At 72.8% G+C, this 57671-nt stretch carries 41 protein-coding genes, 1 tRNA gene and 1 riboswitch (1 of these 43 running past the window's edge); of the genes, 20 read left to right on the forward strand and 22 right to left on the reverse strand.

Features of this window, described 5'->3' with window-relative positions; genetic code table 11:
* Positions 1 to 202: 202 nt before the first annotated feature.
* Complete coding sequence (locus tag ACIQPQ_RS36390; RefSeq protein ID WP_383768736.1) at positions 203 to 547, reverse strand: hypothetical protein; 345 nt, start codon at positions 545 to 547, stop codon at positions 203 to 205.
* Between the two features lie 139 nt (positions 548 to 686).
* Here ACIQPQ_RS36390 and ACIQPQ_RS36395 point away from each other — a divergent pair, with 139 nt between their 5' ends.
* The 3 genes from ACIQPQ_RS36395 to ACIQPQ_RS36405 all read left to right on the forward strand — a co-directional run bounded on the left by ACIQPQ_RS36395 (position 687) and on the right by ACIQPQ_RS36405 (position 4998).
* A complete protein-coding gene (locus ACIQPQ_RS36395; RefSeq protein WP_401312937.1) occupies positions 687 to 1886 on the forward strand; it encodes a pyridoxal phosphate-dependent aminotransferase in 1200 nt (399 codons plus the stop codon).
* Between the two features lie 74 nt (positions 1887 to 1960).
* Entirely contained in the window at positions 1961 to 2377 is a 417-nt protein-coding gene (locus ACIQPQ_RS36400; RefSeq protein ID WP_401312940.1) for a hypothetical protein, read from the forward strand.
* Positions 2378 to 2418: 41 nt separating this feature from the next.
* The gene (locus ACIQPQ_RS36405) at positions 2419 to 4998 is read left to right on the forward strand and encodes a tetratricopeptide repeat protein (protein WP_401312941.1); all 2580 of its coding nucleotides are present in this window, start codon (positions 2419 to 2421) and stop codon (positions 4996 to 4998) included.
* A 127-nt stretch (positions 4999 to 5125) separates the two neighbouring features.
* Here the strand turns inward: ACIQPQ_RS36405 and ACIQPQ_RS36410 are convergent, their stop codons facing one another.
* A complete protein-coding gene (locus tag ACIQPQ_RS36410) occupies positions 5126 to 5653 on the reverse strand; it encodes a YbjN domain-containing protein (protein ID WP_383768725.1) in 528 nt (175 codons plus the stop codon).
* Positions 5654 to 5865: 212 nt separating this feature from the next.
* Positions 5866 to 8466, reverse strand: coding sequence for an ATP-dependent chaperone ClpB (gene clpB / locus ACIQPQ_RS36415; protein ID WP_401312945.1), 2601 nt, complete (start codon positions 8464 to 8466; stop codon positions 5866 to 5868).
* 269 nt (positions 8467 to 8735) lie between these two features.
* Here clpB and ACIQPQ_RS36420 point away from each other — a divergent pair, with 269 nt between their 5' ends.
* On the forward strand, positions 8736 to 9173 hold the full coding sequence (locus tag ACIQPQ_RS36420; protein WP_401312948.1) for a pyridoxamine 5'-phosphate oxidase family protein: 438 nt from the start codon (positions 8736 to 8738) through the stop codon (positions 9171 to 9173).
* Between the two features lie 174 nt (positions 9174 to 9347).
* On the opposite strand, the gene ACIQPQ_RS36425 is transcribed toward ACIQPQ_RS36420, so the two are convergent.
* On the reverse strand, positions 9348 to 9686 hold the full coding sequence (locus ACIQPQ_RS36425) for a hypothetical protein (RefSeq protein WP_401312951.1): 339 nt from the start codon (positions 9684 to 9686) through the stop codon (positions 9348 to 9350).
* Between the two features lie 7 nt (positions 9687 to 9693).
* The gene (locus tag ACIQPQ_RS36430) at positions 9694 to 9945 is read right to left on the reverse strand and encodes a hypothetical protein (protein WP_383768715.1); all 252 of its coding nucleotides are present in this window, start codon (positions 9943 to 9945) and stop codon (positions 9694 to 9696) included.
* 104 nt (positions 9946 to 10049) lie between these two features.
* Between ACIQPQ_RS36430 and ACIQPQ_RS36435 the strand changes: the two genes are divergently transcribed.
* Positions 10050 to 11069, forward strand: a complete 1020-nt coding sequence (locus ACIQPQ_RS36435; protein ID WP_383768712.1) for a helix-turn-helix transcriptional regulator — start codon at positions 10050 to 10052, stop codon at positions 11067 to 11069.
* 167 nt (positions 11070 to 11236) lie between these two features.
* The gene (locus ACIQPQ_RS36440; RefSeq protein WP_401313110.1) at positions 11237 to 12247 is read left to right on the forward strand and encodes a helix-turn-helix transcriptional regulator; all 1011 of its coding nucleotides are present in this window, start codon (positions 11237 to 11239) and stop codon (positions 12245 to 12247) included.
* Here ACIQPQ_RS36440 and ACIQPQ_RS36445 read toward each other — a convergent pair.
* The 7 genes from ACIQPQ_RS36445 to ACIQPQ_RS36475 all read right to left on the reverse strand — a co-directional run bounded on the left by ACIQPQ_RS36445 (position 12165) and on the right by ACIQPQ_RS36475 (position 20422).
* Positions 12165 to 13241 carry a LuxR C-terminal-related transcriptional regulator gene (locus ACIQPQ_RS36445; RefSeq protein ID WP_401312955.1) on the reverse strand — a complete coding sequence of 359 codons (1077 nt, stop codon included), beginning with the start codon at positions 13239 to 13241 and terminating at the stop codon, positions 12165 to 12167. The two genes, ACIQPQ_RS36440 and ACIQPQ_RS36445, sit on opposite strands and share 83 nt — an antisense overlap.
* A 243-nt stretch (positions 13242 to 13484) precedes the next feature.
* The gene (locus ACIQPQ_RS36450) at positions 13485 to 14588 is read right to left on the reverse strand and encodes a sugar ABC transporter substrate-binding protein (protein WP_401312958.1); all 1104 of its coding nucleotides are present in this window, start codon (positions 14586 to 14588) and stop codon (positions 13485 to 13487) included.
* 338 nt (positions 14589 to 14926) lie between these two features.
* Positions 14927 to 15379 (reverse strand): heat shock protein transcriptional repressor HspR, encoded by a 453-nt coding sequence (locus tag ACIQPQ_RS36455; RefSeq protein ID WP_401312961.1) that lies wholly within the window; start codon positions 15377 to 15379, stop codon positions 14927 to 14929.
* Positions 15380 to 15384: 5 nt separating this feature from the next.
* Positions 15385 to 16575 carry a molecular chaperone DnaJ gene (gene dnaJ / locus ACIQPQ_RS36460; protein ID WP_401312963.1) on the reverse strand — a complete coding sequence of 397 codons (1191 nt, stop codon included), beginning with the start codon at positions 16573 to 16575 and terminating at the stop codon, positions 15385 to 15387.
* 72 nt (positions 16576 to 16647) lie between these two features.
* A complete protein-coding gene (gene grpE, locus ACIQPQ_RS36465; protein ID WP_383768701.1) occupies positions 16648 to 17331 on the reverse strand; it encodes a nucleotide exchange factor GrpE in 684 nt (227 codons plus the stop codon).
* The gene (gene dnaK / locus ACIQPQ_RS36470; protein WP_383768699.1) at positions 17328 to 19169 is read right to left on the reverse strand and encodes a molecular chaperone DnaK; all 1842 of its coding nucleotides are present in this window, start codon (positions 19167 to 19169) and stop codon (positions 17328 to 17330) included. The genes grpE and dnaK overlap by 4 nt, the downstream gene beginning before the upstream one ends.
* A 134-nt stretch (positions 19170 to 19303) precedes the next feature.
* On the reverse strand, positions 19304 to 20422 hold the full coding sequence (locus ACIQPQ_RS36475) for an undecaprenyl/decaprenyl-phosphate alpha-N-acetylglucosaminyl 1-phosphate transferase (RefSeq protein WP_401312966.1): 1119 nt from the start codon (positions 20420 to 20422) through the stop codon (positions 19304 to 19306).
* A 286-nt stretch (positions 20423 to 20708) separates the two neighbouring features.
* On the opposite strand from ACIQPQ_RS36475, the gene ACIQPQ_RS36480 reads away from it, so the two are divergent.
* Both ACIQPQ_RS36480 and ACIQPQ_RS36485 read left to right on the forward strand, forming a co-directional pair.
* Positions 20709 to 23000 carry a heterodisulfide reductase-related iron-sulfur binding cluster gene (locus tag ACIQPQ_RS36480; protein WP_401312969.1) on the forward strand — a complete coding sequence of 764 codons (2292 nt, stop codon included), beginning with the start codon at positions 20709 to 20711 and terminating at the stop codon, positions 22998 to 23000.
* 208 nt (positions 23001 to 23208) lie between these two features.
* A complete protein-coding gene (locus ACIQPQ_RS36485; protein WP_401312972.1) occupies positions 23209 to 24234 on the forward strand; it encodes a Yip1 family protein in 1026 nt (341 codons plus the stop codon).
* Positions 24235 to 24336: 102 nt separating this feature from the next.
* On the opposite strand, the gene ACIQPQ_RS36490 is transcribed toward ACIQPQ_RS36485, so the two are convergent.
* Positions 24337 to 26625, reverse strand: coding sequence for an MMPL family transporter (locus tag ACIQPQ_RS36490; RefSeq protein WP_401312974.1), 2289 nt, complete (start codon positions 26623 to 26625; stop codon positions 24337 to 24339).
* A 235-nt stretch (positions 26626 to 26860) separates the two neighbouring features.
* Here ACIQPQ_RS36490 and ACIQPQ_RS36495 point away from each other — a divergent pair, with 235 nt between their 5' ends.
* Positions 26861 to 28024 (forward strand): sensor histidine kinase, encoded by a 1164-nt coding sequence (locus ACIQPQ_RS36495; protein ID WP_401312977.1) that lies wholly within the window; start codon positions 26861 to 26863, stop codon positions 28022 to 28024.
* A 113-nt stretch (positions 28025 to 28137) separates the two neighbouring features.
* On the opposite strand, the gene ACIQPQ_RS36500 is transcribed toward ACIQPQ_RS36495, so the two are convergent.
* The 3 genes from ACIQPQ_RS36500 to dcd are packed head-to-tail and all read right to left on the reverse strand — an operon-like array spanning position 28138 to position 29936.
* Positions 28138 to 28818, reverse strand: a complete 681-nt coding sequence (locus tag ACIQPQ_RS36500; protein WP_401312980.1) for a response regulator — start codon at positions 28816 to 28818, stop codon at positions 28138 to 28140.
* A 6-nt stretch (positions 28819 to 28824) separates the two neighbouring features.
* Positions 28825 to 29364 carry a phosphoribosyltransferase gene (locus tag ACIQPQ_RS36505; protein ID WP_383768683.1) on the reverse strand — a complete coding sequence of 180 codons (540 nt, stop codon included), beginning with the start codon at positions 29362 to 29364 and terminating at the stop codon, positions 28825 to 28827.
* On the reverse strand, positions 29361 to 29936 hold the full coding sequence (dcd, locus tag ACIQPQ_RS36510) for a dCTP deaminase (protein WP_383768680.1): 576 nt from the start codon (positions 29934 to 29936) through the stop codon (positions 29361 to 29363). Before dcd ends, ACIQPQ_RS36505 begins: the two co-directional genes overlap by 4 nt.
* Before the next feature lie 592 nt (positions 29937 to 30528).
* Here dcd and ACIQPQ_RS36515 point away from each other — a divergent pair.
* Positions 30529 to 30602 (forward strand) — tRNA-Gly (locus tag ACIQPQ_RS36515).
* 324 nt (positions 30603 to 30926) lie between these two features.
* Positions 30927 to 31070 (forward strand): hypothetical protein, encoded by a 144-nt coding sequence (locus ACIQPQ_RS36520; RefSeq protein WP_401312984.1) that lies wholly within the window; start codon positions 30927 to 30929, stop codon positions 31068 to 31070.
* A 208-nt stretch (positions 31071 to 31278) separates the two neighbouring features.
* Here the strand turns inward: ACIQPQ_RS36520 and ACIQPQ_RS36525 are convergent, their stop codons facing one another.
* Positions 31279 to 31719 carry a hypothetical protein gene (locus ACIQPQ_RS36525; protein WP_401312987.1) on the reverse strand — a complete coding sequence of 147 codons (441 nt, stop codon included), beginning with the start codon at positions 31717 to 31719 and terminating at the stop codon, positions 31279 to 31281.
* A gap of 429 nt (positions 31720 to 32148) precedes the next feature.
* Complete coding sequence (gene cobN, locus ACIQPQ_RS36530) at positions 32149 to 35814, reverse strand: cobaltochelatase subunit CobN (RefSeq protein ID WP_401312990.1); 3666 nt, start codon at positions 35812 to 35814, stop codon at positions 32149 to 32151.
* A 51-nt stretch (positions 35815 to 35865) separates the two neighbouring features.
* Positions 35866 to 35941: riboswitch (cobalamin riboswitch) on the reverse strand.
* Positions 35942 to 36262: 321 nt separating this feature from the next.
* Here cobN and cobG point away from each other — a divergent pair.
* From cobG to ACIQPQ_RS36545, 3 genes are all read left to right on the forward strand, one after another.
* Positions 36263 to 37642 (forward strand): precorrin-3B synthase, encoded by a 1380-nt coding sequence (gene cobG / locus ACIQPQ_RS36535; RefSeq protein WP_401312993.1) that lies wholly within the window; start codon positions 36263 to 36265, stop codon positions 37640 to 37642.
* A 205-nt stretch (positions 37643 to 37847) separates the two neighbouring features.
* Entirely contained in the window at positions 37848 to 38516 is a 669-nt protein-coding gene (locus ACIQPQ_RS36540; RefSeq protein WP_401312995.1) for a precorrin-8X methylmutase, read from the forward strand.
* Complete coding sequence (locus ACIQPQ_RS36545) at positions 38513 to 40072, forward strand: precorrin-2 C(20)-methyltransferase (RefSeq protein ID WP_401312998.1); 1560 nt, start codon at positions 38513 to 38515, stop codon at positions 40070 to 40072. Before ACIQPQ_RS36540 ends, ACIQPQ_RS36545 begins: the two co-directional genes overlap by 4 nt.
* A 75-nt stretch (positions 40073 to 40147) precedes the next feature.
* Here the strand turns inward: ACIQPQ_RS36545 and ACIQPQ_RS36550 are convergent, their stop codons facing one another.
* Both ACIQPQ_RS36550 and cobM read right to left on the reverse strand, forming a co-directional pair.
* Positions 40148 to 40924, reverse strand: coding sequence for a cobalt-precorrin-6A reductase (locus ACIQPQ_RS36550; protein ID WP_401313001.1), 777 nt, complete (start codon positions 40922 to 40924; stop codon positions 40148 to 40150).
* A 150-nt stretch (positions 40925 to 41074) separates the two neighbouring features.
* A complete protein-coding gene (gene cobM, locus ACIQPQ_RS36555; protein WP_401313004.1) occupies positions 41075 to 41824 on the reverse strand; it encodes a precorrin-4 C(11)-methyltransferase in 750 nt (249 codons plus the stop codon).
* Between the two features lie 157 nt (positions 41825 to 41981).
* Here cobM and tsaD point away from each other — a divergent pair, with 157 nt between their 5' ends.
* Together tsaD and ACIQPQ_RS36565 are read left to right on the forward strand one after the other, a co-directional pair.
* Positions 41982 to 43091: a tRNA (adenosine(37)-N6)-threonylcarbamoyltransferase complex transferase subunit TsaD gene (tsaD, locus tag ACIQPQ_RS36560; RefSeq protein WP_401313007.1), complete on the forward strand. Its 1110-nt coding sequence runs from the start codon at positions 41982 to 41984 to the stop codon at positions 43089 to 43091.
* A gap of 179 nt (positions 43092 to 43270) precedes the next feature.
* On the forward strand, positions 43271 to 43807 hold the full coding sequence (locus ACIQPQ_RS36565; protein WP_401313113.1) for a GNAT family N-acetyltransferase: 537 nt from the start codon (positions 43271 to 43273) through the stop codon (positions 43805 to 43807).
* 25 nt (positions 43808 to 43832) lie between these two features.
* On the opposite strand, the gene ACIQPQ_RS36570 is transcribed toward ACIQPQ_RS36565, so the two are convergent.
* On the reverse strand, positions 43833 to 44852 hold the full coding sequence (locus ACIQPQ_RS36570) for a hypothetical protein (protein WP_401313010.1): 1020 nt from the start codon (positions 44850 to 44852) through the stop codon (positions 43833 to 43835).
* The gene (locus tag ACIQPQ_RS36575) at positions 44839 to 47265 is read right to left on the reverse strand and encodes a P-loop NTPase fold protein (protein ID WP_401313013.1); all 2427 of its coding nucleotides are present in this window, start codon (positions 47263 to 47265) and stop codon (positions 44839 to 44841) included. The genes ACIQPQ_RS36570 and ACIQPQ_RS36575 overlap by 14 nt, the downstream gene beginning before the upstream one ends.
* Before the next feature lie 474 nt (positions 47266 to 47739).
* On the opposite strand from ACIQPQ_RS36575, the gene ACIQPQ_RS36580 reads away from it, so the two are divergent.
* The 4 genes from ACIQPQ_RS36580 to ACIQPQ_RS36595 form a co-directional block, all read left to right on the forward strand.
* The gene (locus ACIQPQ_RS36580; protein WP_401313015.1) at positions 47740 to 49617 is read left to right on the forward strand and encodes a chitinase; all 1878 of its coding nucleotides are present in this window, start codon (positions 47740 to 47742) and stop codon (positions 49615 to 49617) included.
* 357 nt (positions 49618 to 49974) lie between these two features.
* Positions 49975 to 55527 carry a glutamate synthase-related protein gene (locus tag ACIQPQ_RS36585; RefSeq protein ID WP_401313017.1) on the forward strand — a complete coding sequence of 1851 codons (5553 nt, stop codon included), beginning with the start codon at positions 49975 to 49977 and terminating at the stop codon, positions 55525 to 55527.
* A gap of 5 nt (positions 55528 to 55532) precedes the next feature.
* Positions 55533 to 57308 carry a sulfite reductase subunit alpha gene (locus ACIQPQ_RS36590; RefSeq protein WP_401313116.1) on the forward strand — a complete coding sequence of 592 codons (1776 nt, stop codon included), beginning with the start codon at positions 55533 to 55535 and terminating at the stop codon, positions 57306 to 57308.
* 2 nt (positions 57309 to 57310) lie between these two features.
* A protein-coding gene (locus tag ACIQPQ_RS36595) for a hypothetical protein (RefSeq protein ID WP_401313019.1) crosses the window boundary here: on the forward strand, positions 57311 to 57671 show its beginning. It continues 566 nt past the right edge of the window; only the first 361 of its 927 coding nucleotides appear in the window; the start codon lies at positions 57311 to 57313; the stop codon falls past the right edge of the window.

A 57671-nucleotide genomic window follows, 5' to 3' on the forward strand; every position in this document is an offset into this window, starting at 1 on the left:
TTTTCAATCCCTCTGTGGGCTGCACAGCTCAACTGTACAACTCCGGCGTACGCGGTGCGGCCTGGACCCCCCCCCCTTGCCCCCCCCCCCCCGGCCGGGGGGGGGCGGGGGGCCCCGCGGGGGGCGGGGCCCGCGGCCCCACCGCGCACGGCCGGGAGAACGGCCTCCCGCAAGGGAGTTCAGCCGTTCTTGTGGGCCGGTCTCAGCTGCCGCCCCCGCCGCAGCCGCCGCCCCCTCCCCCGCAGGAGGAGCCGCCGCCGCAGGAACTGCCGCCCGACGAACCGCAGGACGAGCCGCCGCCCCCGTCGTGGCCGTGGCCCCCGCCGCTGTGGCCGCCCCCGCCGCCGTCGCTGCCCGCGACCCACCAACTGCCGCTGTCGCTGCCGCTGCTGTCGTGGTGACGCGACCGGCGCCCCCGCCCGCGCGACCCGCCCCCATAAGCCCCCACCGTGCGGGACGCGGCCGAGCGCGAGACGCGCACCAGGACGAGCACGAAGACCAGCAGGATGGCGACGAGGACCGCCGCCAGGATGATGCCCGTGACCATGGCCCACCCTCCTCTCGATTCCCCCGAAGCGGCCCCCCGTGGGCGCCTCGTGCGCCGCCGGAGCGACGCGTGACCGGGGGATGCCCGCCCCTCTCACGGGCCAAAGCACACTTGAGGAACTCCAGAGCTTCGACGCAGGATGACCGTCATGACCTCCACCGCGCGCCCCTTGCTCAACCGCCGTCTCACCGAGTTCGGGACGACGATCTTCGCCGAGATGTCCGCGCTGGCCGCGCGGACCGGCGCGATCAACCTGGGGCAGGGCTTCCCCGACACGGACGGCCCGGAGGAGGTGCGCGAGGCGGCCGTACGGGCGCTGCGCGACGGCCGCGGCAACCAGTACCCGCCCGGCCCCGGCGTCCCCGAGCTGCGCACCGCGATCGCCGAGCACCAGCGGCGCCGCTACGGCCTCGCCGTCGACCCGGACACCGAGGTGCTGGTCACGGCGGGCGCCACGGAGGCCATCGCGGCGGCACTGCTGGCCCTGGTGGAGCCCGGCGACGAGGTGGTGGCCCTGGAGCCGTACTACGACTCCTACGCCGCCTGCGTGGCCCTGGCGGGCGGCACCCGCGTCCCGGTGACGCTGCGGCCGGACCCCGCCGAGGCCCGTTTCCGCCTGGACCTGGACGAGCTGCGCGACGCGGTCACCGACCGCACCCGGCTGCTGCTGATCAACACCCCGCACAACCCGACCGGCACCGTCCTGACCCGCGCCGAGCTGACCGCGATCGCCGAGCTGGCGGTGGAGCGGGACCTCCTCGTAGTCACCGACGAGGTGTACGAGCACCTGGTCTTCGACGGCGCCGAACACGTCCCGCTGGCGACGCTGCCGGGCATGCGGGAGCGGACGGTGACGATCGGCAGCGCGGGCAAGACGTTCTCGTTCACGGGCTGGAAGGTCGGCTGGGTGACGGCCGCGCCCGCCCTGGTCTCGGCGGTCCGCTCGGCGAAGCAGTTCCTGACGTATGTCTCCGCGGGCCCCTTCCAGTACGCGGTGGCCGAGGCGCTGGCGCTGCCCGACGCCTACTTCGACGGGTTCCGCGCCGACCTGCTGGCCAAGCGGGACCTGCTCGCGGCGGGCCTGGCGGACGCCGGCTTCGGCGTGTTCCGCCCGGCGGGCACGTACTTCGTCACCACCGACATCCGCCCCCTCGGCGAGAGCGACGGCTTCGCCTTCTGCCGCGCCCTGCCGGAACGCGCGGGCGTCGTCGCCATCCCGAACGCGGTCTTCTACGACCACCGCGAGGCAGGCGCCCCGTTCGTACGCTTCGCGTTCTGCAAGCGGACGGAGGTGCTGACGGACGCCGCCGGACGGCTCCGCAAGGCGTTCGGCGGCTGACCGACGCCCTGTTCCGGGGAGGGGGCTCCCCACCTACAGTGGGACCAGAAGTCCGACCACAGGGGGGTGGGGGGATGGACCCGATCGTGCTGGCGGCCGGGACGGCGCTGGTGGGGGCGATGGCCACCGACGCCTGGCAGCAGGCCCGAGCAGCGGTGGTGGACCTGTGGCGACGCGTCCACGCCGACCAGGCCGACGGGGTGGGATCAGAACTGGACGCGGTCCACACCCGGATACTCACCGCCCGCGAGGCGGCGGACGACGCCACGGAACAGGCCCTCGTCGGCGCGTGGCGGCTGCGGCTCCAGCAACTCCTCGAAGCGGACCCGTCCTTGGCCCAGGACCTGCGCCGTCTGCTGGACGAGCATCTGGTTCCGGCACTGCCCCGCGAGGAGGCGTCCCAGGTGCCGTCGGTCGTCATGAGGGCCGAGACGCACGACACGTCACGGGTGTACATGGCAGGCCGTGACGTCCACATCGACGAGCGGTGACACCGTCGGCCGACGGATCCGGGCCCGCACCGACCCGGATCGTGACGCACGCCCATGAGAACGCGCAGGTCCACGTGGCCGGGCGGGACGTGCACCACACCGTCACCCACACCACCGCGGCGCCGGTGCCGGAACCCTCCATGTACACCCTGCCGCGCGGTGTGGCCGCCTTCACCGGGCGGGAGTCCGAGCTGCGGCGGCTCGTCGAGGTCGCCGCATCTCCCGGGCTCGTCGCGATCCACAGCGTCAGCGGCATGCCCGGCGTCGGCAAGACCGCCCTGGTGACGCACGCCGCGCGCCTGCTCGCCGACCGCTTCCCCGACGGGCAGCTGTTCGTCTCCCTGCACGCGCACACCCCGGGCCGACGACCGGCCGATCCGGGCCTGGTCCTCACGGATCTGCTCCTGGCGACCGGGATGGCGGCCCAGCGGATTCCGTCCGGGTTCGACGCCAGGGTCCGGAGCTGGCGCAGTCGCCTGGTGGGCAGGAAGATCCTGCTGGTCCTGGACGACGCCGCCGACGGCGCCCAGGTCGAACCTCTCCTGCCCGGAACGGACGGGTGCCTGGTGATGGTCACCAGTCGTCGGCGCCTCATCGACCTCGACGGCGCGTGTCCGGTCCCCCTGGACACCTTGTCGCCGGAGCAGGCCGAGCGGCTGTTCCTGCGCCTGTCCGGCCGTGACACGGAGGCCGCCGGGGCGGGCGCCGTCGCCGAACTGGTCCGGCTGTGCGGGTATCTGCCGCTGGCCGTCACGCTGCTCGCGGGACGCCTCGCCCATCACCCGGCCTGGAGCCTCTCCCGGTTCGTCACGGACTTCGTGGAGGCCAGGGACCGGCTCGAGCGGCTCCGAGGAGGCGACCGTACGGTGGCCGCGGCGTTCGACCTGTCGTACCGGGACCTGCCCGCCGATCGCCGGAGGTTCTTCCGACACCTCGGCCACCACCCCGGAACGGACCTCGACGTCGACGCCGCCGCGGCCCTCGGCGGGGTGTCGCGGGCGGACGCGGAACGGCATCTGGACGCGCTGTACACGGACCACCTGCTGGAGGAGAGAGCACCGGGCCGGTACGGACGGCACGATCTGATCCGCGCCTACGCGCTCGCGCTGGCAGCCGACGATCCCGTCACCGTGAGCGGCGGCGCGATCGAGCGGCTCCTGGATCACTACGGGCGGACCGCCGAGGACGCCGACCGCTTCTTCGCCCGCACCACCCGGCCCGGCGCGTCACCCGCCCCGGCGGAGGCGGGCGGACCCGGCTCCCCGGCCCGCGTCCCCGCGACCGTCTTCCCGACCCGCGACCACGCGACCGCCTGGCTGCGCGGCGAACGCGGGAACTTCCTGGCGTGCATCGACGCGTTCTCCCCGCAGGCCCGGTACCGCTCGCACGCGCTCCGCATCACGGCCGCGGCGGCCGCTTTCCTGCACCTGGAGGGCCCATGGCCGGAGGCCGCGGCGCTGCATCGCGGCGCGGCGGACATCGCGCGCCGCGGCGCCGACCCGCTCGCCGAGGCCAACGCCCACAACGACCTGGGCCGCGTGCTCTACCGCATGGGTGACCTGAAGGCGGCGGCGGAAGCGCACGAGCGGGCGTTGGCCCTCTACGAGGATCTGGGCCACGGCCAGGGCACGGCGAACGCCCTGTCCGACCTGGGACGCACGCACTACCTGGGCGGCCGGTACGCCACGGCCGCCGCGTTGCAGGAACGCGCTCACCTGCTCTACCGCGATGCCGGAGACCGGGGGTCGGAGGGAAACGCTCTGTGGGAACTGGGCCGCGTCCGCGCGATGACCGGCGAACCCGCGGCGGCGACCGCCCTGCACGAGCGGGCGTTGGCCCTCTTCCGGGAGGTCGGCGACCGTATCGGGGAGGGGAACGCGCTGTGGGACCTGGGGCGGTCGCGCGCTGCTGCGGGCGCGTACGTCGGGGCGGCGGAGACACAGGAGGAGGCGCTCGTCGTCTTCCGCTCCGTGGGCAGCCGGTTCGGTGAGGCCAACGCCCTGCACCATCTCGGCCTCGTCCGGCACCTGACCGGCTACGACGGCGAGGCGACCCGGCTCCAGGAGTCCGCCCTCGCGATCTACCGGGATCTCGGCAACAGACAGGGGGAGGCCAACGCGCTGCACGGCCTGGGGCGGGTATGCGCCGCGACGGGGCGGCTGCCGGAGGCCCGGGACCGCTTCGAGCGGGCGCTGGCGATCTACCGGGCCGTGGGGAGCAGTTTCGGAATGGCCAATTCCCTTCACGGTCTGGGCCGGGTCCGGCACCTGTCGGGCGACCTCTCCGGCGCGGCCGGCCTCCTGGACGAGGCGCTGGGCGTCCTGCGCGAGATCGGCAGCCTGCGGGGCGAGGCCGAGCTGCTCAACAGCATGGGGGCACTGACGGCCGACTCGGCGGGCGCGTCCGAGGCACTGGCGCACTACCGTTCCGCGCTGCTTCTGGCGCGCCGGCTGGCCAGTCCGATCGAGGAGGGGCGGGCGCTGGAAGGCATGGCCCATTGTCTGGGACGGACCGGTGACCGGTCGGCCGCCCGTGCCGCCCTCCGTGAGGCGGTGGGCGTCTACCGGCGGATCGGTGCCGCCGAGGCGGCGTCGGCCGCCGCCACCCTGGAGGAGTACTGAGCCACGTTCCGCGGCCGCCGGGACGTCCCGCCCGCACGCCCGGAGCCCGCCCCCCTCCCTCAGCCGCCGGGGCGGGAGGGCGGGGACGGGCTCCGGGATGTGCGGGCCGTGTGGGGGCGGCGGAGCGCTACTGGTCGTCCTCGGGCTTCTCGGCGTCGTCCACCTCGGACTCCAGGCCGAGCTGCTCGACGAGCCACTTGTCGAACTCGATGGCGGCACGCACCCAGCTCACCGTCGAGGAGACGAACAGCTCCAGGTTGACGCCGGCGCCGATCAGCAGCTGGGCCTCGCCGATCAGGCGGACGGTGCCGTCGTCGTGGGTGTGCGTGTAGACCTTGGGCCACAGGGTGCGGCGGTTCCAGTCGTCGATCGCCTCCAGCAGCTGGGGCTTGTCGTCGATGACGTGCGGCCGGTCGTAGAACGTCCGCACCGAGTAGACCGCCTGGTCGCCCTCGCCGCGGAACATGAAGTACGTGCGGAATTCCTCCCACGGCGCCGCGAGGTCACCCTCGTCGTCGACGACGTACTTCAGCTCCATCTGGTCGAGAAGCTGCTTCACGAGGTCCTGATCCGGAACGACGGGGCCCGCCGGGCCCTGGGGCTGCGGCTCGGGCTGGCCCCCGAAGTTCGGAATCGAGGACGGGTCGATGGTCACCGTGATTTTCCCTTCGTACGGATCTCGCCATCCTCCCCCATGCGGGGAGGGGGGTGGCAACCCCGGGCGGGCCCTGTCAGCCCTCGGCGGACAGGAACCGGCCGCACGGTGCCCCGGACGGTGACACAGGGTGGGCGGGGGCCCGCGCACAGGTGCCCCCGCCCGCCGCGTACGGCGGCGCGCTCACCTCGTACGGCGGCGCGCCCGGCCGGTCAGAGGGTCTTGCCGGTGGTGGCCGGGCCGACGATCAGGCCGTCGCCGAAGGCGTCGACGCGGACGGTGTCGCCGTCCTTGACCTCGCCCGCGAGGATCTCCCGGGCGAGCCGGTCCCCGATGGCCGTCTGGACGAGGCGGCGCAGCGGCCGGGCGCCGTACGCCGGGTCGTTGCCCTCGTCGGCGAGCCAGGCCAGGGCCTCGTCGCTGACCTCCAGGGTGAGCCGCCGCTCGGCGAGCCGCCGGGCGAGCCGGTCGATCTGGAGCCGGGCGATGCGGCCCAGCTCGTCCTTGGAGAGCGCCGAGAAGACCACCAGGTCGTCGAGCCGGTTGAGGAACTCCGGCTTGAACGAGGCCCGGACCACCTCCAGGACCTGCTCCTTCTTCTCCGCCTCGCTCGCCACCGGGTCCACCAGGTACTGGCTGCCCAGGTTGGAGGTGAGCACCAGGATGGTGTTGCGGAAGTCGACGGTGCGGCCCTGGCCGTCGGTGAGGCGGCCGTCGTCCAGCACCTGGAGCAGGACGTCGAAGACCTCCGGGTGCGCCTTCTCCACCTCGTCCAGCAGCACCACGCTGTACGGCCTGCGGCGGACGGCCTCGGTGAGCTGGCCGCCCTCCTCGTACCCGACGTAGCCGGGCGGGGCGCCGACGAGGCGGGCGACGCTGTGCTTCTCGCCGTACTCCGACATGTCGATGCGGATCATGGCCCGCTCGTCGTCGAAGAGGAAGTCGGCGAGGGCCTTGGCCAGCTCGGTCTTGCCGACGCCGGTCGGGCCGAGGAAGAGGAACGACCCGGTCGGCCGGTCGGGGTCGGCGATCCCGGCCCGCGAGCGCCGTACGGCGTCGGAGACCGCGCGGACCGCCTCGGTCTGGCCGATGAGGCGGCGGCCCAGCTCGTCCTCCATGCGCAGCAGCTTCTGCGTCTCGCCCTCCATGAGGCGCCCGGCGGGGATGCCGGTCCAGGAGGCGACGACGTCGGCGATGTCGTCGGAGCCGACCTCGTCCTTGACCATGGTGTCCCTCGCGGCCTCCTCCTCGGCCTCGGAGGCGGCCTCCAGGGCCCGCTCCAGGTCGGGGATCTCGCCGTAGAGCAGCTTGCTGGCGGTGTCGAAGTCGCCGTCGCGCTGGGCCCGTTCGGCCTGGCCGCGCCGTTCGTCGAGCTTCTCCTTCAGCTCGCCGACCCGGTTGAGGGACTGCTTCTCCTTCTCCCAGCGGGCGGTGAGGCCGCGCAACTCCTCCTCCTTGTCGGCGAGATCGCGCCGCAGCTTCTCCAGCCGCTCGCGGGAGGCGGCGTCGGTCTCCCGGCCGAGGGCCAGCTCCTCCATCTTCAACCGGTCGACGGAGCGCTGGAGTTCGTCGATCTCGACGGGCGAGGAGTCGATCTCCATGCGCAGCCGGGAGGCCGCCTCGTCGACGAGGTCGATGGCCTTGTCGGGCAGGAAGCGGGAGGTGATGTACCGGTCGGAGAGGGTGGCGGCGGCGACGAGCGCGCTGTCCGCGATCTGCACCTTGTGGTGGGCCTCGTAGCGGCCCTTGAGCCCGCGCAGGATGGCGATGGTGTCCTCGACGGACGGCTCGGCGACCAGCACCTGCTGGAAGCGGCGCTCCAGCGCCGGGTCCTTCTCGATCCGCTCGCGGTACTCGTCCAGGGTGGTCGCGCCGACCATGCGCAGCTCGCCGCGGGCCAGCATCGGCTTCAGCATGTTGCCCGCGTCCATCGCGGAGTCGCCGCCGGCGCCCGCGCCGACGACGGTGTGCAGTTCGTCGATGAAGGTGACGATCTGCCCGTCGGAGTCCTTGATCTCGGCGAGGACGGTCTTGAGCCGCTCCTCGAACTCGCCGCGGTACTTGGCGCCCGCGACCATCGCGCCGAGGTCGAGGGAGACCAGCCGCTTGTTCTTGAGGGACTCGGGCACGTCGCCCTTGACGATCCGCTGGGCGAGGCCCTCCACGACGGCGGTCTTGCCGACGCCGGGCTCGCCGATGAGGACGGGGTTGTTCTTCGTACGGCGGGAGAGGACCTGCACGACGCGGCGGATCTCGGTGTCACGGCCGATGACCGGGTCGAGCTTGCCCTCGCGGGCGGCGGCGGTGAAGTCGGTGCCGAACTTCTCCAGGGCCTTGTACTGGCCCTCGGGGTCGGCGGTGGTGACCCGGCGGCCGCCGCGGGCCTTGCGGAAGGCCTCCAGCAGCTTCTTCGCGGTGGCCCCCTGCCCGGTGAGCACGTCCCCCGCCCGGCCGCCCTTGGCGGCGGTGCCGAGCAGCAGGTGCTCGGTGGAGAGGTACTCGTCGCCCAGTTCGCGGGCGCGCTCCTGCGCGTCGGCGAGCACGGCGAGCAGCTCGCGGTTGGGCTGGGGGGCCGCCACGGTGGAACCGGCGACGCTGGGCAGCGCGCCGAGCACCCGCTCGGCACCGGCCCGTACGGCGGCCTGGTCGGCCTCGACGGCGGCCAGCAGGTCCGTGATGTTCTCGTTGTCCTGGCCCTCCAGCAGCGCGAGCAGCAGGTGGGCGGGGGTGAGGTCGGCGTGCCCCTCGGACAGGGCGCGGCTCTGGGCGGCCTGAAGGGCCTCCCGGCTCCGGTTGGTCAGCTCGGCGTCCACGTTCGCTGTCTCCTCCTCCGTACGTCAGCCCGGCAGCACTGACTAGGACAGCGTAACAAAACTTGAGTCTGTTCCGCTCAAGGTTGGCGGGATGGGATGAAGGGGCCCGCGAGCGGCGCGGGGTCCGGCACCGGGCCCCTTTCCGGGACGTTCCCGCGGAGGTGCAGCTTCCTGCTGTTGACCCGGCGGCGACCGCCCGTTCTTCCCGTGAACGCCGGATTACCAGACCGGAAGGTCCGGTTCCGAAGAGGCCGACTAGGGTCCAGATCATGGCCGCATACCCTCAGGACCCGGGCGCGCCGGACGCGCCGTACCTCGCCTTCTGGCGCGAACGTCACTTGTGCACGCTGACCACGCTCCGCCCGGACGGCACCCCGCACGTCGTCCCCGTCGGGGTGACCTACGACCCGGAGAACCTGCTGGCGCGGGTGATCGCCGACCGGGCGAGCCGCAAGGTGCGCAACGTGCGCGCGGCGGGCGGCGCGGACGGCCCCGGCGCGCGGGTGGCGGTCTGCCAGGTGGACGGCCGCTTCTGGGCGACCCTGGAGGGCCTGGCCGTGGTGAGCGAGGACCCGGAGCGGGTCGCGGAGGCGGAGCGCCGGTACGCGGAGCGGTACGGGCACCCGCCGCGCCCGAACCCGACGCGGGCGGTGATCGAGATCCGGCTCACACGGGCGATGGGACGCGGTCGGCCGGTCGGGGAGTGATCCGCGGATGACCGGATCGGCACGGGCGGAATCCGGCCACCTCGGCGCAGGCCCGCGGCGCGGCGATGAAAGGACATGTCGGCAGAAACTGCAGCGGCGTCACCGTGTTCAGGTCACGGTGACGCCGCTGCGGGGGGAAGCACCTGAGCGATCTGTTACGACGGGGGAATCGCGTCAGGCACTGCGGGGGGTGGCTGAGACGGCCCTGGGGGCGGGCTGGGGCGCGGACTCCGACAGCTGGTGGTCACGCTGGTCGAGGTTCACGAAGATCATTCCGTACCTGATGGCGCAGCGTACGGGCTGCGGCGCCCCCCGAGGCCGCCGCAGACACCGGTACGCGCGGACGTCGTCCTCCTCGTCACGCGTGACGACGACCGGCTCTCCGAACACCGTCACCATCAACGAGTCACCACTGTGGGGGATGGCGGTGACCAGGTCGATGAAGTGCCAGCCGGAGCGGTAGGCCGTGGCCATCTCGCGGCGGAACGAGCGGTCGTCAGGAGGAGTCGTCATCTACCCGTCAGCCCCAACTGCTGTCGTTCGTGCTGACTGGTGTCACCACGCCCCAGCTGCTGTCGCCGGGCACCTCGCCGGTCGGCCGGACCAGGCCCCAGCTGCTGTCACCGGCCACCACGCTCACCGGCTTCGCCCGGCCCCAGCTGCTGTCGGCCAGCGCGTCGCTCTTCGCACCCGCCAGCCCGCTCAACGCCCCGAAGGCCACGGCGGTGGCGAAGGCGGCGGCAAGCACCGAGCGAAGCTTTCTCTTGCCCATAGTCGGCTTCGTCCTCACTTGATGGTCACCTCAACCCCCGTCGAGTAAGACGATGGCTCATTCGGGCACGTGGTGGCCACACGATCGGTGCATCATGTTCCTGCATGTTCAGGACCCTGGGGGGTGGAAATTTGGCTACCAACGCGACTAAAGGGACACATCCCCATGCGGTGACCGAATTGTGTGAGGCCGGCGCCCGGCTGTACGCGCACGCCCTTCGCGCAGGTCGGGTCGCCCGTGCCGACGTGGAGGCCGCTCCGTGCCTCACGGAGTTCGACCTGCTCCACCCCGACCCCGACGACGCCGACTGGATGCGTCCGGTTCCGCCCGCGGTCGCGCTGGCCCAGCGGCTGAACCCCATCGAGCGGGAGATCAGCGAGCACCGGCGGCTGTCCATCGAGATCGCCGGCGCCTTCGAGCCCTTCATGACGCTCAGCGCGCAGGCGACGGCGGCCACCCACTCCATCACGGTCCTGGAGGGCTTCGACCGGATCAACGCCGCTCTCGACCTCGCCACCGCACAGTGCCAGTCGGAGATGCTCACCGTCCAGCCCGGCGGCCGGCGGCTGGAGCACACCCTCGAACAGGCTCTCGACCGGGACAAGGCACTAACCGACCGCGGGGTACGGATTCGCACCCTGTACCAGCACACGGCCCGGCACAGCCCGGAGACGCTGGCCTACGTCGCCCGGTTCACCGACGGCAAGGTGGAGTACCGCACGATCGACGAACTCGTCGAGCGGCTCATCATCTGCGACGAGAGCGTGGCTTTCATCCCCACCCGCGACGACCGGCAGGTGGCCCTCGAACTGCGCCACCCCGGACTCGTGCGGTATCTCATCAAAGTGTTCGAGTTCATGTGGAGCCGCGCCGTCCCGCTCAGCGCGGGCGCCCCCTACGAACCGGCCCTCGACGGCATCACCGACATCCAGCACTCCATCGCGAAGCTGCTCATCGAGGGCCACGTCGACGAGGCGATCGCCCGCCGCCTCGGCATGAACGTCCGCACCTGCCGCGCCCACATCGCCAAGCTCGCCACCACGCTGGGCAGCGGCAGCCGCGCCCAACTCGGCTTTCTCATCGCACAGTCCGGGATTCTCCGGCAGGAGGACATCGCACCGTGACCCTGGCGTTCCCCCCACCGCCTCCCCCGCACCTCCCGCACCCGGCGCCCCCACCGCCCGGCCCCGGCCCGCACCCGGACCCCGGCAGCGGCCCCGGCACCGCGCCGCGCCCCGCCGCGGGCGCCGCCACCGGCGCGGGACCGTACCTCCCGCATCCCGAACACGGTGTGGAGGATCTGTGTCCCGCCGGGCTGGACCTCTACACCCGCGCCCTGCGCGAGGGACACGTCGCCGCCCCCGAGGCCGCCCGCGAGGCGCCCTGCCTGACCCGCCACGGGCTGCTGCACCCCGCGCTGGACGACCCGGCCCGGCTGGAGCCGGTCGCCCCGGCCGCCGCCCTGCACCGGCTGCTGCGCGGCTCGGCGGACCGGATCGCGGGCGAACGGCGCCGCGAGGCCCGCCTGGTGGCCGAGTTCGAGCCGCTGATGCGGATCGACGGACGCGGCGCGGCCGACCCCGACGGGCCCGCCCTGCGGCTGCTGAGCGGCTCCGAGCAGATCAACCAGGCGATCAGCGAGGCGATGGACGAGGCGGACCGCGAGGTGCTCTGCGTCCAGCCCAACAGCCGCCCCGAGGGCGCCCGCGGCGACGCCGCGCACGCCGTCGCCATGGAACGCGACCAGGCCCTCCTGGACCGCGGCGGCCGCATCCGCACCCTGTACCAGCACACCCAGCGCCACCGGCCCCTCGTCCTGTCCCGCTACGAGCGGCTGCGCGGCGACGCCGAGGCCCGCACCCTCGACGAGGTCACCGAACGGCTCCTCGTCATCGACCGCACGGTGGCCTTCCTCCCCGCCAACGCCGACCGCAGCCTCGCCCTGGAGGTCCGCCACCCGGCGCTCCTGGCCTACCTCGTCACCGTCTTCGAACGGTTCTGGCGGCTGGCGACGCCCATGCACCCCGAGTCCGCCGCCGCGCCGCCCTCCCTCGACGGCGTCACCCCGCGCCAGCGGGCCATCGCCGCGCTGCTGGTCGAGGGGCACACCGACGCCGTCGTCGCCGACCGGCTCGGCATGAACGTCCGTACGGCACGGGAGCACATCGCGAAGCTCGCGGCGGGGCTCGGCAGCGAGAGCCGCGCCCAGCTCGGCTACCTCATCGGCCGCTCGGGGATTCTTGACCCGGAACGCCCGGAGAACCCGGACCGGCCGGACCGCCCGCCCCGCTCGGCACACTGACCGCCGCCCCGGAGAACGGCACGTCCAGGCCGACCTGGGCGATCCGCACGCCCAGCTGGGTGCGGCTGGCCGCGCCCAGGGTCTCCGAGAGGCGGGCGATGTGCGTCCGGCAGGTCCGCACGCTGATGCCGAGCCGCTCGGCGATGACCGCGTCCTGGTGGCCCTCCGCGAGCAGCGCCGCGATGGCCTGCTCCCGGTGCGAGACGCCCTCGACACGGGGGTCGGGGAGCGCGGCGGTCAGCGGCACCGCGAGCCGCCACAGCCGTTCGAAGACGGTGACGAGGTAGGCGGTGAGGGCCGGGTGGCGCAGTTCCAGCGCCATCGTGCGGTCGCTGTTGGCGGGGATGAAGGCGACCGTGCGGTCGAAGAGGATGAGGCGGTCCACGACCTCGTCGAGGGTGCGGGCCTCGACCGCGTCACCCATCAGCTCCAGGTAGTTGAGCAGACCCTGCCCGTGCCGGGCCACGTGGTTGTAGAGGTCGCGCATCCGTACGCCCCGGCCGCGCAGCGCCAGCGCCCGGTGCAGGCCCTCGGAGAGTTCGTGCTCGCGGCGGATGCCGCCGGGCTGGACGGTGAGGACCTCGGTGGTGCACGCCTCCGTCGCCTCGTCCAGGGCGGCCTGGATGCGGGCGGGGCCGTCCAGGACACGGATCGCGGCGCCCTCCCCGGCGAGCGGCGCGGGCGCGGGGCCGCCGAGCCCGGCGTACCACTCGAAGGCGGCGACGGCCGAGCCCATCCGGTGCCGGCTGGCGCTGACCTCGTCGTAGAGGCCGCGCAGCAGCCGGGTCATGACCTCCTGCGGGGAGGTGGGGACCAGCCAGTCCATGTCGTCCGGATCGGGGTGGAGCAGGGCCAGTTCGAGCAGACAGGGCACCGGTTCGGCGTCCCGGCGTGCGACGCGCCCCCGCCGTACGGCCCGGGAATACACGCGATCCCCGGCCCCGCACAGTCGGTCAGCACCGTGAGGATGCTCCTCCGCCCCGTGCCCGGCCATCGGCCATCCCACCCCCGCTGTTCGCCTGGTCCGCAGCGCAACTATGCGCGGCCCCGGACCGGCTCCGCAACACGGCTCCGTCCCTCGCACCCGGGGAAATCAGGCCATTTCCACGGGTTCCTCCCGGCCCGGACAGCGATGTCGTACGTCTGTACGCGCTCGGCGCAAGGGGGGGACGGGCGAAACCCCCGGGAGGCGGCGGGCCTTCCCGGGGGTACGGGGACGAGCGGTTCCGCCCCGGCCTCAGCTGAGCTTGAGGGCCGCGCAGGCGGACTGGTACTTGGCGGTGCAGATGTCGGACGCCTTGTAGATCCCGTCGGCGATGACGGTCTCCTTGATGTTCTTCTTCGTCAGCGCGACCACCGTCACCAGCTGGGCCGGGATGTTCTTGTCGGTGGGGCTGTCGACGGAGTCGCGGGTCAGGGCGTCGAACTGGATGTCGCGGCCCTGCACCTTGGCGACGGCCATCTCCGCGGCGGCCTCCGCCATCTGCGGGTAGGGCTTGTAGACGCTCATGTACTGCTCACCGGCGACGATCCGCTGCACGCCCGCGAGTTCGGCGTCCTGGCCGGTGATGGGCGGCAGCTCGGTGACGCCCGCGGCCTTGAGGGCCTTGATGATGCCGCCGGCCATCGCGTCGTTGGCGGAGTAGACGGCCGAGATGTTGTCGGCGCCGATCTTCTGGATCGCCTGGGCCATGTTCTCCTGGGCGATGTCCGGGCTCCAGTCCTTGGTGTCGAAGGACTCGGCGATCGTGACGCGCCCGCTCAGCTCCGACAGCGCGCCGTTCTTGAACTGCTTGGCGTTGGGGTCGGTGGGCGAGCCGTTCATCATGACGATCTTGTCGGAGGTCTGGGCGTTGCCCAGCGACTCGGCGAGCGTGCGCCCCTGCACCTCGCCGACCAGCTCGTTGTCGAAGGAGACGTACGCGTCGATCGGGCCCTCGGCCAGCCGGTCGTAGGCGATGACCGGGATGCCCGCGTCCTTCGCCTTGCGCACGGTGTCCACCATGGCCTTGGAGTCGACCGCGTCGAGCAGGATGATGTCGACCTTCTCGTCGATCATCCGCTCCATCTGGGTGATCTGGGTCTCGGTCTTCGACTCGGCGTTCGCGTACTCCGTCTTGCCCTTGTTCGCGGTGAGCGCGGCGACCTTGGCCTTGATGATCGGGTAGTCGAACTCCTCGTACCGGGTGTTCGTCGACTCCGGCATCAGCACGCCCACGGTGATGTCGTTGCTCTTCGTCGGCGTCGCCGCCCCGCCCTCCTCCGCCGCGCCGAGCATCCCGCATCCGGCGAGCGAGAGGGACATCGTGGAGGCGGCCACGGCTATGGCGATACGACGCATTCAGGGGCTCACTTCAGGTGCGTTAGGGACATGGGCGCGACTCGACCACCCAGGTGTCTGAAAAGACAACTGGCCGCCCACCGCCGCCGTCAAGCGGAACTACTTAACGAAGTAACAACATCACCCTCCGCTTAGCGGGTGAAGACACATGGAGACGACGCGAAGGACTCGGCGGGGGCGCCTCACGAACCCTTCACCGACCCGCACTTCACCGCGTCCGGGAACACGCCGAAGGGGCGGCCCCGGAGGATGTCCGGGGCCGCCCCTTCGGCGTGCGTGCGGTGGAGCGGTGGAGCGTCGGGACGTCAGGCCCAGGGGGCCGTCGGGCTGTCGGGCCGTCAGTCCGAGGTCTGCTGGCGCTTGGGGCGCCAGACGACCAGGGCGCTGGTCTGCTGGACCTCCTGGTAGGGGACCAGGTCGCGGCGGTAGGACGCGTGGACCGCGGCCTCCCTCTGCTGCATGGCCGCCGCCGCGCCGTCCAGCGCCGACTCCAGTTCCGCGACCCTCGACTGGAGGGCCGCGACCTGGTTCTCCAGCTCGATGATCCGCTTGATGCCGGCCAGGTTGATGCCCTCGTCCTGGGACAACTGCTGGACGGTGCGCAGCAGTTCGATGTCCCGGGCCGAGTAGCGGCGGCCCCGGCCCGCGGTGCGGTCCGGGGAGACCAGGCCGAGCCGGTCGTACTGGCGGAGCGTCTGGGGGTGCAGGCCGGAGAGCTGGGCCGCCACCGAGATGACGTAGACCGGGGTCTCCTGGGTCAGTTCGTACGGGTTGCGCCGACGGCCGTCCATGACGCTCAAGCTCCCTTCGCTGCCTCGAACAGCTCGGCCCGCGGGTCCTCCTCCGCGGTCGCCTCGCGATACGCCTCCAGTGCGTCACGAGCCTTCCCCGACAGGTCCTTCGGGACACTCACCTCGACGGTGACGAGGAGGTCGCCCCGGCTGCCGTCCTTGCGGACCGCGCCCTTGCCGCGGGCGCGCATGGTGCGCCCGTTGGGGGTGCCGGGCGGCAGTTTCAGCGTGATCGGCGGGCCGCCCAGGGTGGGGACCCTGATGTCGCCGCCGAGCGCCGCCTCGGTGAAGGTGACCGGCACGCTCACCGTGAGGTTGTCGTCCTTGCGGCCGAAGACCGGGTGCGCGTCGACGTGGACGGCGACGTAGAGGTCACCGGCCGGGCCGCCGCGCTCGCCGGGAGCGCCCTTGCCGCGCAGCCGGATGCGCTGCCCGTCGGTCACCCCCGCCGGGATGCGGACCTGCATGGTCCGGGAGGACTTGGCGCGCCCGCTGCCCTTGCAGTCCATGCAGGGGTGCTCGGCGATGAGGCCGCGCCCCTTGCAGTCGGGGCACGGGTCGGTCAGCGAGAAGCCGCCGCCGGAGCCGCGGGCGACCTGTCCGGTGCCGACGCAGGTCGGGCACACGCGGGGCGTGCCGTTCTTGTCGCCGGTGCCGGAGCAGGCCTTGCAGGGGGACTGCGAGGACATCCGCAGCGGGACGGTGGCGCCCTCGATGGCCTCGGTGAAGCTCAGCGTGACCTCGGACTCGATGTCCTGGCCGCGCCGGGGCTGGGTCCGGGTGCCGGTCCCGGTGGCGCCGCCGCGGTTGAACAGCCCGCCGAAGACGTCACCGAGTCCGCCGCCGAAGCCGCCCGCGCCCTGGCCCCCGCCGCCGCCCTGGGCGCCGCCGAAGAGGTCGCCCAGGTCGAAGTTGAAGGAGCCGCCCGCCCCGCCCGGTCCGGGGCGGAAGCCGCCGTTGCCGAACAGGGCGCGGGCCTCGTCGTACTCCTTGCGCTTCTTGGGGTCGCCGAGGACGTCATTCGCCTCGGAGATCTCCTTGAAGCGCTCCTCGGCCTTGGCGTTGCCCTTGTTGGCGTCCGGGTGGAACTCGCGGGCGAGCTTCCGGTACGCCTTCTTGATCTCGGCCTCGGTGGCGTCCTTGGGGACGCCGAGGACCTTGTAGTAGTCCTTCTCGATGAAGTCCTTCGTGCTCATCCCCGACGTCCCTCCTTCCGGGCGTCCAGGGCCGCGGGGGCCCTGCGCGTGTCACGTGCGGTCGCGTCCCGCTCAGCCCTCGTCCGGGCCACCGCTCTCCTTGTCGTCACCCGTCTCCGGGGCGGACGCCGCGGGGGTGGCCGACGGCTCCGCCGACTCCGCCTTGGCGGCCTGCGCCCCGGGCTGGGGCTCGGCGACGGCCACCCGCGCGGGGCGGATGGTGCGTTCGCCGATCCGGTACCCGGGCTGGAGGATCGCCACGCAGGTCGTCTCGGTGACGTCCGGCGCGTAGCTGTGCATCAGCGCCTCGTGGATCGTCGGGTCGAAGGGCTCGCCCTCCTTGCCGAACTGCTGGAGGCCCATCTTGGCCGCGACGGTCTCCAGCGACTCGGCGACGGACTTGAACCCGCCGACGAGTTCGCCGTGTTCGCGCGCGCGGCCGATGTCGTCGAGCACGGGCAGGAGTTCGGTCAGGAGGTTCGCCACGGCGATCTCCTTGACCGCGATCCGGTCGCGCTCGACCCGGCGGCGGTAGTTCTGGTACTCGGCCTGGAGCCGCTGGAGGTCCGCGGTGCGCTCACCGAGCGCGGTACGGACCTGGTCCAGCTGGGCGACGAGGCCTGCGGTCTGGTTCGCGTCCCCGGCCGGGGCCGACCCCTCCGCGGTGGAGGAGTCGGTCTTCGGCTCGGCGTCTTCAGGGGTGGCGCCGGAGGGGACGTCGGGCTTCTCCTCGAAGCCCGGGGTCTCCTCCGTCACGCGGCACCGTCCTTGCGCTCGTCGTCCACGATCTCGGCGTCGACCACGTCGTCGTCGGCCTTGGCGCCGGCGCCGGGGGCCTCGCCGCCGGCGGCCTGGGCGGCCTGCGCGTCGGCGTACATGGCCTGGCCGAGCTTCTGCGACACGGCCGCGACCTTCTCGGTGGCGGTGCGGATCTCGGCGGTGTCCTCGCCCTTGAGGGCTTCCTTCAGCTCGCCGATCGCGGTCTCGACCTCGGTCTTGATCTCGCCGGGGACCTTGTCCTCGTTGTCCTTGAGGAACTTCTCCGTCTGGTAGACGAGCTGCTCGCCCTGGTTGCGGGCCTCGGCGGCCTCACGGCGGCGGTGGTCCTCGTCCGCGTACTGCTCGGCCTCCTGCCGCATGCGGTCGACCTCGTCCTTCGGCAGCGAGGAGCCGCCGGTGACGGTCATCTTCTGCTCTTTGCCCGTGCCGAGGTCCTTCGCGGTCACGTGCATGATGCCGTTGGCGTCGATGTCGAAGGAGACCTCGATCTGCGGGACGCCGCGCGGCGCCGGGGGCAGACCGGTCAGCTCGAACATCCCGAGCTTCTTGTTGTACGCCGCGATCTCCCGCTCGCCCTGGTAGACCTGGATCTGCACGGACGGCTGGTTGTCCTCGGCCGTCGTGAAGATCTCGGACCGCTTGGTCGGGATCGTGGTGTTGCGCTCGATGAGCTTGGTCATGATGCCGCCCTTGGTCTCGATGCCGAGGGACAGCGGGGTCACGTCGAGGAGCAGGACGTCCTTGACCTCACCCTTGAGGACACCGGCCTGGAGGGACGCGCCGATGGCGACGACCTCGTCCGGGTTGACGCCCTTGTTGGCGTCCTTGCCGCCGGTCAGCTCGCGCACCAGCTCGGCGACGGCGGGCATCCGGGTGGAACCGCCGACGAGAACGACGTGGTCGATCTCGGAGAGGTTGATGCCGGCGTCCTTGATGACGTTGTGGAACGGCGTCTTGCAGCGCTCCAGCAGGTCCGCGGTCAGCTGCTGGAACTGGGCGCGGGTGAGCTTCTCGTCCAGGTGCAGCGGGCCCTCGGCGGACGCCGTGATGTAGGGCAGGTTGATCGAGGTCTCGGTGGACGAGGACAGCTCGATCTTGGCCTTCTCGGCGGCCTCGCGGAGGCGCTGGAGGGCCATCTTGTCCTTGCTGAGGTCCACGCCGTGGCCGGACTGGAACTGCTTGACCAGGTAGTCGACGACGCGCTGGTCCCAGTCGTCACCACCGAGGTGGTTGTCGCCGTTGGTGGCCTTCACCTCGACGACGCCGTCACCGATCTCCAGGAGGGACACGTCGAAGGTGCCGCCGCCGAGGTCGAAGACGAGGATCGTCTGGTCGTCCTTGTCCAGGCCGTACGCGAGCGCGGCCGCGGTGGGCTCGTTGACGATGCGCAGGACGTTGAGGCCCGCGATCTCACCGGCCTCCTTGGTGGCCTGGCGCTCGGAGTCGTTGAAGTACGCGGGGACGGTGATGACCGCGTCGGCCACCTTCTCCCCGAGGTACGCCTCGGCGTCGCGCTTCAGCTTCTGCAGGATGAAGGCGCTCATCTGCTGCGGGTTGAAGCTCTTGCCGTCCAGCTCGATCTTCCAGTCCGTGCCCATGTGGCGCTTCACGGAGCGGATGGTGCGGTCCACGTTGGTGACCGCCTGGCGCTTGGCGACCTCGCCGACGAGAACCTCGCCGTTCTTCGCGAAGGCGACGACGGACGGCGTGGTCCGGGCACCCTCGGCGTTGGTGATGACGGTGGGCTCGCCGCCCTCCAGAACGCTGACGACGGAGTTGGTTGTGCCCAGGTCGATGCCGACCGCACGTGCCATGGTGATCTTCCTCCAGCTGACTTGAGTGGAACAGGCTCAAGTGTGCACGACGCCCGCCCCTCGGTCAACAGACCTGAGTCAGACAGACTCAACTCTTATCTGTTCCTTACACGCAAGTCGCCTCTGACCTGCGGCTACGCCATACGGCGCATCGCGCGCGCGGGGGTTTCCACGGGCCGCCGAGGGGGCCGGACGAGCGGCGCCGCCTCCCGCCGGAGCCGTCCCCGGTGCCGTACGTCGCGCTGCGGACCCGGTGCGGGACGCGCGCCGCGCGCCGCGGAACGGCCTCCGCGCGCGGGTACCCGCCACAGTCCGAGGACCACCAGCAGGGCGCCGCCCGCCACCCAGAGCGGGGCGCGCGCGCCGAGCCAGCCGGTGTGCACCAGCGTTCCCACGAGCACCCCGGCGAAGGCGGCGGCCCCGACGAGCACGGTCGCACCCGCCGCGGTGAGGCCCAGCCGCCGCAGCCGGTGGGCGAGATGGTCCGGCCCCCGCCGCAGCAGCGGGTGCCCGGCGGTGCGGCGGACCAGGACGACGAGGACGGCGTCGGCGACGGCGACGGCGGTGAGCGCGAACAGCACCCCCGCGCCGGTGGCCGCGTCCTGGCCCGCGCGCGCGACGACCGCCGCGGCGGCGAGCAGGAAGCCGGTGAACATGGCGCCGCAGCCGCCGAGGGCCACGCGCGCGGGCGGCCAGTTGTGCATGAGGAAGCCGGTCAGGGCGGCGGCGAGGACGCTGAGCAGCACGGCGAGCCCGTCCAGCACCTCGGCGGCGGCGCAGGCGGCGACCCCGAAGGCGGTGACGACGCCGACCGTGCCGACCACCCCGTCGGCGTGGTCCAGCGCCCGGAAGGCGAGGGCGACGCACGCGATCCAGCCGACGGCGGCGATCCCGGCGGGCACCCCGGTGTCGCCGTACGGCACGACGCAGGCCGCCGCCGTGGCCGTACCGGCCACCAGGAAGCGGGTCTTGAGGCGCCAGCGGTCGGCGGCGAGGCCGAGGGCGGCGACCGCCCCGGCGGCGCCGAGCAGCGCGCCCACGCCCTCGCCGAGCGGGGCGAACCCGGCGCGGTCGCCCGCGACGGCGACGGCGCAGGTGGTGAGGACGACGGCGACTCCCCCGGACAGCGGCACGCGTCGCTGCCGCTGCCGCCGGTCGGCCAGGCCCAGGCGCAGGGCGGGGCCGCGCAGCAGGGCGGCGAGGAGGGCGGCGAGGAGCAGGGCGGTGGCGGCGGCGGTGATCCCGTAGAGCACGGCTATAAATTAGTCATAAATGTATCAATTTGGTACGAATAACACGGTCGGCTTTCGAGTGACGGCCGATCGGACCCCGGCACCGCGCCCACCAGCGCTTTTCCGGCGCGTCTCCGGGATCGCCCTGCGGATCGCTGAGGTGACCCTCAGCGATCCAGATCACCCCGTGCCCGGCTACAGTGCGGCGAGAGATGGGGGTACTCTCAGACAGACTGCATAAGTTACCGCTTAGTAATTTCGGGTATCCGTCCCCGACGAGACCCCCTCGCAGGCCCGAGGAGCCCCCATGCAACTCGCCGCGATCATCGTGTCGCTGGTCCTGACCGTGGTCGGCGTCGCGCTGCTCGCACGCGCCATCGGCCAGTTCGTCCGCTACTTCAAGCTGGGCCAGCCGGTCCCGGCGGGCACCCGGACGGACAACCCCTATCAGCGCTCCGTGACCCTGACGCGCGAGTTCCTCGGCCACACCCGCATGAACCGCTGGGGCATCGTCGGGTTTGCGCACTGGTTCGTCGCGGTCGGCTTCCTGACGCTCCCGCCGACCCTGGCGCAGGCCTTCGGCCAGCTCTTCCAGGCGGACTGGACGCTCCCGGTCATCGGCGGTTTCCTGCCGTTCGAGCTGTACATCGAGTTCATCGGCGTGATGACGATCCTCGGCATCGCCGTGCTGATCGTGATCCGCCTGCTGAACCTGCCGTCCCGGCCGGGCCGCAAGTCCCGCTTCGCGGGCTCGAAGTCGGGTCAGGCGTACTTCGTCGAGTACGTCATCCTCACCATCGGCCTCGCCATCTACGTGCTGCGCGGCCTGGAGGGCGCGATCCACCACGTGGAGCACTACGAGGCCGCGTACTTCGCCTCGTATCCGCTGGTCCTCGCCTTCAAGGGCCTCGGTGTCGGCACGCTCCAGAACCTGATCTACCTCACCGCGATGGTGAAGATCAGCACCTCGTTCATCTGGATGATCGTGGTCTCGCTCAACACCAACATGGGTGTGGCGTGGCACCGGTTCCTGGCGTTCCCGAACATCTGGTTCAAGCGGGAGGCGTCGGGCGGGACGGCGTTGGGCGGGCTGCTGCCGATGACGTCGGGCGGGAAGCCGATCGACTTCGCGGACCCCGGTGACGACGACGTGTTCGGTGTCTCCCAGGTGGAGCAGTTCTCGTGGAAGGGCCTGCTGGACTTCTCCACCTGTACGGAGTGCGGGCGGTGCCAGTCGCAGTGCCCCGCCTGGAACACCGGCAAGCCCCTGTCCCCGAAACTGCTGATCATGTCGCTGCGCGATCACGCGCACGCCAAGGCCCCCTACCTCCTGGCCGGTGGCGGCAAGTCCATGGAGGGGGAGGAGAAGGCGTCCCCGGAGCAGCTGAAGGACGTGCCCGCCGCCGCCCTCGCGGAGGCGGAACGCCCGCTGATCGGCACCGCCGAGGAGGGCGGGGTCATCGATCCGGACGTGCTGTGGTCGTGCACGACGTGCGGGGCGTGTGTGGAGCAGTGCCCGGTGGACATCGAGCACGTCGACCACATCGTGGACATGCGGCGCTACCAGGTGATGATCGAGTCGGCGTTCCCGTCCGAGGCGGGCACGATGCTGAAGAACCTGGAGAAGAAGGGCAACCCCTGGGGGCTGGCGAAGAAGCAGCGCCTGGAGTGGCTGAAGGAGGTCGACTTCGAGGTCCCCGTCGTCGGGAAGGACATCGAGGACCTCTCCGAGGTCGAGTACCTGTACTGGGTGGGCTGCGCGGGCGCCCTGGAGGACCGCGCGAAGAAGACCACGAAGGCGTTCGCGGAACTCCTCCACATCGCCGGGGTGAAGTTCGCGATCATGGGCGGCGACGAGAAGTGCACGGGTGACTCCGCGCGCCGGCTGGGCAACGAGCCGCTGTTCCAGGAACTCGGCATGGAGAACGTCATGGCCCTCAACATGGCGTTCGGCGAGGAGATGGACGACGACGGCAACGTCACCCCCGAGTCCCGCAGGCCGAAGGCGTCGAAGAAGATCGTCGCGACGTGCCCGCACTGCCTGAACACGATCGGCAACGAGTACCCCCAGCTCGGCGGCGACTACGAGGTCGTCCACCACACCCAGCTCCTGCAGCGCCTGGTCGACGAGGGACGCCTCATCCCGGTCACCCCGGTCGAGGGCATCATCACCTACCACGACCCCTGCTACCTGGGCCGTCACAACAAGGTGTACACCCCGCCGCGGGAGATCATCGCGAGCGTCCCGGGACTGCGCAACGAGGAGATGCACCGCCACAAGGAACGCGGCTTCTGCTGCGGCGCGGGCGGCGCCCGGATGTGGATGGAGGAACGGATCGGCAAGCGCATCAACAACGAACGCGTCGACGAGGCCCTCGCCCTCGACCCCGACATCGTCTCCACCGCCTGCCCCTTCTGCCTCGTCATGCTCACCGACTCCGTCAACGGCAAGAAGAACGATGGCAAGGCCAAGGAGTCCATCCAGGTCGTCGACGTCGCCCAGCTCCTCCTGGAGTCGGTGAAGACCCCCGTCGACGACGAGCCCCCGGCGGGCACGTCGGAGGCGGAGAGCGCGCCGGAGCCCGAGCCCGTGAAGTGACGTCGGCGCACCGACCGCCGGTGAGACAGCCGCACGCAGGCTGACCGGCGGTCAAGTGCCCGGCCCGCAGGCCGGGTTGTGAGGCCCCCGTCCCCTCCGGGACCGGGGGCCTCTCCCGTACCCGGCCCGACACCCTTGGCCTCCCCCGCAGGTACTACGGGCCCGCCCTCCGCAGGCCGTACGGGTCCCCCTGATCCCCCCTTAGGGGATGTCACAGGTCGGCCGCAAAGGCCCTTCCCGGGGCCCCGGCCCCGCACGTGATCCCCCCGGACCAGGTACGTTCGACGACGTGGCTGGATTCAGGATCGGACGTGGCGGCCGGGACGGCCGCGCCCCCCAAGCGCGACCCCAGAACCCTCCCCAGGGGCAGCAGAGACCCCAGGGAGGGTCCTACGGCTACCCGCAACCGCCGCAGCCCCCCGCGTACCCGCAGCAGCAGCCCCCGTACGGCCGTCAGCAGCCGTACGGGCAGCAGCAGCCGTACGGGGGCGGCGCGGGCGGTGGCCAGGGCGGGCACGGCGGCGGCGAACCGGAGTACTTCGGCGGGGGCGACCCGTACGGCGCAGCGGGCCCCGACCCGTACGCGGCGAACAATCCGGGGCACACCCAGGCCTTCTCGATCGACGACCACCAGCAGTACAGCCAGGGCGAGACCTACCACGCGGGCGCCGCGGCCCCCGCCGGTCCGGTCGGGCCGCGCCTGCACTGGAAGGCCCTGCTGCGCGGCATCGTGCTGTCGCCCGCGCAGACCTTCCTCCAGATGCGCGACTACAGCCTCTGGGGCCCCGCGCTGGTCGTCACCTTCCTCTACGGTCTGCTCGCGGTCTTCGGCTTCGACGACACCCGCGAGGACGCGATCAACGCGACGCTGTCCAACGCGATCCCGATCGTCCTGACGACGGCCGTCGCGATGGTGCTGAGCACCTTCGTCCTCGGCGTGGTCACGCACACCCTCGCCCGCCAGCTCGGCGGCGACGGCGCCTGGCAGCCCACGGTCGGCCTGTCGATGCTGATCATGTCGCTCACGGACGCCCCGCGGCTGGTCTTCGCGATGTTCCTCGGCGGCGACGCCTCCTTCGTGCAGCTCCTCGGCTGGGCGACCTGGGTCGCCGCGGGCGCCCTGCTCACGCTCATGGTGAGCCGGTCCCACGACCTGCCCTGGCCGAAGGCGCTGGGCGCGTCCGCGATCCAGCTGATCGCGATCCTGTCGATCGTGAAGCTGGGCACGTTCTAGCGGTCAGGGAGTTCCGGGGCGCGCCGCCCCGGCCCGTACGACGAGGAAGGCCCCCGGCGGACGCCGGGGGCCTTCCTCATGGGCCGTGGGTGCCGGGCGGGATCAGCCCCGCTCGCTGTACTCGGGAACCCGCGCGGAACGGTCCCCCGCCCCCGCCCCTTCCAGCGGCGCCGCCCCGGTCAGCTTCTCGCCCTCGATGTCGACGTGCGGCAGGACCCGGTCGATCCACCGGGGCAGGTGCCAGGCCCGCTCGCCGAGCAGCGCCAGCACGGCCGGCACGAGCGTCATCCGGACCACGAAGGCGTCCAGCGCGACCGCGACGGCCAGGCCGAACCCGAGGGACTTGATGATCGCCTCGTGGGCGCCGACGAACCCGGCGAACACCGTGATCATGATGAGCGCGGCCACCGTCACCACCCGCGCGCTGTGCCGGAACCCGGTCGCGACCGCCGTCCGCGGGTCGGCGCCGTGGACGTACGCCTCACGCATCCGGGTCACCAGGAAGACCTGGTAGTCCATGGCCAGGCCGAAGACGATGCCGACCGTCAGGATCGGCATCAGGCTCATGATCGGGCCGGTCTGCTCGATGCCGAACAGGTCCTTCAGCCAGCCCCACTGGAACACCGCGACCAGCGCGCCGAACGAGGCGAGCACCGACAGCAGGAAGCCGACGGCCGCCTTGAGCGGCACCAGCAGCGAGCGGAACACCAGGATCAGCACGAGGAACGCCAGCCCCACCACGAGCAGCATGTACGGCACGACGGCCGCCGTGAACTTGGCCGACGTGTCGATGTTCAGCGCCGTGCTGCCCGTGACCAGGCCCCGGGCGCCGGTCTCGGCCTCCGTGCGGTCGGCCAGGTCGCGGATGTCGCCGACCAGCGCCTTCGTGGCGTCGCTCGCGGGGGCGCTGCGCGGGACGACGGTCAGGATCGCCGTGTCACCGGCCGGGTTGAAGGCGGCGGGCGCCACCGTCGCCACGTCGTCCAGCTCCGCCAGGTCGGACGCGAAGCGGTCGGCCGCGGCCCGCGCGGCGGCCGGGTCGGCGTCGGTGACGACGACGGTCAGCGGGCCGTTGAAGCCGGGGCCGAAGGAGTCGGCGAGCAGGTCGTAGGCCTTGCGCTGGGTGGTGGACACGGGCTGCGAGCCGTCGTCGGGCAGGCCCAGCTCCAGCCTGGTCGCGGGCAGCGCGAGCACCCCGAGGGCGAGAACGGAGACGACCAGCGCGCGCACGGGCCGCCGCAGGACGGCGTCCACCCAGCGGGCGGCGACACCGGGCTTCGGAGCGGAGTCAGGGGCGGGGGTGGCAGGGGTGGTGGGGCCGGGGGTGACTGTGGCGCCGGTGGCGTTCGCGCCGGGAGTGCGGCGGCGGGGCGTACGGGTGCGGCCGAGGACGCGTTCCGGGGCGAGGCCGAGGAGGGCCGGGACGAGGGTGACGGCGACCAGGACGGCGACGGTCACCGCGCCCGCGGCGGCCATACCCATCGCGGTGAGGACCCGCAGGTTGACCACCGCCAGCCCGACCAGGGCGATGACGACGGTCAGCCCGGCGAACACGACGGCCGATCCGGCGGTGCCGTTGGCGCGGGCGGCGGCCTCGCGCGCGGGGTGCCCGGCGGCGCGCTCGGAGCGGTAGCGGGACACGATGAAGAGGGAGTAGTCGATGCCGACCGCGATGCCCAGCATGGTGGCCAGCGCGGATGTGTTGCCGTTGAGGTTCAGCGGCCCGGACAGGGCGGTGATCGCGCCCAGGGTGACGCCCACCCCGACGAGGGCGGTCAGGAGCGGCATCCCGGCGGCGACCAGCGAGCCGAAGGTGACGAGCAGGATGACGGCGGCCAGCGCGAACCCCACCGCCTCGGTGACCATGCTCGCCCCGGCGGGCTCCAGGGCGCTGCCGGTCGCCTCCACGGTCAGCCCGGTCGCGCGGCCCGCGTCGAGGGCGGCGTCGAACCGGTCGTGGTCGGCGCCGGTCAGGGCGTCCGCCGTCACCCCGTAGGTGACCTGCGCGTACGCGGTCGTGCCGTCGGCGCTGACGGTGCGGGCGGCGAACGGGTCGGTGACGGCGGCGACGCGCGCCGAGGAGCCCTCGACGTCCGCCAGGACCGCCGCGACGGCCTCCCGGTTCTCGGGGCCGGTGATCCGCTGCCCGTCGGGGGCGCGCAGGACGATGCGGGCCCCGGCGCCCTCGGCGTTCGCCGCCGGGAACTTCTCCGCCAGCAGGTCGAACGCCTTCTGGGCCTCGGTCCCGGGCAGGCTGACGGCGGTCTCCGTGGCGCCGGTGGCACCGGCCGCCGCCGCGCCGGACCCGCCGAGGACGGCGACCCAGAGCAGCAGGACGAGCCAGCGCCGCCGGAAGGCGAAGCCGCCGATCCGGTAGAGGAAAGTGGCCATGGGGTGAGCACTCCGTACGGAAGAGGGGGCGAGGCGGGGTGGGGCGGGGAGCGGGGCGCCCGGCGGGAACGGGCGGGGCGGGCGCCGTGGACCCATGCTCAGGGCGGGCGGCGGACCGGCGCGTCGGCCGGACGTACCCGTACCGGCCCGGTGCTGTCGGCCGTTCGGCCGACAGCACCGGGCGGACCGTCCTCCCTAGGCTGGGCGCGTGGACTGGGATCTTCCGTTTTCTCCCGTGATCAGACGCCTCGTCGGCGGCACCGTCGTCCTGGCCCTCGTGCTCACCTGGGTCGCCGACCTGGCGCTGCTGAGCCGCAGCGGCAGCCCCTGGCACCCGGCGACGAACTGGGTCCCGGCGCTGGTCACCGGCCCGGTCGCCGTCCTCGCGCTGATCGACACCCCTTGGTCGCCGCCGCTCCAGGTGCGGGCGGCGGCGATGGCGGTCCTCTCCGTCGCCGTGACCGGGTGGTGTCTGGCCGCCCCCCAGTACCAGGCGTCGGTGGGCGCGCTGGAGGGGTCGGGGCTGCTGTTCCTGCTGGTGTGCACCCTCAGCGAGATCAACCGCCCGACCCGGACCGCCCTCGTGTCGGCGGGCCTGGCCGCGGCGGTGCTGCTGATGGCGCTGCGGCACCGGTCCGTCGGCACCTTCGTCCCGGCGACCTACATCCTCACCGTGGCCCTCGCCCTGTGCGTCGCGCTGGGCTTCGTCATCCGGGCCATGGAGACCCGCCGACGGCGCGCCGTCGAGGACGTACGGCAGGCCGAACGGCTCTCCCTGGCCCGCGATCTGCACGACCTGATCGCCCATCACATGACCGGCATCATCGTGCAGGCCAACGCCGCCGCGACCATCCACGCCACCGCGCCCGAGAAGATCGAGCCGATCCTGCGCACCATCGCCGCGTCCGGCACCGAGACCCTGGAGTCCATGCGCCGCCTGGTGCGGGTGCTGCGGGAGGACGGCCACCCCGCGCCGCTCCCCGGCGACCTGCTCGGCGAACTCGCCGACCTCGTCGCCCGCTACTGCGCCACCGCCGTCTCCGGCGCCCCCGCCGACCAGGCCCGCCTGGAGGCGACCGCCACCGCCCGCACCGCCCGCCTGGACCCGGAGGTGGAGATCTCCGTCCACCGGCTGGTGCAGGAGGCCCTCACCAACACCCGCCGCCACGCGCCCCGGGCCCGGGTGACGGTCCAGCTCGACGCGGACGACACCTGGCTGCACGTCTCCGTCGTCAACACCGCTTCCCCCGGCCACGATTCGGCCCCCGCGGGCGGCCGCAGCGGCTTCGGCCTCATCGGCCTCCAGGAACGCGTACGGGCCCTCGACGGCACCTTCCACGCGGGCCCCCTGCCGTACGGCGGCTGGCAGGTACAGGCGGACTTTCCCCGGAAGGGGTGAGGGGACGGAGTGAGAGGACGGGGTGAGGGGCGCCGTGCCGGGTTGGACGGCGACAGGCGGACCGTCCGCACCGTACTCACCCTTGGGGTCTACGGGTCTACGGGTCTACGGGTCTACGTCCGGGGTCCGACGACCCCGTGCTCCCAGACCCAGGCGGCGACCTCGACGCGGTTGCGGACGTCGAGCTTGACCTGGATGCGCCCCAGGTAGGTCTTGACGGAGGACAGCGACAGGAACAGCTCGGCGCAGATCTCCTGGTTGGTCCGCCCGACGGCGACGAGCCGTACGATCTCCAGCTCGCGCGCGCTGAGCCCGCCCCCGGCGCCGGTGCGCCCGGTGTCCGCGGCGGGCGGCCCGCCGCGCCCGATCTCCTTCAGCAGCCGTACGGTCACGGCCGGGGAGACCAGCGCGTCGCCGCGCGCCGCCGCCCGGACCGCCTCGACGAGCAGTTCGGGCGAGGCGTCCTTGAGGAGGAACCCGCAGGCGCCGTTGCGCAGGGCGGTACGGACGTAGTCGTCCTGGTCGAAGGTGGTGATGACGACGACGTTGAACGGGACGGCCGCCCCGGGTCCCGCGAGCTGCCGGGTGACCTCCAGCCCGTCGAGGCGGGGCATGCGGATGTCGGCGAGCACCACGCGGGGACGCAGGGCGCGGGCGAGGGCGACGCACTCGACGCCGTCGGCGGCCTCGCCGACCACGGTGATGTCCGGCTGCGCGTCGAGGATCAGCCGGAACCCGGCCCGGACCAGCGGCTGGTCGTCCGCGACGACGACGTCGATGGGCGCGCCGTCCATCCGGGACTACAGCGCCTCGGTGTTGGGGCGGGCGGCCTCACCGCTCCGGCTGACCGGGGGCAGGACGCTCCAGGGGAAGTTGATCCAGTCGTCGGTGCGCTTCCAGACGTACTCGCACTTCACGAGGGAGTGGGACTTCTCGTAGATGACGGCGCTGCGGACCTCGGCGACGGTGTCGAGGCAGAAGTCGCGGACCAGCTTGAGCGTCTTGCCGGTGTCGGCGACGTCGTCGGTGATCAGGACCTTCTTGGCGGAGAAGTCGACGAGGTCGGGGACGGGCGCGAGCATGACGGGCATGTCGAGGGTGGTGCCGACGCCGGTGTAGAACTCGACGTTGACGAGATGCAGGTTCTTGCAGTCGAGGGCGTAGGCGAGCCCGCCGGCCACGAAGACGCCGCCGCGGGCGATGCTCAGCACGACGTCGGGGACGTACCCGTCGTCGGCGACGGCCTGCGCCAGCTCGCGCACGGCGACCCCGAACGACTCGTAGCTCAGGTTCTCCCGCCGCTCCTGCCCGTTCGGGCTCTTCGGCGCCCCGTCGCTCACACCTGGGTCCGGTGGAAGTTGAGGAAGGAGCGGGAGGCGGTGGGTCCGCGCTGCCCCTGGTAGCGGGAGCCGTAGCGCTCGCTGCCGTACGGGTGCTCGGCGGGCGAGCTGAGCCGGAACATGCACAGCTGCCCGATCTTCATGCCCGGCCAGAGCTTGATGGGCAGGGTGGCGAGGTTGGACAGCTCCAGCGTGACGTGCCCGGAGAAACCGGGGTCGATGAACCCGGCCGTGGAGTGCGTGACGAGACCGAGCCGCCCGAGGGAACTCTTGCCCTCCAGCCGGGAGGCGAGATCGTCGGGCAGCGTGATGACCTCGTACGTCGAGGCGAGGACGAACTCACCGGGGTGGAGGATGAACGGCTCGTCCCCCTCCGGCTCCACCAGCCGCGTCAGGTCCGCCTGCTCGACGGAGGGGTCGATGTGCGGGTAACGGTGGTTCTCGAACACCCGGAAGAGGCGGTCGAGACGTACGTCGACACTGGAAGGCTGCACCATCGATACGTCGTAGGGATCGATCCGCACCCGCCCGGCGTCGATCTCGGCCCGGATGTCCTTGTCTGAGAGAAGCACGCCCTGAGGATACGCAAGGCGCGCGAACCGCCCACCACCAGGACGACCCGCGCGCCTCTCTGCTGCCGCTTGCCTATCGCTTCGTGAGAGTGACCGGTACGGCGCTGCGCAACCGCGCGCAGCGGGGGCACCGGACGAGCCGGCCGGGGCCGAGCCGCTCGGCCTGCTGCATCGGGAACGAAGCGGTACTGAACACGTGCCCATCGGCACAACGGACGACGGTGCGCTCCATCAAGTCCAAGAGTCCCTTCCCCAAGAGAGCCCCGCCCGACGCCTGCTCGCCGGACGACGAAAGCCACATTACGGGAGAAACAGAGGCCCTTGGCGGGCGGCACTCCGGGGTGGGGGCGGGCCGCTCGGCGCCCCTTCAGCGTCGGATCGACCGCGCGCGGGGACCGGCCTCACCGAGGGGCGCGCACGAGGATACGCCCCTCGACCCGGCGGCCACCGTACGCCCCAACTCCCCTCCCCCGCACCCCGATCCGGCCACCCCTCCGACCACGAACGCGGACCGCCCCACGGCTTCAGCGCCGGGGGGCGGGCATGGGGTAGAGTGACGAGGCATTCAGACACCGCACCACCGGTGTCACGTGCGGGTGTAGTTTAATGGTAGAACATCAGCTTCCCAAGCTGAGAGCGCGAGTTCGATTCTCGTCACCCGCTCCATGAGAAACCCCCAGGTCGATGACCTGGGGGTTGTTTGTTGCCCTGACCGTGGGCAGGGTCCTTGCACTGAGCTTTCCAAGCCGTCGATCTGTCGCTGCTCTGCGGTAGATCGACATCCCGTGAACCGGCTTGCCTCTCGGCTGTTCTCCCCGCCGTTCGCCGACGACGGACAGTCCAGGGGAGATCAACTTGGAGATGAATTGTCGTGATTCAGGCATAAAGCAGCTTGAATCGGCCGACTGGGGTCGGGAACGGGAGTGGAGCACCTCCGCCGGGTGACGATGAGTCTGCCGCGCCACGCACCGCCCGGACCAGGGAGGACCGATGGGCAAGCAGGTCAAGTGTGGGTCGACCCAGACCAAGACCGGCAAACGCTGCCAGAATCCGGCGATGATCGGCTACTCCCGCTGCCAGTTGCACCGGGGCGAGTGGACTCCACCGCAGCCGAAGAAGACCAAGAAGCGCTGACCTGAGGTGAGCTTGCCGGGGCAGTTCCGAAGTCGCAAGCCCGGCTGCCCGATCGTGGCTGAAAAGCATTCGGCCACTTTGCATACACGAAAGGGGCCGGGCAGGAAATCCCGCCCGGCCCCTCGCGGGCACTCGGTGAATTCAGGCGTTGGCTGAAAACGGACTCTCCCGATGTCGGGTTCAGCCAAAATTCAACGACTGCGAGATGCTAGGCCTTACCCTTGCATACGGCCGTGGAGCCTCCCGGCGTCCCTATGCTCACCCACACCGTTCGACCCTCGGGGATGTCAAAATTCATGTTGACCGAGTCGCCGGTCCAGAGCGCCCGGTCCCAAATCCTTTCGACCTTCGAGCCGTCGGCCGACGCCCATTCCACACTGACCGTCATGGAGGCTCCCGCCCAGTTGCGGGCCGACAGCGTCTCGCCCTTGCCCTTGAAGGACGCTCGGGCGGCCTTCGTGGAGTCGCTCGTCCTCCAGAGCGAGGCGACCAGGTCGTTGGAACCGGGGTCGCCGTCGGCGGCCCACTTGTCGCAGCTGGTCGACCACGCTGCCGCTTGGGCCGTTCCCGGAACGGCCAAAACGAGCGTCGTGGCTGCGGCCATCAGGACAAAAGCCCCCGTGAAATTCGCTTTCTTGGTGATGCGCATACGTCTGTCCTCCAGATGCTCAAGCAAGAAACTCAGTCAGCATGGACAACAGGGGATTTCTCTCCCTTCGAATGCGTCACATTCCCCCTGGAACGCGAGGGAGGTCACCCCTCGCGGCGGTACAACTTTCCCACGATCCACTTTGATCTACAATCGCAAACACGTTTTCTTGAGGGTCACTTGAGCTTCGGAGCCCTCGCGACAGCTGTAATCGGAATGCCGAAGTTCGCTTCGTCTTCTGACAAGCGCAACGTTCGATCGTCACTACGGTTCGGTCGGCTCGGCGTCGCGTCTTCGGTGCACGCGGGAGGGACAGTCGCCGGGTCGGGGCGACTGTCGGTCCAGGTGGGTCTCGCTGGCGTAGGTGAGTGGCTGGGGGTGTGGGGGCGGAGGCGTATTCGGCTCCGCCCCCACACCCCCGGCTCAGGCTCAGCCCTCGCCGGAGTCCGAGTCCCCGTCCCCGTCCCCGTCCGACTCCAGGTCCCCCTCTGTCTCCAGGTATGTCTGGCGGAGGGCTTCCAGGATCTGGGGGTCGGGCTTTTCCCACATGCCTCGGGATTCTGCTTCGAGGAGGCGTTCGGCTATGCCGTGCAGGGCCCAGGGGTTGGCCTCCTGGAGGAAGGCGCGGTTGGTGGGGTCGAGGACGTAGGTCTCGGTGAGCTTGTCGTACATCCAGTCGGCGAGGACGCCGGTGGTGGCGTCGTAGCCGAAGAGGTAGTCGACGGTGGCGGCGAGTTCGAAGGCGCCCTTGTAGCCGTGGCGGCGCATCGCCTCGATCCACTTGGGGTTGACGACGCGGGCGCGGAAGACGCGGGAGGTCTCCTCGACCAGGGTGCGGGTGCGGACCGTCTCCGGGCGGGTGGAGTCGCCGATGTACGCCTCGGGGGCGGAGCCGCGCAGGGCGCGGACGGTGGCGACCATGCCGCCGTGGTACTGGAAGTAGTCGTCGGAGTCGGCGATGTCGTGCTCGCGGGTGTCGGTGTTCTTCGCGGCCACCGCGATGCGCCGGTACGCCGTCTCCATCTCGTCGCGGGCCGGGCGGCCGTCGAGTTCACGGCCGTACGCGTAGCCGCCCCAGACGGTGTAGACCTCGGCGAGGTCGGCGTCGGTGCGCCAGTCGCGGGAGTCGATGAGCTGGAGCAGGCCCGCGCCGTACGTGCCGGGGCGGGAGCCGAAGATGCGGGTGGTGGCGCGGCGTTCGTCGCCGTGCTCGGCCAGGTCCGCCTGGACGTGGGCGCGTACGTGGTTGGCCTCGGCGGGCTCGTCGAGGGAGGCGGCCAGCCGTACGGCGTCGTCGAGGAGGCCGACGACGTGCGGGAACGCGTCGCGGAAGAAGCCGGAGATGCGGAGGGTGACGTCGATGCGGGGGCGGCCCAGCTCCTCCTGGGGGACGGCCTCGACGCCCGTGACGCGGCGGGAGGCGTCGTCCCAGACGGGGCGGACGCCGAGCAGGGCGAGCGCCTCGGCGACGTCGTCGCCCGCCGTGCGCATCGCGCTGGTGCCCCACAGGGAGAGGCCGACGGAGACGGGCCAGTCGCCGTGGTCGGTGCGGTAGCGCTCCAGCAGGGAGTCGGCGAGGGCCTGCCCGGTCTCCCACGCGAGGCGGGAGGGGACGGCCTTGGGGTCGACGGAGTAGAAGTTGCGGCCCGTCGGCAGGACGTTGACCAGGCCGCGCAGCGGGGAGCCGGAGGGTCCCGCGGGGATGAAGCCGCCGTTGAGGGCGTGGACGACGTGGTCGAGTTCGGCGGTGGTGGCGGCGAGCCGCGGGACGACCTCGCGGGCCGCGAACTCCAGGACGGCGGCGACCTGTTCGCCGTGGGTGTCGGGGACGGCGGCCGGGTCCCAGTTCGCGTCGTCCATCGCCTGGACCAGGGCGCGGGCCTGCTCCTCGGCGGCGTCGGCGGTGGTGCGGGTGGCGGCGGACTCGTCCAGGCCGAGGGCCTCGCGCAGGCCGGGCAGGGCGGTGGTGCCGCCCCAGATCTGGCGGGCGCGCAGGATCGCCAGGACCAGGTTGACGCGGTCGCCGCCGGCGGGCGGGGCGCCGAGGACGTGCAGGCCGTCACGGATCTGGGCGTCCTTGACCTCGCACAGCCAGCCGTCGACGTGGAGGAGGAAGTCGTCGAAGCCGTCGTCGTCGGGGCGGTCCTCCAGGCCGAGGTCGTGGTCGAGGCGGGCGGCCTGGATCAGCGTCCAGATCTGGGCGCGGATCGCGGGCAGCTTCGCCGGGTCCATCGCGGCGATCTGGGCGTACTCGTCGAGAAGTTGCTCCAGGCGCGCGATGTCGCCGTAGGAGTCGGCGCGGGCCATCGGCGGGACGAGGTGATCGACGAGGGTGGCGTGCACGCGGCGCTTGGCCTGGGTGCCCTCGCCGGGGTCGTTGACGAGGAACGGGTAGATCAGCGGGAGGTCGCCGAGGGCGGCGTCGGGGCCGCAGGCGGCGGAGAGGCCCGCGTTCTTGCCGGGCAGCCACTCCAGGTTGCCGTGCTTGCCGAGGTGGACCATGGCGTCCGCGCCGAACCCGCCGTCGGCGGCCGGGGCGGCGACCCAGCGGTAGGCAGCCAGGTAGTGGTGGGACGGCGGCAGGTCGGGGTCGTGGTAGATCGCGATGGGGTTCTCGCCGAAGCCGCGCGGCGGCTGGATCAGGACGAGCAGGTTCCCGAAGCGCAGGGCCGCGAGGACGATGTCGCCCTCCGGGTTGGCGCTGCGGTCCACGAACATCTCGCCCGGCGCGGGCCCCCAGTGCTCCTCGACGGCCGCGCGCAGGTCGCCGGGGAGGGTCGCGAACCAGCGGCGGTAGTCGGCGGCCGGGATACGGACCGGGTTGCGGGCGAGCTGCTCCTCGGTGAGCCAGTCCTGGTCGTGGCCGCCCGCCTCGATGAGCGCGCGGATCAGCTCGTCGCCGTCGCCGGAGGCCAGGCCGGGGATGTCGGCGCCGCCGAAGTCGTAGCCCTCCTCGCGCAGGCGGCGCAGCAGGGCGACGGCGCTGGCGGGGGTGTCGAGGCCGACGGCGTTGCCGATGCGGGAGTGCTTGGTCGGGTAGGCGGACAGGACGAGGGCGAGGCGCTTGTCCGCCGCGGGTATGCGGCGCAGGCGGGCGTGGCGTACGGCGATCCCGGCGACGCGGGCGGCCCGCTCGGGGTCGGCGACGTAGGCGGGGAGGCCGTCGGCGTCGATCTCCTTGAAGGAGAACGGCACGGTGATGAGGCGGCCGTCGAACTCGGGCACGGCGATCTGGGTGGCCGCGTCGAGCGGGGAGACGCCCTCGTCGTTCTCCTCCCAGGTCTGCCGGGAGGAGGTCAGGCACAGCGCCTGGAGGATCGGCACGTCCAGGGTGGGCAGGGCGCCCGCGTCCCACGACTCGTCGTCGCCGCCGGCGGAGGCGCGCGCGGGGGTGCTGCCGCCCGCGGCGAGGACGGTGGTGACGACGGCGTCCGCGGCGCGCAGTTCCTCGATCAGCTCGGCCTCGGGGGCGCGCAGCGACGCCACGTACAGCGGCAGCGGGCGGCCGCCCGCGTCCTCCACGGCCTCGCACAGGGTCTGGACGAAGGCGGTGTTGCCGCTCATGTGGTGGGCGCGGTAGTAGAGCACGGCGATCGTCGGGGCGTCTGCGGCGGCGTCGGCGTGCGGGGTCCGCGCGGTGCGGTCGGCGCCGTCGGCACGGGCGGTGCGCTCCAGGTGGCCCCAGGAGGGCGCCGGGGCGGGGGCGTCGAAGCCGTGGCCGGTGAGCAGGACGGTGTCGGAGAGGAACCGGGCCAGCTGCTCCAGGTTGGCGGGGCCGCCGTGGGCGAGGTAGGCGTGCGCTTCGGCGGCGATGCCGACGGGCACCGTGGAGACGGCCATCAGCTGGGCGTCCGGGGCCTGTTCGCCGGTGAGGACGACGACGGGGCGGCCGTCGGCGAGCAGCAGGTCGAGGCCCTCCTGCCAGGCGCGGACCCCGCCGAGGAGACGGACGACGACGAGGTCGGCGCCGTCCAGCAGGGCGGGCAGGTCGTCCAGGGGGAGCCGGGCGGGGTTGGCGAACCGGTAGGGCACCGGTCCGTCGGCCGCGCGGGCGCTGAGCAGGTCGGTGTCGGACGTCGACAGGAGCAGGATCATGCGGCGTCGGCCTTCCTCGGGGTCCGCGCCCCGGGCGGTGAAAGACGGCGGGAGTTCCTGACTCGCCCGGCCCCCGGGGACCGGACTCACAGTGGCGGGACCGCGCCGGAGTCGCACCGGCTTCCTCCCCTGTCGCCGTCGTGGCGACGGCGGACCGGTTGATCCACCACGGGCATAGTAAGCGGCCCGGTCAACGGGGCGGGGGGCGGTGAGGGGCGGGGGAGCGCAGGGGGTGACGGGTACGGGGAGGGGGTGATGGGGCGACGGGTGACTGGGCGGGGAGGCGGGCGGGGCCCGGAGCCCGGCGAGGGGGCGAGGAAGCGGTGCGGGGTGGTGGGCCGCGGGCGGGCCGCCGTAGGTGACTCGCCAGTAGGGTCCGGTGGCCGGGCCACGTATTCGTCCGAGGACCCGAAGAGCATCCGAGGTGATGGTCGGTATGCTCGCCGCCATGTCCTCCGTGCCCCCGCCCGCGTCGTCCCAGGCCACACCGGCCGTACGGGACCGGGGCGACGCCTGCCCGGGGACGCTGCGGCTGCACGACGCCGCCGACGGGGCGCTGGCCCGGGTCCGGGTGCCCGGCGGGGTGCTCACCGTCCGCCAGGCGCGCGCCCTCGTCGACGCGGCCGGGCGGTGGGGCGACGGCGAACTGCACCTCACCTCGCGCGGCAACGTCCAGCTGCGGGGGCTGCGCGACGCCTGCGGCGCGGACCTGGCCGGGCTGCTGGACGCGGCCGGGCTGCTGCCGTCCCGGTCCCACGAGCGGGTCCGCAACGTCGTCGCCTCCCCCCTGTCCGGCCTGGACGGGCGCGGCGCCCTGGACGTACGGCCCTGGCTGGTCGCCCTGGACGCGGCGCTGTGCGCGAGCGGGGCGGCGCGGGAGCTGTCGGGACGGTTCCTGTTCGCGCTCGACGACGGGCGCGGGGACGTGGCCGCGCTGGACGCCGACATCACCGTACGGGCCGTCCCCGACGGGGGCGCGCTGGTGCGGCTGGGACCGGCGCCGGACGCGTACGCCGTCGCCGCGGACGACGCCCCGGCCGCCGCGCTGCTGGCGGCGGAGACCTTCACCGACGTCGTCCGGCGGTCCGGCGCACGGGTCTGGCGGATCGGTGAACTGGGCGCGCGGGCTGGTGAGTTGGGGCGCCTCGTACGGGAGCGGTTCGCCGCGTCCGGCATCGGCGCCGATCCGGTAGGTCTCGGCGCCGACCCGGTGGCCCTCGGCGCCGACCCGGTGGCCCTGCCCTCCGACCCCGCCGACCCCGCGTCCCGTACGGAGGGACCCGCGCCCGGTGTCCTCGGCCGCGCGCTCTCCGTCCACGCGCCCCTCGGGCGCCTCACCGCGCCCCAGTGGCGGGCGCTGGCCGACGTGGCCGCCGGGTTCCCGGACGGGGAGCTGCGGCTGACGCCGTGGCGCGGGGTCGTCGTACCGCTCCCCCGCGCCCTCGCCGCCGACCGGGCCGCCGCCGCGCTGGACCGGCTCGCCGCGACCGGCCTCGTCACCGACCCGGCCTCCCCCTGGCCGCGCGTCGGCGCGTGCACGGGCCGGCCGGGGTGCGCCAAGTCCCGCGCCGACGTCCGCGCCGACGCCGCCCGTACCCTCCCGGCGGCGGGCCGCTCCCGGCTCCCGCTGTACTGGTCCGGCTGCGAACGCCGCTGCGGCCACCCCCGCGGCGCCCACGTCGACGTCCTCGCCGCGCCCGACGGCGGCTACCGCCTGACCGGCCCGGACCCCGGCCGCCCGGGGTCGGTGCCGCGCACCGCCGACCTGCCCGGCACCGACCCCGACCCCGCCCGCCTCGCCGCCGCGCTGGCGGCGATCAGCCCATGAGCCGCCGCACGACGCCCCGGAACCGCCGCACGGCCACCACCGGTTCCACCGGTATCACCAGTACCGCCGGCGGCATCCACACCACCGGCACCACCCGCACCACCGGGCGCCGCACCCTCGTGCGCCCCGCCCCCGCCCCCGCCGCAGGACCCGACGACCGAGCCGCACGACGGCCCAGAGCAGCGAGACCAGGACCGTGACCCCCGTGACCTCCTCCGAGCACGAGTACGCCGATAGGTACCCGCACCCGTACGAGTACGAGAAGGACGGCGCGGCGATCTACCGCCAGTCCTTCGCCACCATCCGCGCCGAGGCGGACCTCGCGGACCTGCCCCCGGACGTGGCGCAGGTCGCGGTCCGCATGATCCACGCCTGCGGCATGGTCGACCTCGTCCGCGACCTCGACTTCAGCCCCGCCGTGGTGACCCGCGCGCGGGCCGCGCTGCGCGCCGGGGCGCCGATCCTGTGCGACGTGCAGATGGTGGCCAGCGGCGTGACCCGCAGGCGGCTGCCCGCGGACAACGAGGTCGTGTGCACGCTGTCCGACCCGGCCGTGCCGGGCCTCGCCGCCGAACTCGGCACCACCCGCTCCGCCGCCGCGCTGGAGCTGTGGCGGGACCGGCTGGAGGGCGCCGTCGTCGCCGTCGGCAACGCGCCCACCGCGCTGTTCCGGCTGCTGGAGATGATCGACGCGGGCGCCCCGCGCCCGGCCGCCGTCATCGGGGTGCCGGTCGGCTTCATCGGCGCGGCCGAGTCCAAGGACGCCCTGGCCGCCCACCCCGGCGGCCTGGACCACCTGGTCGTGCGCGGCCGCCGCGGGGGCAGCGCCCTCGCCGCCGCCGCGCTCAACGCCATCGCGAGCGAGGAAGAATGAGCGGCAACGTGAACGGCACGCCGAGCGGCAAGCTGTACGGGGTCGGGCTCGGCCCGGGTGACCCGTCCCTGATGACCGTCCGGGCCGTCGAGGTCGTCGCGGCGGCCGACGTCGTCGCCTACCACAGCGCCCGGCACGGCCGGTCCATCGCCCGCTCGATCGTGGCGAAGCACCTGCGCGCCGACCAGATCGAGGAAGCGCTCGTCTACCCGGTCACCACCGAGGCCACCGACCATCCGGGCGGCTACCGGGGCGCCCTGGAGGAGTTCTACGCCGAGGCCGCCGCCCGGCTCGCCGCCCACCTGGACGCGGGCCGCACCGTCGCGGTCCTCGCGGAGGGCGATCCGCTCTTCTACGGCTCCTACATGCACATGCACAAGCGGCTCGCCGACCGCTACGACACCGAGGTGATCCCCGGTGTCACCTCCGTCTCCGCCGCCGCGGCCCGCCTCGGCACGCCCCTCGTCGAGGCGGAGGAGGTGCTGACGATCCTGCCGGGCACGCTGCCCGAGGAGGAGCTGACCGCGCGCCTCGCCGCGACCGACACGGCCGTGGTGATGAAGCTGGGCCGCACCTTCCCCAAGGTGCGGCGCGCCCTGGAGGCGTCCGGGCGGCTGCCGGAGGCGCGGTACGTCGAGCGGGCCACCATGGCGGGCGAGCGGCTCGGCGAACTGGCCGACGTGGACGCGGAGTCGGTGCCGTACTTCGCGGTGGCGGTGCTGCCCAGCCGGGTCGGGGGCGGGGCCTCGCCGACGGAGTCCGCCGTGACGGAATCGGACGTGGCGGAGTCGGCCGGTGAACGGGACGGCGGTGAGGTCGTCGTCGTGGGGACCGGGCCCGCCGGGCCGCTATGGCTGACGCCCGAGTCGCGGGGTGCGCTGGCCTGCGCCGACGACCTGGTCGGCTACACCACCTACCTGGACCGCGTCCCCGCCCGCCCCGGTCAGCGGCGGCACGGCTCGGACAACCGGGTCGAGGCCGAGCGCGCCGAGTTCGCGCTCCAACTGGCCCTGCGGGGGCGGCGGGTGGCCGTCGTCTCCGGGGGCGATCCGGGCGTCTTCGCGATGGCCACGGCCGTCCTGGAGGCGGCCTCGGCGAAGGAGTACGCCGACGTCCCCGTGCGCGTGCTGCCCGGCGTGACCGCGGCCAACGCGGCGGCGGCCCGCGCGGGCGCCCCCCTCGGGCACGACTACGCCACGGTCTCCCTGTCCGACCGGCTCAAGCCCTGGGACGTCATCGCGGAACGCCTGCGCGCCGCCGCCGCGGCCGACCTGGTGCTCGCGCTCTACAACCCCGGTTCACGCAGCCGGACCTGGCAGGTGGGCGCGGCCCGTGACCTGCTGCTGGAGCTGCGGGAACCGGGGACGCCGGTGGTGGTGGCGCGGGACGTGGGCGGCGCGGACGAGTCCGTACGGATCGTGCGGCTGGCCGACCTCGACCCGGACGAGGTCGACATGCGGACCGTCCTGCTGGTCGGCTCCTCGCAGACGCGGGTGGTACGGCGCGGGGACGGCCGGGAGATCGTCTGGACGCCGCGGCGCTATCCGGAGGCGTGAGGGCGACTGCCGTCGGGGGCGTGAGGGGTGGCAGTCGGCGGGGCTTGGTGGCGGCGCCGGTCCCGCCCGGCTCCTCTAGCCCGCCTTCCTGATCCACTCCAGGGCGGGTGCGGGGCCGGTGACGACGGGGACGCCGTCGGGCACCGGCGGTCTGCGCACCAGCAGGACGGGCACCCCGGCCTCGCGGGCGGCCGTCAGCTTCGGCGCGGTGGCCGTGCCCCCGCTGTCCTTGGTGACGAGGACGTCGATCCGGTGCCGGGCCAACAGCTCCCGCTCACCGTCCAGGGTGAACGGGCCCCGGTCCAGCAGCGTCTCCATGCGGCGCGGATACGGGGGCTGCGGCGCGTCGACGGACCGGACCAGGAACCACAGGTCGTCCAGCCCGGCGAAGACGGCCAGGTCGGAGCGGCCGGTGGTCAGGAACACCCGCCGCCCCAGCGAAGGCAGCAGCGCGGCGGCCCCGGACAGGGACTCCGCCTCGTGCCACACGTCGCCCTCGACCGCCGTCCAGCCGGGACGCCGTACGGCCAGCAGCGGTACGCGGGCGAGGGCGGCGGCGCGCGCCGCGTTGAAGCTGATGGTGCCCGCGAAGGGGTGCGTGGCGTCGACGAGGACGTCGACACCGTGCGCCGCGATCCAGGCGGCCAGCCCCTCGGCCCCGCCGAAACCACCGACACGGACCTCCCCGGGCGGCAGCCGGGGCGCGGCCACCCGGCCCGCGAGAGAGGTGGTGAGCCGGAGGCCGGGAAGCAGGGGGACTCCGGGCAGTGGCTCGCCCGCGGTCGGCGCGGCGGTCAGGAGTTCGGCGAGGCGGCGGGCCTCGGTGGTGCCGCCGAGGATCAGCACATGCACGGACGGTCCTTCGTGGGGGCGGCCTGTTCGGGGTGCGGGGAGGGCGAGGTCGTGACGTCTCAGGGCGTGAGGTGTCAGGTCGCCGGAGGCTTACTGTGCCTGCCGGTGCTCGGACCGGGCCCCGCCGTCTGAGCGGTGGTGGCGGTCCCGTCAGCAGTCGTGGCGGTCCCGGTCCGCCGAGTACAGGTGGCTGTCGCGGAACTGTGCGGCGCCGAGGGTGCGGCCGACCATGATGACGGCGGTGCGCAGGACGCCCGCGTCCTTCACCTTGCCGGCGATCTCGTCGAGGGTGCCGCGCAGGACGACCTCCTCGGGGCGGGAGGCGTACGCGACGACGGCGGCGGGGCAGTCGGCGCCGTAGTGCGGGAGCAGTTCGGTCACGACGCGGTCGACGAGCTGCGTGGCGAGGTGCAGCACGATGAGGGCGCCGCTGCGGCCGAGGGTGGCCAGGTCCTCCCCGTCCGGCATGGGGGTGGCCCGGTGGGCGAGGCGGGTCAGGATGACGGTCTGGCCGACGGTCGGCACCGTCAGTTCGCGCTTCAGGGCGGCCGCGGCGGCGGCGAACGCCGGTACGCCCGGCACGACCTCGTAGGGCACCCCGGCCGCGTCGAGCCGCCGCATCTGCTCGGCGACCGCGCTGAACACGGACGGGTCGCCCGAGTGCAGCCGGGCCACGTCGTGGCCCTCCTCGTGGGCGCGGACCAGTTCGGCGGTGATCTCGTCGAGGGTGAGGCGCGCGGTGTCCACGAGCCGCGCCCCGTCCGGGCACTCGGCGAGCAGTTCGCGCGGGACGAGGCTGCCCGCGTACAGGCACACCGGGGAGGCGGCGAGGACGCGCGCGCCGCGCACCGTGATCAGGTCGGCGGCGCCGGGTCCCGCGCCGATGAAGTGGACGGTCATCCGCTGTCTCCTGTGTGGCCTGCGACGACGACGCCGCACTCTACGGGGCGCCCGCCCCCGGCCGAGGGAGCGGGGTGCCCGTCACCGCCGCCTTACTGCACACTATTTGCAACAACATGTGATGTGCAGAAGTGAGATGTCGGGAAGAGGTCGGTCGATGGAGTCGGGGACGGGGACCAGGTCCGGGAGCGCGTCGGGGGCCGGGGCGGGGGCTGGGTCCGTGGTGGTGCTGGGCATCGAGTCGTCCTGCGACGAGACCGGCGCGGGGCTGGTGCGGGACGGGCGGCTGCTGGGGCACGCGGTCGCGTCGAGCATGGACGAGCACGCCCGGTTCGGCGGGGTGGTGCCGGAGATCGCCTCGCGCGCGCACCTCCAGTCGCTGCGTCCGGTCGTACGGGAGGCCCTCGACCGGGCCGGGCTGGCGCTGTCCGACGTCGGGGCGGTGGCCGTGACGACCGGGCCGGGCCTCGCGGGCGCGCTCCAGGTGGGGCTGGCAGGCGCGAAGGGCATCGCGTACGGCCTCGGGGTGCCGCTGTACGGCGTCCACCACCTGGCCGGGCACGTCGCCGCCGACACCCTGGAGCACGGTCCGCTGCCCGACCCGTGCATGGTGCTGATCGTGTCCGGCGGGCACACCTCGCTCCTGCTCGTGCGCGACCTCGCCCGCGATCCGATCCTGCATCTCGGGGACACCCTGGACGACGCGGCCGGGGAGTGCTTCGACAAGGTCGCGCGGGTCTTCGGGCTGCCGTATCCGGGCGGTCCCGCGGTCGACCGGGCGGCGCGCGAGGGGGACCCGCGCGCGGTCGCGTTCCCGCGTCCGCTGCCGGGGACGTACGACTTCTCCTTCTCGGGGCTGAAGACGGCCGCCGCCCGCTGGGCCGAGGGGCACGCGGGGCGCGTCCTGCCGGTGGCGGACGGCGCGGCCTCGCTCCAGGAGGCGGTGGCGGACGTCCTGACCCGCAAGGCGGTGGCCGCCTGCCGTGCGTACGGCGTGGGCACGCTGGTGGTGGTCGGCGGGGTCGCCGCGAACACGCGGGTGCGGTCGCTGGCGGAGGAGCGGTGCCGGGCCGCGGGCATCACGCTGCGGGTGCCGCCGCTGGGGCTGTGTACCGACAACGGCGCCATGATCGCCGCCGTCGGCGACCTCCTCGTACGGGCGGGCGCCGCCCCCGCCCCGCTGGACGTGTCGGTCGACCCGTCGGCGCCGCTGGAGTACGCGGCGCTGCATCCGGGAGGCGGCGGCGGGCTGGGAGCGGCGGCGTGACGACCGGCGCGGGCGGGGGCAGGGGCGTGCGATCGGGGCGGGGCGGGCGTACGGGTGGGGGCGGGCCCACGGCGCGCTTCGCGCTGCGGGTGTTCGGGGAGGGCGGGGAGGGTGGCAGGGGTGAAGCCGTCGGGGCCACCAACGCCGCCGGGTCCGACGGGTCCGCCGCGTCCGACGAAATGCTCCGGTACGCCGCCGCCTTGCGCTCCGTCTACGTCGACGCGTTCTGCGCCCCGCCGTGGGGTGAGGACGAGAGCCGGGCGGACGCGTTCCTGGAGCGCCTGGCGGACGACCGGCACCGCCCCGGCTTCACTGCCGTCCTGGCCTTCACGGGCGGGGGCCTGGCCGGGTTCGCCACCGCGTGGACGACACCGGCCCCCTTCCCCACCGACCGCCGCCACCCGCAGGCCGCCGCCGCGCTGGGCCCCCGCCGCACCGCCGACTGGCTGTGCGGCGCCCTCGGCGTCGACGAACTCGCCGTCCGCCCGACGGCACACGGCACCGGCATCGCCACCGCCCTGCTGACCACGGTCACGACGACCGCCCCCGACGGCCGCGCCTGGCTCCTCACCTCCCTCCGCAACCCCCGCGCCCTCGCCTTCTACGCCCGCGAGGGCTGGACCCGCACCACCCACCCCGCCCCGGCCGGGGACGGAGTCGTGGTGCTGCTGGGCCCGAGGCATCCGGCACGGGCAGGGGCGCCGCGGGGGGTGTGAGCGGCGGAGCCGGGCGCGCCTCCGGTCAGGCGGCCTCCGTCTTCCTGACCACCTTCAGCGCCCATTCGAGGGCGAGCACGGCCGACCGCATCGACCGCTGGCGCCATTCGTCGTCCGCCTTCAGCGGGTTGGCGAGGTCCGACACGCCCCGCAGGACCGCGACGGGCAGCTGCTTGCGGGCGCACGCCGCCATGACTCCGCCCGCCTCCATCTCCACGCCCAGCGCTTTCGGCCAGGCCTTGCGCAGCTTGGCGCGCCACTTGTCATCGCTGACGACCTCGTCGACCGACACGAGCGTCGCACCGCCCCCGTAGCGGAGCGTGGGCCGCCGTCCTTCGGGATAGTCGAACTCGTCCGCCGCCTGGCCCATCCAGGCGTTCCTGTCGAACGACCCCGACTGGAAGATGCGGGTCAGTCGGTTGTCCGTGGCGAAGGGCCGGATGCGGAACTCCGGGTGGTCCCCGTCCGGGCCGGACCGCATCTTGCGGCTGCCCAGGTCGGCGACCACCTGCGCGTTGATCACGTCGCCCCGCGAAACCCCGCTCTCCTCGAAGCCGCCGCAGATTCCCAGCACCACGACCAGGTCCGGACGTTCGGTCCCGGAGGCGTTCAGATACTCCAGTGTCTCGACCGCCGCCTCGACCCGGCCCGCGTAGTGGGCGGGAAGGACCTGGACCGGAAATCCCTCGCAGGTTCCGGACCAGGTGCGCTGGGGGTACTCCTGGGTGAGACCCCATCGCTTCTTCAGTGCTTCGAGTTCGAACTGGAGCGCCACGAAGACGAGCAGGGAGCTGATCCCGCCCGCGCCTCCCGCCTGCTCGATCCCCTGCGACCGGGTCAACGCTCGCTTCCCCTCCGAGGTCAGCTCCAGGTCGGGTCTCGCCTGCACACCGTGCAGCACGACGAACTTGTGCTCGACCGAGGCGCGCACCGTCTTCTTGAACTCGGCCGCGGTGAGGCCGCACCGCTCGCTGACGGCGTCCCACTCCGCGGCGACTCCCGCGGGACCGATCGCCTGGAGCAGACTCCGCTCATTCTTCTCCACGTGCCTCCTTCCGCGGCCGAAGCGCTGTGATGGGCCGGTGCGGCACCGTCGGCCTGTACGCGTCCTCCCACCACCACGGGCCGGCCGAGAAGTAGGCCGGCAGCCGGGAGCAGGCCTGCTCCAGTTCGGCCTCGGTGGGGAGCGGGATGTCGACCATCTGCCCCAGCTGCACGGCCTGCGCGTTCTGCGCGTCGTCCAGGCCGACGAGGTGCGACGAGTAGGCCGCCCTCAGCTGGGAGTTGCCGGAGATGATGTCGTAGGCGACGCGCCAGAGCATCCCGGAGATGTCCTCGTATCCCTGGCCGGAGAGCAGCACGGCGAGGTTGCTGGCCGCCGTGCTGAAGGTCTCGTCGTCGGCCGAGCTGCCGGACCACAGGAGGTACCGCATGCAGTCGAGGCCGCGGGCCGCGATCTCGTCGTTGCGCGAGACGGAGAAGGAGTCGGCGAGGAACCGGATGACCGTGGACCCCGAGCCTCCGTCCGGCTTCTCGCGCTCGATCTCCACCCACTGCTGGACCAGTTGCTCCAGCAGGGCGAAGTTCCTGGCCTTCTCGACGAGTTGGTAGACCTGGGTGCGGAAGCCGTCGTTGGACCGGTCCTCGCACGCCGCCTGGACGAGGGACTCCAGCTCGCCCTCCCGCGGCTCGTAGCCCTGCGCCATCCGCAGGCTGACCGCCAGGTACGCCTGGCGGCTCGGCTTGAACTCGGGGGAGCGCCGGGCCACCGAGGCAAGGTGGTCCGCCACGGCCTGGAGGGCTCCCGGGGTTCCGTACTCGATGAGGAACTCGGCCATGTTCAGCTCGATGTTCTCGTGGGAGGGGTCGACCGCGTGGGCCAGTTCGTGCAGTTGCCAGGCCACCTCCGGCGCCCAGTCGTTGAGCCGGATCGCCATGTTGCCGATCGCCGGCGCGTCGTCGGACGACAGGTCGCGATGCTGTGCGATCGACAGCACCGTCCTGGCGTCGTCCAGGACCTGCTCCCTCCGGCCGAGCCGGTGGCCGATGTTGAAGCGGGTGGCGATCTGCGAGATCGACTCCTCGGCCTGCCCGTTCGACTCCAGCGGGTTCCCCTCGCGCGGGCCGATCCTGCGGAGGAACTCCTGGGCGTGCGGGGAGGCGACGGTGCGCTCCTCCGGGAGGACGATCGTCGGCTCGGCGGCCAGGTAGAGGAGGAGGCCGGTGGGACAGCCCTGGAGGTGGATGCCCCGGTCCTCGGCCAGTTGCTTGAGCCTGGCCTCGGCGCCCGGCAGGTCGTCGGTGCCGTCCTCCAGCACCTCCGTCGCCGTCTGGATCAGCTGCCGCAGCCAGAGCAGGCGGGAGGAACGCCGCGCGCTTCCGCCCCGGAACTCGACCGCCGTGATCGCCGGAGCGACGAACTCCATGAACGCGTCGGGCCAGACGAGCCGCGAGATGATGCGTTTGACGGAGTCGCCCTCGACGTCGCTCAGGATGGAGAACTCCTGGAGCAGCTCGTTGAACTGACGCTTCGCCTGCCTCGGGGTGTGGGCGGAGAGCGCGGGCGCGAGGACACCGAGGGGCCCGTCGGTGGGAGTGGTGCGGAGCAGGTTCCGGAGATGGGCGATGCCCCGGGGAACGGGGTCGCTCGGCACGAGCCTCTCGCAGTACCGTGCCGTGTCGGCGAATCCTGACAGGAGTTCCGGCAGCCGCAGCTGGAAATGCACGAACTTCTCCAGGGCTTCCCCGTGATAGCGCTCCTGGAGTTCGGTGGCGGTCTGGGCGGACTTCCTGAGGTGCTCCTCGTCCGCCGCCACCGCGAAGAAGAGATTGGGGGACGTCACCCAGAAGTTCAGCGCCGCGAGAATCTCGGCCGTGTAAGCGGTGGAACACCGGTCGAGGTCGTCGATGAGCTGGATGTGGACGTGGGAGAGGCGCTTCGACGACTCCCGCTGGCTCTCCCGGTATTCCAGAAAGGATTCGTGCACCCACCGCTCCAGGAAGGGCCCGGAGGAGAAACTGTCGAGCTTCTTACGAAGGTACAGTTCCGCCTTGATCGGCCGTACGGCGCCCAGGTCGTCGTCCGAGTAGTTGAGATCTTCGAGGAGTTGGGTCCTGTAGAAGGACGGCAGGCCCTGGAGGATCTCGTAGGCCAGGCCCAGCCGGGCCGGGTGGGCGGACGCCGCGTGCGGGGGTGCGAAGAAGGTCGACGTCGTGACCACGTAGGAACCGTCGATCAGGAACCCGTTGGCGTCGCGCTGGATCGACTCCTCGGACCGTTGCAGGATGTCGTACACCAGGTCCAGCAGTACGTGCAGCGCGCTGGACTTTCCGGAGCCCCAGGGTGCCGAGACGCCGTACACGGCGGACTGGCTGGGCTCGGTGGAGAGCACGGCGGCGGCCACGTGCTCGGCGAGGAACTTCAGGCGTCCGTAGAAGTCCTCCTGATACTGGAACAACGTGTCACGTTCGAGGTTCACCGGCCCTTCCGGTGCCATCCACAGCCGCTGAAACCGTTGGCGCTCGTCCACGTCTTTTACCGCCCCCCGTGCTCGGTCGTGCACTGCGTGTTTGTCCCGCCGGAGAAGCGTCCCGGATAGCGGGACTCCCCTGCCTCCACGGCGGTTCACTCTTTCCCCGTGATCACTTTCCTCCGGGTGCGTCGGGCAGAACTCTCTTACCCGCCACCGAAGTCACCCGAACCGCTCAACAGAGCCGAAATCACAGAAGATAGTGAGGCAGAAATTCCGGTTGTTCACGGAGGAACAGAAGCCCAAAGAAGAGATCAGATCGAGCAAGATTCCGATCTGACTTCGACATGCCGTGGAGCCGGGCCGCCGGGCCCCCGCCCCCCGCCCTCTTGACAACCCAATTGGTCTGGACCACATTGAGCGCGCTCCACCCTCCCGACTCCCCCTCCACCGGAGGCACTTGTGGACCACGACAGGAACCACGACCGGACCGGGCCCCGTCCCCGACGACCGCGCAGACCTCCGGCCCGCCGTCCCTCCCGCACCCCCCTCCCCCGCCTCCTGGCCCTCCTCACCACCCTCGCTCTCGCGCTCTCCGGTGTCACGCTCCTCTCGGCGGCGGCTCAGGCCGCCGAGGTGGACGTGGTGCGCAACGGGGGGTTCGAGGCGGGGCTCGACGGGTGGAACTGTTCCGGTGGGCGGGCCGTCACGACGCCCGTGCGGACCGGTGCCGGGGCGGTGCAGGGCACGCCCGCCGGGAGCGACTACGCGCAGTGCGCGCAGACCGTCACCGTGCAGCCCGACGCGCAGTACACGCTGACCGGCTATGTGCGCGGCGCGTACGTGTACCTCGGCGTCACCGGGTCCGGGACCACCGACACCTCCACCTGGACCCAGTCCGCGCCGGACTGGCAGCAGTTGCGGACCACGTTCAGGACCGGTGCCGCCACGACGCGCGTGACGATCTACACGCACGGCTGGTACGGCACCGGCGCCTACCACGCCGACGACGTCTCCCTCGTCGGGCCGGGCGTCCCCACCGGGCAGCCACCCGCCACGCCGGCCGGGCTGCGCGCCGGGTCCGTCACCTCCTCCAGCGTCGGCCTGTCCTGGTCCGCGGTGAGCGGGGCGACGAGCTACGCCGTCTACCGCGACGGGGTCAAGGCGCAGACGGTGAGCGGGACTTCGGCCACCGTGAGCGGGCTCGCGGCGTCCACCTCGTACGCCTTCCAGGTCAGCGCTCTCAACGACGCCGGGGAGTCCGCGAAGTCGGCCGCGGTGACCGCCACCACGCTCGCCGGTGGCGGCGGGGGTGGCGGCGGGGACCTGCCCGCGCACGCCCTCGTCGGCTACCTCCACGCCACCTTCGCCAACGGCTCCGGGTACACCCGCCTCGCCGACGTCCCGGACAGCTGGGACGTCATCGACCTCGCCTTCGGCGAGCCGACCTCCGTCACCTCCGGCGACATCCGGTTCACCCGCTGCCCGGTCAGCGAGTGCCCGAACGTGGAGAGCGACGCCGAGTTCAAGGCCGCGATCAAGGCGAAGCAGGCCGCGGGCAAGAAGGTGCTGATCTCGATCGGCGGGCAGAACGGGCAGGTCCGCCTCACCACGACCGCCGCCCGCGACGCCTTCGTCTCGTCCGTGTCGGGGATCATCGACCAGTACGGCCTCGACGGGCTCGACATCGACTTCGAGGGGCACTCCCTCTCCCTCGACACCGGGGACACCGACTTCCGCAACCCCAAGACGCCGGTGATCGTCAACCTGATCTCCGCGCTGAAGACCCTCAAGGCCAAGTACGGCGCCAAGTTCGTGCTCAGCATGGCCCCGGAGACCTTCTTCGTGCAGATGGGCTACCAGTTCTACGGGTCCGGGCCCTGGGGCGGGCAGGACCCCCGCTGCGGCGCCTACCTCCCGGTGATCCACGCCCTGCGCGACGACCTCACCCTGCTGCACGTCCAGGACTACAACTCGGGGCCGATCATGGGCCTCGACAACCAGTACCACTCGATGGGCGGCGCGGACTTCCACATCGCCATGACCGACATGCTGCTCACCGGCTTCCCGGTCGCGGGGAACACCGCGAACGTCTTCCCGGCGCTGCGGCCCGACCAGATCGCCATCGGCATGCCGGCCTCCGTCAACGCGGGCAACGGGCACGTCCCGCCCACCGAGGTCACCAAGGCCCTGGACTGCCTGACGAAACGCGCGAACTGCGGGTCGTACGCCACCCACGGCACCTGGCCGGCGCTGCGCGGCCTCATGACGTGGTCCATCAACTGGGACCGGTTCGCCGGGTGGGAGTTCCAGCGGACCTTCGACGGCTACTTCGGATAGAGCCGTACCGCCCGGGGCGGCGGGCACAGCTGCACAGGAGTAGGTGGTGCACAGGTGGAGCGGGCCCACCCCGCTCCACCCCGCCCCCGCTCCACCCCGTCCCACCTGCGCCTTCGTGATAAGTGCACCGCACACCCTTGCGGTGCACTTAGGCAACCCTTACCGTACGTATTCGCGCACTGTCCCCCGCGTACCGCATACTCATACGCACCACCACGTATTCGTACCCGCACACTCCTGTACCAGTACGTGTTCGTACCACCCAGGGCGAGGCCGGTCACCGGCCCGTCCACGGCGAGCGCTTCACCGACGCAGCCTGGCCGTCCGCTGCCGGAACCCCGCTCACAGGACGGGCACGTGAATCTCACCTCCTTCGGTCTCTACGACCCTGCCCGCGAGCACAGCGCCTGCGGAGTCGGTTTCCTCACCCGCCTCGACGGGGTGCCCGCCCACGACGTGATCCTGCGGGGCCACGAGGCGCTGCGCGTCATCCCGCACCGGGGCGGCGCCTCCGCCGAGGGCGTCGGCGACGGCGCGGGCGTGAGCGTCGACCTGTCGGTGGAGTTCTTCACCGCGCTGACCGGCGCCGAGCTGCGCGCCGGGCACTTCGGGGTGGCGAACTGCTTCGTGCCCGCCGACGCCGCCCGGCGGGCCGCCGCGCTGGAGCTGGTGGGCCGCAGCATCGCCGCCGAGGGCTTCGAGACGCTGCTCGTGCGGGACGTGCCCGTGGACCACTCCGTGCCCCGACCCGCCGCCGAGAAGTACCAACTCCCCATCGTGCAGTGGGTGTTCCGCGCGCCCGAGGGCTGGGAGCGGGCGGCCGTGGACGCCGCCGCGCACCGCGCCCTGCTCGCCGTCGAGGCGGTCGCCTACGCCGAGGACACGTACGCGGGGCTGTACCCGCTGTCGCTGAGCGCGCGCACCCAGGTCCTCAAGGGGCGGCTGAACTCCGGCGAGGTCATCCCCTTCTTCACCGACCTGGTGGACCCCCGGCACTCGGTGCGGTCGCTGTACTTCCACACCCGGTTCTCCACCAACACCGAGCCGCACCCGACCATGGCCCAGCCGTTCCGGCTCATGGCGCACAACGGCGAGCTGAACACCGACCGCAAGAACCGGCTCTCCGACGAGGCCCTCGCGCGGGCCCGCACCCGCAGCATCGTCCGCCCGCCCGGCCAGTCCGACTCCAGCCGCCTGGACCAGACCCTCCAGAGCCGCGTCTTCGACGACGGCCTGGACCTGGTCGAGGCCGTCGTCACGCTGATGCCGCCCGCCTGGGAGAACGACCGCACCCTGCCCGCGCCGGTCCGGGACATGCTGGAGTACTTCTCGCTGTACGAGGAGAAGAACGACGGCCCGGCCGCCGTGATCTTCAGCGACGGCGACGTCATCGGCGCCCGCCTCGACCGGCTCGGCCTGCGCCCGCTGCGCACCGTGGAGACCGCGGAGTACCTGATGGTGGCCTCCGAGGCCGGGCAGGTCGCCTTCCCCGACGAGGAGGTCGTGCGCCGGGGCCGGATCGAGGCGGGCGGCATGCTCGTCGTCGACCACCGCTCCGGCGGCCGGGTGCTGCGCACCCGCGACGTCCTCGACGCCCTCGCCGCGCGGCGGCCGTACAGCGAGCTGCTCGACGCGGCCCGCGTCGAGCTGGACGACCTGCCCGCGCCCGACTACTACCGGGGCACCACCACCCTCGGCTACGACGGCGACCTCACCCTCTCCGGCCGGTACGTGGCGTACGCGCTCAACCAGGAGAGCTTCCGGTTCCTGCTCGACCCGATGCTCGCCGACGGCTCCGAGCGGATCTCCGCCATGGGCTACGGCAACGCCATCAACGCGCTCAGCGACACCGAGGGCGGCATGGCGAAGTACTTCTCGCAGCGGTTCGCTCAGGTCACCAACCCGCCGCTGGACAGCATCCGCGAGGCCGACGGCATGAGCATGCGCGTCGCGCTCGGCCCCAAGCCCGACGGGACCGGCGCCGCCGGGGGCGCGGGCGGCCGCCAGCTCGTGGTGTCCTCGCCCGTCCTCGGCCACCTCGACATGGTCCGGCTGCGCGACCAGCGGATCGTGCCGCTGGAACGCTTCCCGATGCTGTACGCGCCGGTGTCCGGCGACGAGACCGCCAACGCCGACGCCCTGCGCGGCGCGCTCACCCGGCTCTGCGACGACGTCGAGCGGTTCGCCGCCGAGCACGGCGGCATCGCCCTCCTCACCGACCGGGCGATCTCCTCCACGCGCGCCCCGCTGCCGGTGATCCTCGCCGTCGCCGCCGTCAACCAGCGGCTCATCGAGACCGGGCTGCGGCTGCGGGTGTCGATCGTCGCGGAGAGCGGCCAGCTGCCCTCCTCGCACCACGTCGCGACCGCCCTCGGCTTCGGCGCCTCCGCCGTCTACAGCCTCGGCGCCCGGCTGCGCGCCGAGGAGAAGTACCCGAGCGCGCCCGCGCCCGCCGGGGAGGTCACCGAGACCGACCGGGCGCTGGCCCGGTTCCGCAAGGCCGCCGAGAAGGCCCTCGCCAAGACCATGGGCCGGGTCGGGCTGTGCACCGCCGAGAGCTACATCGGCGGCGCGTTCTTCGAGCCGAACTACCTCGACACCCGCGACGACGTCTTCGCGCAGATCTTCCCGTACATGGACGCCCCGGTCGGCGGGGTCGGCTTCGCGCGGATCGCGCAGGCCGCCACCGCGTGGCACGAGCGGGCCCGTACGGTCGAGACCGAGCAGCAGGTGCCGCTGCTCGGCCTGTTCAAGGAGCGCTCCGACGGCGCCGGGCACTCCTTCGGCGTGACCGCGGTGCGCGGCTTCGGCGACATGACCGAGGAGCGGCCGGAGTTCGGACGGCCCGAGGACCCGGAGGCGCTGCGGCTGCTCACCCTGGGCCAGCTCGACGACGCCTTCGGCATCACCGACGCCGCCTACCGCAACACCGGCTACGACGCGCTGAGCGACGCCGAGATCGACGCGTTCCGCATCACCCCCGGCTACCGGGCCTTCCTGCGCACCACGCACGAGGAGCGCTCGCGCCGTCCGTCCGCGCTGCGCGACGTGCTGGCGCTGCCCGCCGACGTGACCGGGCTGCGCACCCCGCAGGACTTCGCCCGCGAGCTGGGCCGCTTCTCCACCACCGGCAACGCCAGCGTCACCGCGCGCGGCGTCACCGCGGCCGTCGAGGGCACCGCCGACGACGGCACGGCCACCGTCCGGCTGCGCCTGACCGCGCCCGGCCCCGACGGCGCCGACCGGCACACCGCCCTCGCCGAGGGACTGGCCCTCGCGCATCCGGGCGAGGTCGCGACCGTCGCGGCGACCGCGGAGGACGTCCTGGTCACCGCGACCGGCACCGCCGCCCGGCTGCTCGCCCTCCTCGACGGCGCGCCCGCGAGCGTGGCCCTGGACGAGGTGCAGCCCGCGCACCAGATCACCCGCGCGCTCGCCTCCGGCGCGATGAGTCACGGCGCGCTCGTCGCGACCGCCCACGAGGCCGTCGCGCACGGCACCAACATGGTCGGCGGCATGTCCAACAGCGGTGAGGGCGGCGAGCACCACTCCCGCTACGGCACCGTGCGCGGCTCCCGGATCAAGCAGTTCGCGTCCGGCCGGTTCGGCATCTGGGCGGGCTATCTCGCCGATCCGATGCTGGAGGAGCTGGAGATCAAGATCGGGCAGGGCGCCAAGCCCGGCGAGGGCGGCCAGCTGCCCGCGCCGAAGGTCACCGTCGACATCGCCGCCGCCCGCGGCGGCACCCCCGGCATCGAGCTGATCTCGCCGCCGCCGCACCACGACACGTACTCCATCGAGGACCTCGCCCAGCTCATCCACGACTGCAAGGCCGCCCGGGTCCGTGTCGTCGTGAAGCTGGTGTCGTCCGAGGGCATCGGCACCATCGCGGTCGGTGTCGCCAAGGCGGGCGCCGACGTCATCAACGTGGCCGGGAACACCGGCGGTACGGGCGCGGCGGCCGTCACCAGCCTGAAGTACGCGGGCCGTTCGGCGGAGATCGGGGTCGCTGAGGTCCATCAGGCGCTGGTCGCCAACGGGTTGCGGCAGAAGGTCGTGCTGCGCTGCTCGGGCGCCCACCAGACCGGCGGCGACGTCGTCACGTCGGCGCTGCTGGGCGGCGACAGCTTCGAGTTCGGCACCACCGCGCTGATGATGCTCGGCTGTGTGATGGCGAAGAACTGCAACGTGAAGTGTCCGGCCGGGCTCACCACCAACGCCGAGGCCTTCGAGGGCGATCCGCGCGCCCTGGCGCAGTACCTGCTGAACATCGCGCACGACGTGCGCGGCATCCTCGCCCGGCTCGGCCTGCGCTCCCTGCGCGAGGCGCGCGGCCGTACGGACCTGCTGCAGCTCCTCGACCACCCGGCGAGCGTCGGCCGTCTCGACGTGACGCGGCTGCTCGCGCGCGGGCCGGAGAAGACGGTGGCCGACCCGGAGTACCTGGAGAAGGACTTCACCACCGACGACGCGCTCATCGCGCGGGTGCGGGCCGCGCTGGTGGACCGGCGTGAGCCGGGGCTGCTGGTGGACGGTGTCCGGCTCGGCAACAGCGACAAGTCGGTGGGCGGCCAGCTCTCCGTCGACGTCGAACGGCTCCTCAACCACGAACTGCGCGACCTCGCGGCACAGTTGCCCGCCGTCGTCACCGACGACCGGGGCCGCCACCGCCTCACCGACGACGCCGTCCGCGTCCGCACCAGCGGCTCGGCCGGGCAGTCGTACGGCGTGTTCTGCAACGACGGCGTCACCCTGGAGCACACCGGCACCGCCAACGACGGCGTCGGCAAGAGCCAGAGCGGCGGCCGGATCGTGGTCCGCTCGCCCGGCGGGGGCGGCGCGGACGAGCCCGGCGGGAACGTCCTCATCGGCAACTTCGCGCTGTTCGGCGCGACCGGCGGCCGGACCTTCGTCGAGGGCGAGGCCGGGGACCGGTTCGCGGTCCGCAACTCCGGGGCGACCGCCGTCGTCGAGGGCGTCGGCGACTTCGGCTGCGAGTACATGACCGGCGGCACGGTGCTGAACCTGGGCGGGTTCGGCAAGGGCCTCGGCAACGGCATGAGCGGCGGCTTCCTCTACCAGTACGACCCCACGGGCGAGCTGCCCGGCCGGGTCAGCGGGGACTCGCTGCTGGTGTTCCCGGTGACGGACACCGCGCACGGCGCCTTCCACGAGGAGGCCGTCCGGCTGCTGCTGAGCTGGCACGTCGAGGCCACCGGGTCGCGGCGCGCGGCCCGGCTGCTGGCGGACTGGGCGACCGAGCGCGAGCACGTGTACTGCGGGATGCCGCGCGCGCTGCTGCTGTACCAGGACGCGGGCGAGATCCTCGCCGCCGCGACCCGCGGCCAGCTCCTCGACGAGCTGGCCGGGTCGATCGCGACGGACAAGCTGCGCGCGTTCAAGGTGGACTACCGCGACCGGCGGACCGTCCTCGGCGGCCGGGCCCCGGCGTTCGGCGAGCGCGGCGAGGACGACATGTTCTCCCTGCTGTCGTCGTACACGGTGCTCGGTGTCGCGCAGGACCTCGCGGTGAAGCGGGTGCCCGGCGCGAGCGGCCCGGACGACCCGCGGGTGGCCGAGGCGGTCCGCAACCTGATCCTGACGGAGGACTTCTTCGTCCGGCAGGGCGTCGTCAAGTACCTGCGGGGCACGCTGGACCGGTTCGGCGACGACGAACTCGCCACGCTCATCGCGATCAAGCGGCTCGACGACTACAAGAGCGCGCTGCGCCTGCGCAACAACCTGAGCGTGGACGCGCCCGGCACGTACGGCTGGATACTCCACCAGACCATCAAGAACGCCGGGCGCGTGCGTGCCGCCCGGTTCGACGAACTGCTCGCGACCGCGGCGCTGGACGACATCGCCGGCCGCCGTGTCCCGCAGGCCCCCACCGAGGCGGTGACCGCGTGACCCTCATGCCCCCGACCGGAGCGCTCATCCCGGCCGACGCGCCGTTCTCCGCCGACCAGGAGGCCTGGCTCGCCGGGTTCATCGCCGGGATCGCCGCCGCGGGCCGCCGGGCCGCCGACAAGGACGCGGCGCCGTCGGTGACCGTCGACGTGCTGTACGGCACGCAGACCGGCAACGCCGAGTTCCTCGCCGGGGAGGCCGTCGCGGGGCTCCGCGCGCGCGGCCTCGGCGGCCGCCTCACCGCCCTCGACGACGTCACCCCCGACGCCCTCGCCGCGATGAGCCACGTCCTGGTCGTCGTGTCGACGTACGGCGAGGGCGAGATGCCCGACAGCGCCGGACTGTTCTGGGAGGCGCTCTCCTCGGACACCGCGCCCCGCCTGGAGGGCGTCGGCTACTCGGTCCTCGGGCTCGGCGACCGCGGCTACGACGACTTCTGCCAGGCCGCCAAGCTGATCGACACCCGGCTGGAGCAGCTCGGCGCGGCCCGGCTGCACGAACGCGTCGACTGCGACGTGGACTTCGAGGAGCCCGGCGCGGCCTGGACGGCGGCCGTGCTGGACGTGCTGGCCGCCGAGACCGGCGCCGCCGAGTCCGCCCCGGCCCCGGCTGCCGCCGCCGCGCCCGCGACGCGGGTGCGCTCGCCGTGGAACAAGCGCACCCCGTACCCGTCGCGGCTGACCGTCAACCGGCTGCTGTCCTCGCCGGACAGCGCGAAGGAGATCCGCCACTACGAGTTCGACCTCGGCGACAGCGGCATCACGTACGCGGCGGGCGACGCGCTCGCCGTCGTCCCCGTCAACGACGACGCGCTGGTGGGTGCCCTGCTGGAGCACCTCGGCGCGACCGGCGACGAGACGGTGGACGGCGTCGACGGCGTCGACGGCGCGCAGGGGCAGTCGCTGGCCGAACTCCTGCGCACGGGGCGGGAGATCCGCACCCCGTCGAAGGAGCTGATCGCCGACCTCGCCGAGCGGGCGCCGGGCAGCGACCTCGCGTCGGTCGTCGCGCACGGCGACCGCTCCGACCTGGACTCCTGGCTGTGGGGCCGCGATCTGCTCGACCTGCTGCGCGACGCCGGTCCCGACGCGCCGGGCCTGGACGAACTCCTGCCGCTGCTGCGGCCGTTGCAGGCCCGCCAGTACTCGATCTCGTCGAGCCCGCTGGCCCACCCGGGCAGCGTCCACCTCACCGTCGCCTCGGTGCGCTACGCCTCCGCGGGCCGCCGTCACGCGGGCGTCGCCTCCACCTACCTCGCCGAACGGGTCGCGGAGGGCGGGCAGGTGGGCGTCTACCTCCAGCCCAACGCCGCGTTCGGTGTCCCGGCCGACGACGACGCCCCCATGATCATGATCGGTCCGGGGACCGGTGTCGCCCCGTTCCGCGGGTTCCTGCACGAGCGGGCCGCGCGCGGCGCCACCGGCCGCAACTGGCTGTTCTTCGGCGACCAGCACCGCGCCACCGACTTCGTCTACGAGGACGAACTCACCGCGCTGCGCGAACGCGGCGTCCTCACCGAACTCGACCTCGCGTTCTCCCGCGACCAGGCGGAGAAGATCTACGTGCAGACGCGGATGCGGGAGAGGGCGCGCGAGCTGTACGCGTGGCTGGAGGACGGCGCGCACGTCTACGTCTGCGGCGACGCCACCCGCATGGCCAAGGACGTCGAGGCGGCCCTGCTCGGCGTGATCGCCGGTCAGCGCGGCCGGGGCGAGGACGACGCCGCCGCGTACCTGGCCGACCTGCGGCGCGCCAAGCGGTACGTCCGGGACGTGTACTGACGATGACGTCCCACGATCCCGGGGCGGGCGGCACCGACGGCCCCTGCCTCTTCGAGGGCTGCTGCGGCCGGGCCCGCAGCAGCGTGCGGCTGATCGACGCCCGGATGCCCGAACTGGCCCGCTCGCTCACCCTGTTCCGGTACGTGCAGGCCGTCACCGGCGGCCCGGTCGCCCGTCTCGACCAGGCGGGCGCCTACGACGTGCCGACCCTGCGCGGCGAGGCGTTCGCGGTCCGGCCGGGGGCGATCGCGCTGCGCCTGGACGGCGCCGCGGTGACCTCGGCGGCCATCGAGCGGGAGAACGGGAACGGCGGCGCGGTGACGGTGCACCTCTTCGACGAGGAGGGCCGCACCGCGCACCGGG

The sequence above is a fragment of the Streptomyces sp. NPDC091281 genome (assembly GCF_044757425.1).
GTDB lineage: Bacteria > Actinomycetota > Actinomycetes > Streptomycetales > Streptomycetaceae > Streptomyces.

Excerpts from the sequence above, each read along its gene's own strand:
- ACIQPQ_RS36390 (WP_383768736.1), bottom strand. The coding sequence starts at position 547 with ATGGTCACGGGCATCATCCTGGCGGCGGTCCTCGTCGCCATCCTGCTG.
- ACIQPQ_RS36395 (WP_401312937.1), top strand. The coding sequence starts at position 687 with ATGACCGTCATGACCTCCACCGCGCGCCCCTTGCTCAACCGCCGTCTC.
- ACIQPQ_RS36400 (WP_401312940.1), top strand. The coding sequence starts at position 1,961 with ATGGACCCGATCGTGCTGGCGGCCGGGACGGCGCTGGTGGGGGCGATG.
- ACIQPQ_RS36420 (WP_401312948.1), top strand. The coding sequence starts at position 8,736 with ATGGCCGCATACCCTCAGGACCCGGGCGCGCCGGACGCGCCGTACCTC.
- ACIQPQ_RS36425 (WP_401312951.1), bottom strand. The coding sequence starts at position 9,686 with ATGACGACTCCTCCTGACGACCGCTCGTTCCGCCGCGAGATGGCCACG.
- ACIQPQ_RS36430 (WP_383768715.1), bottom strand. The coding sequence starts at position 9,945 with ATGGGCAAGAGAAAGCTTCGCTCGGTGCTTGCCGCCGCCTTCGCCACC.
- ACIQPQ_RS36435 (WP_383768712.1), top strand. The coding sequence starts at position 10,050 with ATGTTCAGGACCCTGGGGGGTGGAAATTTGGCTACCAACGCGACTAAA.
- ACIQPQ_RS36445 (WP_401312955.1), bottom strand. The coding sequence starts at position 13,241 with ATGGCCGGGCACGGGGCGGAGGAGCATCCTCACGGTGCTGACCGACTG.
- ACIQPQ_RS36450 (WP_401312958.1), bottom strand. The coding sequence starts at position 14,588 with ATGCGTCGTATCGCCATAGCCGTGGCCGCCTCCACGATGTCCCTCTCG.
- ACIQPQ_RS36455 (WP_401312961.1), bottom strand. The coding sequence starts at position 15,379 with ATGGACGGCCGTCGGCGCAACCCGTACGAACTGACCCAGGAGACCCCG.
- dnaJ (WP_401312963.1), bottom strand. The coding sequence starts at position 16,575 with ATGAGCACGAAGGACTTCATCGAGAAGGACTACTACAAGGTCCTCGGC.
- dnaK (WP_383768699.1), bottom strand. The coding sequence starts at position 19,169 with ATGGCACGTGCGGTCGGCATCGACCTGGGCACAACCAACTCCGTCGTC.
- ACIQPQ_RS36480 (WP_401312969.1), top strand. The coding sequence starts at position 20,709 with ATGCAACTCGCCGCGATCATCGTGTCGCTGGTCCTGACCGTGGTCGGC.
- ACIQPQ_RS36485 (WP_401312972.1), top strand. The coding sequence starts at position 23,209 with ATGTCACAGGTCGGCCGCAAAGGCCCTTCCCGGGGCCCCGGCCCCGCA.
- ACIQPQ_RS36490 (WP_401312974.1), bottom strand. The coding sequence starts at position 26,625 with ATGGCCACTTTCCTCTACCGGATCGGCGGCTTCGCCTTCCGGCGGCGC.
- ACIQPQ_RS36500 (WP_401312980.1), bottom strand. The coding sequence starts at position 28,818 with ATGGACGGCGCGCCCATCGACGTCGTCGTCGCGGACGACCAGCCGCTG.
- ACIQPQ_RS36520 (WP_401312984.1), top strand. The coding sequence starts at position 30,927 with ATGGGCAAGCAGGTCAAGTGTGGGTCGACCCAGACCAAGACCGGCAAA.
- ACIQPQ_RS36525 (WP_401312987.1), bottom strand. The coding sequence starts at position 31,719 with ATGCGCATCACCAAGAAAGCGAATTTCACGGGGGCTTTTGTCCTGATG.
- cobN (WP_401312990.1), bottom strand. The coding sequence starts at position 35,814 with ATGATCCTGCTCCTGTCGACGTCCGACACCGACCTGCTCAGCGCCCGC.
- cobG (WP_401312993.1), top strand. The coding sequence starts at position 36,263 with ATGTCCTCCGTGCCCCCGCCCGCGTCGTCCCAGGCCACACCGGCCGTA.
- ACIQPQ_RS36545 (WP_401312998.1), top strand. The coding sequence starts at position 38,513 with ATGAGCGGCAACGTGAACGGCACGCCGAGCGGCAAGCTGTACGGGGTC.
- cobM (WP_401313004.1), bottom strand. The coding sequence starts at position 41,824 with ATGACCGTCCACTTCATCGGCGCGGGACCCGGCGCCGCCGACCTGATC.
- tsaD (WP_401313007.1), top strand. The coding sequence starts at position 41,982 with ATGGAGTCGGGGACGGGGACCAGGTCCGGGAGCGCGTCGGGGGCCGGG.
- ACIQPQ_RS36565 (WP_401313113.1), top strand. The coding sequence starts at position 43,271 with ATGCTCCGGTACGCCGCCGCCTTGCGCTCCGTCTACGTCGACGCGTTC.
- ACIQPQ_RS36590 (WP_401313116.1), top strand. The coding sequence starts at position 55,533 with ATGCCCCCGACCGGAGCGCTCATCCCGGCCGACGCGCCGTTCTCCGCC.